Genomic DNA, 42813 nt, shown 5'->3' on the forward strand with positions numbered 1-42813 from the left:
CCCACTTCTTCCCCCCCCCCCCGCCGCGCCCGGGGGGGGGGGGGGGGGGGGGCCCCCCCCCCCCCCCCCGACGGCAACACGTGGGTGATGATCAACCGGTTGCGGGCGGACGGAGGCGGGGCGGTATTAGTCGTCGGCGCGGAAGGGGTTGGGCCCCGCGATGACGGCGACGCCGGTGCGGCCGCCGTCGACGTCGACGACCGTTCCGTGGACGAAGGCCGCGTCGTCGGAGGCGAGGTAGACGGCCGCCGCGGCTATGGCGTCGGGGTGACCGGACCACCCGGCGGGCGTGCCACGCATGAGCAGGTCGGACGGACGCTCGACGGTCGGGTCCCGGTCGGGATCGGCGATGACACCCGGGGAAACGGCGTTGACCCGGATGCCCTGAGGCCCGAACTCGGCGGCCCAGGCCCGGGTGAGCGTCTCCATCGCACCCTTGGTCGACGCGTAGAGGGCACCGACGGGAACGCTGAGGCGGGCCACCCAGGAACTGAGATTGATGATGACGCCGCCGCCCGCGGCGACCATCGTCGGCGCGACGGCCTGGGTGAGGAAGAACGGCGCCTTGACGTTGACGGCGTAGACCCGGTCGAACATCGCGTCGTCCGTGGTCAGGGTGGTTGCCCCCGGGAAGATGCCCGCGTTGTTGACCAGGATGTCGATGCGGCCGCCCAGCAGGTCGCTCGCCGCGTCGGCGAGCGACCTGCTGGCGCTCGCCGTGCCGTCGAGATCGGCGTGGACGTAGTCGGCCGTGCCGCCCGCCGAGCGGATCCGGGCGACCACCGCCTTGCCGCGGGTGTCATCGCGCCCGGAGACGATGACGTGCGCACCTTCCGCGCCGAAGGCAACCGCGATGGACCGGCCGATGTTGCTGGTGGATCCGGTGACGAGTGCTGTCCTGTGTTCGAGTCGCTGTGACATGCCGGCGAAGCTACGGACTAATTTTTGGACTAGCAAGTCCAAAAATCTTGCTCGGCCCGGATGCCCCACGGTGCCAGACGCCTCACTGCTGGGCGTCCCGCGGTGCCAGACGCCTCGCGGAGCCGGACGCCTCGCGGAGCCGGACGCGCCTCGCGGAGCCGGACGCCTCGCGGAGCCGGACAACCTCGCGGTGTCAGACGCCTCGCAGGTGGTCGGTCAGCGCGTCCAGCGTCGCCTCCAGGTGCCACGTGCTCCCGGAGGACCTGAGTACCTGGACCCCGCCCTGGATGCCGGCGACGAAGGCCGCGGCGACGCGGTCCGCGTCGAGGCTCGGGCGGATCTCGCCGGTCGCCTGCATCCGCTCGATGCCGTGCCGGATGTGCGCCCGCCAGTTCGTGAGCAGGGCGCCGATGACCTCGGCCGCGCCCGGCGTGCCGCCGACCTGGCTCATCAGCGACCCGAGCGGGCAGTTGCGGCCCTGGGCCCGGTAGCGGGCCACGACCGCGTCCCGCCACCGCTCCCAGGCCGCCCACGAGGTCAGGGCGCCGAGGTGCGGCTGCTGGTCGTCGAGGACGCGCCGCGCCTCGTACCGGGCCACCGCGAGCAGCAGTTCCTCCTTGCCGCCCGGGAAGTAGTGGAAGATCTGACCCTTGCTCGTGCCCGTGATGGCGCGGATGTCGTCGAGGGTCGCCTCGCCGGGGCCGTCGCCGCGCAGGTACACCGCCGCACCCTCGATGATGCGTTGCCGGGTCGCCTGCCCCTTCGTGGTGAGCGCCATCTGCTGACGCTAGCTCTTTATGGACCCAGCGGTCCACTTCATGATCCCTGGTCTCCGGTCGCCGACCCACGGTAGGCCGACGGGGTCGAACCTGGCGCGCCGTCGGCCCGACGATCGTGCCTGTGAGGGAGCTTGTGGTCGTCATCCGTGGAAGGTTGCTCTTGGGGGTGCCGTTACCTAGGTAGCGGACGGACGGAGGAGAAACGCATGACGACGACCGGCTCGACGACCAGCACGACCGAGACGACGGCCAGTCCGGCCACGGCACAGTCATCGGCGGCCACCAGTGCACCCACGGCAGGCCAGGGATCAGGGGCCGCGTCGGGCGCCCGAGGGCGGGTTCGACTCGAGGAAGCGCACAAGCGGGTGCGGCCGCTGCTGGGCGGCGTGGTCGTCGTCGACACGGTCCGGCCGCTGCTGGTCTGGGAGGGCCCGCACTACCCCGTCTACTACCTGCCGCTGGCCGATCTGAAGGCCACGCTGGAGCCCACCGGGGAGATCGTGCGTTCCCCGAGCCGCGGCGACGCCCACCGTCACGACGTGGTCGCGGGCGAGCACCGCGCGGCCGGTGCCGCCCTGACCTACCCGGACTCGCCGTTCCCCGAGCTGCGCGACGTGGTCCGGCTCGACTGGGACGCGATGGACACCTGGCTGGAGGAGGACGAGCCCGTCTACGTCCACGCCCGCAACCCCTACCACCGCATCGACATCCTCTCCAGCTCCCGGCACGTCCGGGTCGACATCGACGGGGTGACGGTCGCCGAGTCGACCCGCCCGACCGTGCTGTTCGAGACCGGCATCCGGCCCCGCTACTACCTGCCACTGACCGACGCCCGCACTGAGCTGCTCCGGCCGTCGTCCACCAGCACCGGCTGCCCGTACAAGGGGACGGCCAGCTACTACGGGGTCGAGGTCGACGGCAAGGTCCACGACGACGTCGTCTGGTACTACCCGGCGCCGCTGCTGGAGAGCATTCGCATCGCGGGCCTGGTCTGCTTCTACGACGAGAAGGTCGACATCTACGTCGACGGCGTCCACACCTGAGCGGAGCTGAACGGGCAGCGGCCACGTTCACGTCTCGCCGTACACGGCCGTCGCTGACGAAGAGAGGGTCAGCGCGGTCGGTCGGGGGTCACCGCGTCGATGAGGGTGTCAACGGTGTCGTGAAGGCCGGCGCGCAGGTCCGCGGGGAGTGGCAGGGTGTTCTCCCATTCGTGGAGGCGGTCGTTGACGCGCCGGCTCAGAGCGTCGCCGACGTCGGTGAGCTCGACGATGACGCGGCGGCGGTCCGTCGGGTCGGGGGCACGGCGGACCAGGCCCGCGGCGGCGAGACGGTCGAGGGTGAGCGTCATGCCACCGCTGGTCCGGCCGAGCACCCGGCACAGGCGGCTCGGCGCGCCCCGGCCGCCGGGCGCGTGCCGGATCGTGCCGAGAACCAGGTAGTCGGCCACCGTCAGGCCGAATGGTTCGACGAGACCGTCGAGCGCCGTCGAGACGAGCATGTTCAGCCGCACCAGCCGGGCGAGGAGCCCGGCGCCCCCGGTCAGGCCGACCTCGTCGACCCAGCTGGGCTCACCGGCCGGCCCGCCCAACGCCGCCCGCCCGCCCGACGCGGCGCGCCCGCCCGACGCGGTCACCGACGGCGCCGGCGTCGTCGGCTCCACGAGTGCCGCCGGCGCCGCCGCCGGATCCGTTCTGGTCACCGCGCTGTCAGCCATCCCGGCCGACTGTAGCGCCCAGCGAGCTCAATCCTTGATTCCAAAGCGTTCGAGGCCGAAGGCGCGGATGGCGTTGCCGCGGACGAACTTGTGGACCTCGCCCGCGTCCATGCCGGCGCCCGCGCACAGGCGGTGGGCGACGGCGCGGGAGTTCGGCCAGGTGCCGTCGGTGTGCGGGTAGTCGGTCTCAAAGACGATCTGGTCGAGACCGACCTCGTTCCGGGAGATCAGCCCGTGCTGGTCATCGAACAGGCAGCCGTAGACGCGGCCCCTGATGTAGCTGCTCGGGGGGTTCGGCAGGGCGGCTCCACCACCGACGCCGCCCTTCCAGACGAGGTCCATCCGCTCCAGCAGGTACGGCATCCAGCCGACCTGGCTCTCGGCGTAGACGATGGTCAGGCTCGGGAAACGGTCGAGCGTGCCGGAGAAGATCCAGTCGCACAGCGATCCCTCGGCATTCTGCGAGGACAGCGACATGCTGACCGCCAGCGGCGCGTCCGGCGACGTCGACGGCAGCGTCGACGACGAGCCGATGTGCATCGTCACGACGGTTCCGGTCTCCTCGCACGCCTGGAACAGCGGGTCCCACGCGCCGGAGTGGATGGAGGCGAACCCGAGCTTGCTCGGGTTCTCGGAGAACGACACCGCGTACGAGCCCTTCGCCGCGCACCGGCGCACCTCGGCGGCGGCAAGCTCGGGATCCCACAGCGGGATGAGCGACAGCGGGATCAGACGGCCCTGTCCGGCGCCGCCCGCCCATTCGTCGATCATCCAGTCGTTGTAGATCTGGATGCAGGCGAGCGCCACGTCCTTGTCCGGCCGCTCGGAGAAGCCCTGACCGCAGAACCGCGGGAACGTGTTCGGGAAGTTGATCGCCGCCTCGACGTGGTTGGCGGTCATGTCGGCGAGGCGGGCGTCCCGCTCGTAGGTGCCCGGCCGGAAGTCCTCGTAGATGGCCGGCAGGTTCTTCACCTCGGCCGGTGGCACGCCGGCGGAGGCGTGCAGCAGGCCGGTCGGGTAGACGAGGTCGTCATAGAGCCACAGGTCGCACCAGCGGCCGTCAGGCGCGTCGCGCTCGAAGCCGTAGTGCCCGCCGGCGAAGTGCAGCTTGAGCTTCTCCCGCACCACCTTGGGCCCGCGGCCGCGCATCGCGGCCGGCAGCTCCCGCTGCCACAGGTCGCGTGGTTCCAGGATGTGGTCATCCACCGAGATGATCTTCGGCAGGTCCTCCGGGGCCGGGGTGACGGAGCCGGTGGCGGTCGTGGGCGCGGTGATGTCGGTCAAGGCCATGGCCATGCCCCCTTGTGCGGCGTGCGGCGCGGTGGCGAGCGGAGCAACCCGCGAGGAGCGGGATTGCGGATCGCTTTTCGGAAAGCTACTTTTCGCCGAGCGACCTGTCGAGACCCACGCCACACCGCGTCGAGGCGGGATGGCGTCGAAGCAGGCCGATCAGGAAGGGGGCACCGTGCCGGAGGAGAAGCCGGACCTGAAGATCGTCTCCGTGGGAGACGTGCCATGGACCGAGGTGAAGGCGCAGACGCACGCCGACGGGCGGCGGGTGTCGGTCTGGGAGAAGTTCCTCGAGTGGTCGCCGGAACGGATGGTCATCTACGCCCGCTACGACCCGGGGGTGATCGTCGAGCGGCACAGCCACAAGTCCGACCACTTCGTCCTCGTCGTCGCCGGAGAGGTGCTCATCGGCGACCGTCCCTGCCCCGCGGGCACCCATATCACCCTGGAGCACGGAGCGACCTTCGGACCACTGGTGGCCGGGCCCGAGGGCGCCACCCTCTACGAGATCATGACAGGCGACCCGCGAGCCGTGCCCGCGGACCCCGAGGGCTTTGCCGAGCTCCTGGCCAGGCGAGGTGTCCAGCCGCTGCCCAACCCGCCCGTGCCGTGGCCCGACTGGCTCGCGCCGCGCACCGACCCGTCGGGCTCCTCCCCTGGTTCCCCTCCCGGCGCCGGCGGGTAGCGTGGCACGTCCGCGGGAACCGCGGGCCAGGGCCCGACCACCGGTTCTCGCCACGACGCGCCCATGACAACCGGCGAAAAGTGTCGGTAGCGACCGAGAGAATCACCCGGCAGCGCCGAACACGAGGAGACCGCTGTGGGTGCGTGGGGTCCGGGACACTTCGACAACGACGGTGCGCTGGACTTTGTCGATGATCTCCTCGACGCGCCGGCCGCGAACCGGGTCGATCTCGTCCGACGGCTGCTGGTGCGGGCCGTCGACACCGAGGGCTACCTCGAGATCGATGCCGGCTCCCACGTCGTCGTCGCGGCGGCGCTGATCGCCGCGCAGTGCCCGGGCGGCGAGCCGGTCAGCGACTCCCGGTGGCCGTTGGAGCCTCTGCCGGCGTTCCCGGACGACCTTCGCTCGCTCGCGGTCGAGGCGCTGGACCGGGTGCTCGCCGACGGCTCCGGACTGGCCGAGCTGTGGTCCGAGACCGCGAGCGCCGAGGACTGGCGACGGGAGGTCTTGCTGCTCCGCCGCGTTCTGGACCAGCCGATGCCGGGCGAGGTGCCGTTGTTCGAGGTGTAGTGACAGCTGCCCCGCCACCACCCGGGCGCCGCGCCGCCAGCCTCGGGCCCGTTGTCCGCCAGCCCAGCCAGCTCCGGCTCCGACCCGGACGCAACGCTGTTCCCAGCCCGGCCCCGGGCCCGCGCGTCCGCGCGAAGCTGCCTGGTCCGCGCAGGGTAACGTCGCGGTGTTGACCGTATTGACCGTGATGGCCGGTTTGGCGCGATCGCGCCTGGGCGATGAGCCCGGAGAGCCCGGTAGCCCGGCCCCGGCTGGGCGTAACCGAGAACGTACGTGACACGGGTGGGAAGGACGGGTCAGTGACGCAGCCGGGGATCTTCGGGCTTGGCGCGCCGGAGCACAGCTACCTGGAGCTCGACCTCCGGGACGGCATATCCGCGGTGGACCTGGCGAAGGCGGTCGCGGGACTGGTCGGGCCCCTGTCGACCGGGGGCGGTGTCAACCTGGTCGTCGGGTTCCGGCCGGAACTGTGGGCACAGGTGGCGCCCGAGGGCCTGCCCGCCGGCGTCACCGGCTTCAACGAGCCGATCGTCGGTGCCGACGGCTTCCGGATGCCCGCCACCCAGCGTGACGCCGTGCTGTGGATCGCCGGCGCCAACCGGACCGCCGTCTACACCAACGGGCTCGAGGTGATCGCCGCGCTCGCCGGGGTCGCGAACGTCGCCACCGAGGTCGGTGGCTGGGTGTACGCGCACGACCGCGACCTCACCGGCTTTATCGACGGCACCGAGAACCCGTCGCTGCTGGCGGCGCCTGGCGTCGCGATCATCGCCCACGGGCCGGGCGCCGGCGGAAGCGTGCTGCTGTTCCAGAAGTGGACGCACGACACGGCGAGCTTCGCGGCGATCGGCGTCGCCGAGCAGGAGAAGGTCATCGGCCGTACCAAGGCCGACAGCGTCGAACTCGACGACTCCGTCATGCCGGCGACCTCGCACGTCTCGCGCACGGTCGTCGAGGAGGACGGCGAGGAGCTGAAGATCTTCCGCCGCAACACCGCCTACGGCACGGTCACCGACCACGGAACGATGTTCGTCGGCTTCGCCGCCGAGCAACGCATCCTCGACCTCATGCTGCGCCGCATGGCGGGAGCGACCGAGGACGGCCTGCGCGACGCCCTGACCCGCTACACCACCCCGGTCAGCGGCGCCTACTACTTCATCCCGTCCGTCACAGCCCTCTCCGGCTTCGCCCCCGAAGACGACGCCGGCTAAGGCCGACGCCCAGGCGCGGACAGCCGGCGCTCAGGCGCGGAAGGGCGAGCCGGGGGCGTGGGCGTCGGTGCGGACGAGACGGTGAGCGAACAGCCACCGCCCCTCGACTGGGACCAGGACGTCGCGGTAACGGCCCCAGTGGTCCAGGCCGGCAACCGTCAACACCGCGAAATAGGCCGACGTGGTGATCCGGTCGGGTGTCACCGACTCGAACCGCAGGTTCGTGACGAAGTGCCGGATGAACGCCCGCCCGTCCGCGGCGCCGCCGCCCGCTGACGCGGCTCCGTTGCCCGCGGGCCCGGGGCCGCTGGCGCTCCTGGGGCCGGCCTCCCGTCCGGGCACTGTCGTGGCCGCCGTCAGGGCCTGGACTCCGGAGAGCCGGGCGATGATCTCCGCTCGGCCGTGGGCCGTCCAGCCGCCCTTGGTCTCCAGCACACCGTCGGCGGTGAAGCAGGCCGCGAGGTCCTCGAGCCGGAGCCGGTCGCCGCTGTGGCTGTACGTCGCCACGGTGTCCCGTACCTGCTCACGCGCGGCCAGCTCCCACAGTTCCATGGCGCGCCAGCCTACGGCGTCCGGTCCCGGCGAGTCGCCCGGTTCCGCCCCACGCTGGCGATCAGAAACCGACGGTGCCGCCGTCGTCCAGGACAGCCCTCGCCGTTTCTGGTCGAGGACAACCCTCGCCGTTCTGGTCGTTCTTTGACGGGTAGTCGTCAACAGCGTGGACAACGCTGACTCGATTCTTGACCCGGCGCGCCCGGCAGGCGGGGACCGCCGCCGGCGTTACGTTTCCCGGGCGGTGGGCCAGCGCCTGCCGCCCAGCCGCTCCACCGCGACCAAGGCCCTGGGGCCCCTACGGACGAAGGAAGCGATCTGCGTTGAGCTGGAACGACACCGTCATCGCGGAGTTCCGCGCGAACAACGGGAACGTCATCACCGGCGGCTTCGGCCGCAGCCTGATCCTGCTGCACACCGTCGGCACCCGCAGCGGCGTCGAACGCGTCAACCCGGTGCTGGGCCGCCGCTCCGGCGACGGCTGGGTCATCGCCGCGTCGTTCGCCGGGGCCCCCACGCATCCGGCCTGGTATCACAACCTGGTCGCACGCCCCGACACGACGATCGAGACCGCCGACGGAGCCGTCGAGGTCACCGCCACCGAACTCACCGGCTCCGACTATGACGCCGAGTGGTCCGGATTCGTCGCGCAGTCCGATGCCTTCGCGGAATACCAGAAGAAGGCCGGCGACCGCCGCATCCCTCTCCTGCGCCTGCGCCGCCGCGCGGCCGAGACGGCCCGGCGGCGCAGCGGCGCCCCGTCGGCGTAAGGCCGCCAGGCACCAGGCACCAGAACGACGACGAGGCCTCCCCGCATGCGGGGAGGCCTCGCGTTGTCCGGCGTGCGGCGTTCAGCCCGAGCTGGTCAGGCTCAGCTCAGACCTTGGCGGCGGCCGCATGGCCACGGGCCAGGAAGTGCTTGTACGCGCCGTTGGTGTAGGTCGACCAGGCGGTCGGGCCCTGACGGTGGCAGACGCGCTTGGCGGCCCAGGCATTGTTGGACACGTCGTAGAGGTTGCGCCCGCCGACAAGGTCGCTGTTGGCCCACAGGTTGACCTGCCACAGGCCCCGCGAGTCCTCGATGCCGGTCGCGTGGGCGTGGGTGTTGCCGCGCGACTCGGCCAGGGCGATGGCCACCCAGGTGCCCGTCGACACGCCGCGGCAGCCGGCAAGACCGGCCGACTTAGCGGCGGCGGCGATGGAGGTGTCGGAGACGGTCGCGGCGCTGGCCGGAGAGGCAGCCATCAGCCCGCCGGTGGTGACGACGGCCCCCGCCGCGGCGATGGCGACGAGACGGTTGCGGAGGCTGCTCTTGCGGTTGCGTCGGATCGACAAGAAATGGCTTTCCCGCTACACCAACGGAACGCGCACAGACCAACATCGAGGACGATGCTGGAACGGCGCGCGGTGACGCCCCGGCCATCCTGTGGCCTGGCGCGCCTGGAGAACGCAGCTTTCCTGCTGGCATCCCTCCGGCTGAGCCCGAGCCCGGGCTCCTCCGTTTCTGCCCCGCGATAGAAGAGACGACATGCGCCGGGACCGTGGGCAGAAGCGGCGTCGGCCCGGCGTTTCGCCCGGCCCGGGAAAGGTGCGCCCCGGCCGGACGAGAACAAACATAGGTGGGCCTCCGGCCAGTAGGCAAACACGAATCGTGGCCAGCCACGTTCCCGATCGCTGACCGTCCGTGTTTCCCGCTCTCCTTCAGCACTTTCCAGAAAACCTTCGTGACCGGCATCACGTTTCATCTCGGATTTCGCCGGTTGTAAGCGCGTCCACTCAGGCACTTACAGCGATCAATATTCGCTATGTGTGCAGGACCCAACACTTAGCGTCTCACTCTCCAAGCTCCTTTCTCACCGTCAGCACGTCATGCGCGCAGAGTGTTCCACTCCGCCATCGCGACGTGGGGGTGCCGGCGGCGGCCGAAGCCGAACCGGACAGGGGGCGGCATCCCGCGCGCGGAGTTCGGGCTGAATGCCGGGAATGGGCGCGGCGCGGGCGGAGACGGGGCCGCCGGATGCCGGGGAAAGGGCCACGCGGGGGTGAAGATAGGCGCCCGCCCACTGGTTGGCGTCATCCGCCACGGGCCGAGAACCGTCGGCGCGCACGAAACGAGGTATTTCATGTCCCGACGCCTGTTCACCTCGGAATCGGTCACCGAGGGTCATCCCGACAAAGCGGCCGACCAGGTCAGCGACGCCCTGCTCGACGCCTACCTCAGCGGCGACCGGCGTTCCCGAGTCGCGGTGGAGACGCTGCTCGCCGCCGGCCGGGTCCACGTCGCCGGCGAGGTGACGACCGGCGCGGACGTCGACGTCGTCGACACCGTGCGGCGCACGCTCGCCGGCATCGGCTACGACGAAGCCACCGGGTTCGACGCCGCAACGGTCGACGTGCTGGTCTCGATCGGCACCCAGTCGCCTGACATCGCCCAGGGTGTCGACAACGCCTACGAGGCACGCACCGGTCTCGGGCCCGCGGGTCGCCAGGGCGCGACGGCCGGCGGTGGCGGCGTCGACGAGCTGTCCCGGCAGGGCGCCGGCGACCAGGGGATCATGTTCGGCTACGCCACCGACGAGACGCCCGACCTGATGCCGCTGCCGATCACGCTCGCGCACCGGCTGGCGAGCCGCCTCGCCGCCGTCCGGCACGACCGTGGGGTCCCTTACCTGCGCCCCGACGGCAAGACCCAGGTCACGATCGAGTACGACGGCGACCGGCCGGTGCGCCTCGACACGGTCGTCCTCTCCGCCCACCACGCCCCTGGCGTCGACCTGGACGGCCAGCTGGCGCCCGACATCCGATCCCGGGTCGTCGAGCCGGAGCTCAAGCGGCTCGTCGAGGAGATCAGCGGCCGGGGTGGCCGGCTGGGCGAGCTGGAGGTGGACGGCTACCGGTTGCTGGTGAACCCGACCGGCCGGTTCGAGGTTGGCGGCCCGGTCGGCGACGCGGGCCTCACCGGCCGCAAGATCATCATCGACACCTACGGTGGCTCTGCCCGGCACGGCGGCGGCGCGTTCTCCGGCAAGGACCCGTCGAAGGTGGACCGGTCGGCGGCGTACGCGCTGCGCTGGGTCGCGAAGAACGTGGTGGCCGCGGGCCTGGCCCGCCGGGTGGAGCTGCAGGTCGCCTACGCCATCGGCAAGGCCGAGCCGGTCGGCCTGTTCGTCGAGACGTTCGGCACCGAGCAGGTGGCGCCGGCCGCGATCGGCCGCGCCGTCACCGAGGTGTTCGACCTGCGCCCGGCGGCGATCATCCGCGACCTCGACCTGCTGCGCCCGGTCTACCGGCAGACCGCCGCCTACGGTCACTTCGGCCGGTCACTGCCCGACCTCACCTGGGAGCGCACCGACCGCGCCGCCGCGCTGCGGGCCGCGGCGAGCGCGGGTTGACGGCTTGTAGCCACGCGCGAGCGCCCGCGCCGGTCCTCGGGGACCTGCGCGGGCGCTGGCATGTCAGTGTCAATGGCCGACGGCGGTGTCAGTGGCCGCCGGCGGCCTCGACCAGTTCGGTGAGGACGCCGCCAAGGCCCTTGGGGTGGATGAAGGCGATCCGGCTGCCCGAGGTGCCGTGCACCGGGGTCTTGTTCACCAGGTCGAAGCCGCCGACGGTGAGCGACGCCAGCGCCGCGTCGATGTCGTCGACGCCGTAGGCGATGTGGTGGATACCCGGGCCGCGCTTGGCCAGGAACTTGCCCACCGGCGTGTCGTCGCGGATCGGCTCGAGCAGTTGGACGTAGGAGCCACCGGTGTCACCGGAGTGCACCAGCAGCATCGCCTCGCGCACGCCCTGGCGCTCGTTGGTCTCCTGATGCACACACTTCAGGTTGAACGCCTGCTCATAGATCGGGATGGTCTCGGTCAGCGACGCCACCGCGATCCCGACGTGATCAATCCTGGTCAGCACGCCAGCCAGCGTCCCGCGCCACTGCCCACCGAGTCCACCGATACACGAGGTGACCTACGAGACGTCACCGCCAATCCCACATCTTCCCCCCAGCGAATCCTGCTGCCAGCCACGGGCCCCATCCGGATCCGGTCCGCCGTTCGGGAGTCCTTCGGAGCCGTTCACCGACCGCTGTCGCACAACCGACCACCGCGTTGACCGCGCCAAATGCGGCCGTTAGGCATAAGGTTCGCGAAGCCGCCCACCCGGGAGAACGCGGCAAGCTCCACGGTTTCCCACCCGTACCGTCTTCTCTGAACTCCAATAACTCCAAGCGCTCCAGCAACCCATCAAAACCCCATATGGACCCGCAGGCTCCGTCCGGAGACACGAGGAGAGCTGACGAGCGTGGTGAGCGACGCCGGGGAACGGCAACGCCGAGCGCGTCGGACGCGCCGTGACGCGGCCGCGGACGGATTACGCACGCTGCTCGTCGACCCCCGAGGATGGCGGGTGCTGTGCGGGGTCGCGGCGGTCGCCGCGATGTGCCTGGGGATTGCCGGCCAGTGGCTGATGTATGAGGCGGCCGGCGTCGGCGGGTCGTTCGGCGGCCATTTCCTCGACCTGCTCTACGGCTCCCTCGGCCTGTTCGTCTTCCAGCCGCCCGACCTGCCCGACACGGCGCTCTCGGCACCCCTGCAGGTGGCCCGTTTCCTCGCCCCGGCTGCGACGTTCTACGCGCTCGCCGACGCGCTCGTGCTGCCGGTGGCCCGGCTGCGGGCCCGGCTCGCCCATGGCCACGCGGTCGTCTGCGGCGACGGGCCGGGCGCGCTCGCCCTCGTCGCGAAGCTGCGCGCCGAGGGCGCCCAGGTGGTGCTCGTCGCTCCCGGCGCCCACGCGGAGCTCGCCGGCCTGGTCGGCGACCAGCGGGTCACCGTGCTCGCCGGCGACCCGACCGACGAGGCGGTGCTGCGCCGCGCCGGCCTCGCCCGCGCCGACAGGCTCTACGTGACCGGGCGCGCGACCGGCCGCAACGCGGCCGTACTCATCGCCGCCGTCGCCATCGCCACCGCCGCCGGGCGCGACCGGTCCACCGCGTTGCGCTGCTACGCCGAGGAGTCCGATCCGGACGTGCTCGACGCGCTGTGGATCCTGCTGCTGCGCCAGCCGGCGAGCGACGCCGTCACGGTCGACTTCTTCAACACGGCCCGCCTCGGCGCCCGGCTGCTGCTCGACGATCTCGCGGCGACCTGGACGCCGGCCGGCGGCGGGCCGGTCGTCGTCGCCGGCCTGTCGCCGTTCGGCCGGGAGCTGCTGCTCCAGATCGCCCGGCGGCGCAGGCGCATCCTCGGCGAGGGCGCCTTCCGGCTGCCGGTGGTGGTGGTCGACGAGCGCGCGAGCACGGCCGTCCAGGCACTGCGCGCCCGCTACGAGGTTCTCGACGCGGCGCTCGACCTGGACTGCCACGACGTCCGCGCCGAGGAGGCGGACCTCGACCGGCGCGCGCACGCCCGCGCGCCCGGCGCCGGCTTTCTCGAGCAGATCTTCGTCTGCTACGGCGACGAGGAGCTGGCGTTGCGCAAGGCGCTCGCGACGGCCCGGCCGCCGACCCGCCGGTCGGTCGTCGTCCGGGTGGACAGAGGTAGCCCGCTCGGGGACGCGCTGCGCCCCGGTCGACAGGAGGGGCAGGGCCCGATGGACGCGCTCTACGACGACATGGTCATCTTTCCGCAGCTCGACGCGGCCTGCGATCCTGATGACGTGTCTGATGACCGGCTGGAAGCATGGGCCGAGGCGATCCACGCCGACTACTGCCGCCAGCGGCTGGACTCCGGCGAGGCCAGCGACGACAACGAGGCGCTGGTCGCGTGGGAGAACCTGCCGGAGAAGTACCGCACCAACAACTACGACCAGGCCCGCGACATCGAGACCAAGCTGAACCTGATCGGCTGCGCGAGCGCCAGGATGACGCCGGACGCGCCGCCGTTCGCGTTCACCCTGGACGAGGTCGAGCTGCTGGCCCGCCACGAGCACGAGCGCTGGATGCGCGACCGGCTCGCGCACGGCTGGCGGGGCGGTGAGGCCCGGGACAACGAACGGCTGATCCACCCCGACATCCGCCCGTATGACGACCTGTCCACGGAGACAAAGGACAAGGACGCCCAGATGGTGCGCCTGATCCCCCAGCTGCTCGCCGGCGCCGGCTACCGCGTCGTCCGCTCCGCCGACGCGCCCGCCGCCTAGGCCGTGTCTGATGGCCTCCGGCCACGCGAGGCTCCGCCATCATCGCGTGGCCTTTGGCCTAGCGCTCAGGCTGGGACGGCACGGACGGGTGGAAGGCTGGGATCCTGGAAGGGTGACCATCCTGCCGATCCGGGTCCTGGGCGACCCCATACTGCGCACCCCCGCCGATCCGGTCACGGTCTTCGACGACCGGCTGCGCCGGCTCGTCGACGACATGATCGAGACGATGTACGCGGCGCCCGGGGTGGGGCTGGCCGCGCCGCAGGTCGGCGTCGGCCTGCGGCTGTTCGTGTTCGACACGGACTGGCAGCCGAACCGGCCGGACCGACATGAGGACGACGCCGACGCCGACGACCAGCCCCGGCGGCGCCAGCCGCGGGTCGTGGCGAACCCGGTCCTCGAGCTCGGCCCCGGCGAGCAGACCGACCAGGAGGGCTGCCTGTCGGTGCCCGGCTACCACTACGCGACGACGAGGGCGGCGAGCGCCATCGTGCGCGGCGTGGACGCGCACGGCGAACCGGTCGAGCACTCCGGCACCGGCCTGCTCGCCCGCTGCCTGCAGCACGAGTCCGACCATCTGGCCGGCACGCTCTACCTTGACCGGCTCACCGGCCTCACCCGCCGTTCCGCGGCCCGCGCCCTGCGCGATCCCACGCTCCCCGCGCCGGGCCAGCCGGGTGCGCAGGCCCGGGCGGGCTCCGGCCAGTCAGGCGACGACGGGGACGGCTTCCTCGCGGCGCTGCGCCGCCGTCGCTGATGCCGGCGGCGTACCGGGCGCGGCCGACGCCGGCCGCACGGCGAATGGCGGGCCGTATCGTGCCAGACATGGCGATCGACCTGCGCAGCGACACGGTGACCCGGCCGACGGCGGACATGCGCCGGGCGATGGCCGAGGCCGAGGTCGGCGACGACGTCTACGGCGAGGACCCGTCGGTGCGTGCGCTCGAGGAGCACGCGGCCGGACTGCTCGGCCACGAGGCCGCCGTGTTCGTGCCGAGCGGGACGATGGGCAACTTCTGCGCGCTGCGGGCGAGCGCCGAGATCGGCACGGAGGTCATAGCCGACGCCGAGGCGCACATCGTCACCTATGAGCTCGGCGGGCTCGCCGCGCTCGGCGGGGTCCAGACCCGGACGCTGTCGGGGCTCGCCGGCCCGTTGGACCTCGCCGAGCTCGCCGCGCAGATCCGGCCACGCTCGGCGCCGAAGACCTACAACATGGTCCCGACCAGCGTCGTCGCCGTGGAGAACACCCAGGCGCGCACCGGCGGGCGGATCTGGCCGCTCGACCGGCTGGAGCGGCTGCGGGCGATCACCGACGACGCCGGTGTGGTGCTGCACTGCGACGGCGCCCGGATCTGGAACGCCGCCGTGGGCCTCGGGGTCGAACCGCGCCGCCTCGGCCAGCTGTTCGGCACGCTCTCGGTCTGCCTCTCGAAAGGGCTGGGCGCCCCGGTCGGCTCGCTCGTCGTCGGCGACGCCGAGCACATCGCGCGGGCCCGGGTGTGGCGCAAGCGGCTCGGCGGCGGGATGCGTCAGGCCGGGGTGCTCGCCGCGGCTGGCCTGTACGCGCTGCGTCACCACATTGACCGACTGGCCGACGACCACCGGCACGCCGCCGAGCTCGCCGCGACGCTCGCCGACGCGGCCCCGGGCCGCGTCGAGCCGAAACTGGTCGAGACGAACATGATCTTCGTGACGGTGCCGGACGCGGAGGCCTTCGCCGCGAGGGCGGCCGCGCAGGGCGTGCTCGTCGGCACCGCCGGGCCGACGTCGCTGCGCCTGCTCACCCACCTCGACGTGGACGACGACGACATCCGCGCGGCGGGCGACGTCCTGGCCCGGCTGCTCGCCACCGAGGCCGTCCGCGCGACGACCGGTGACCGCCGGTGACAGACACGCCTGCCTGAACGGGCCAACGTGTCGGTTGGGTTACGACTCCGGGACGCGCCCTAGGCGTGGAAACGACACCCACGCGCAATTTCGGACGGACAATCGCCGCCATGACCCTTCCCGCACCCGCCGCCGCGGGCGGCGCCGTCGCCACCGACCCGACCACGACCGACGTGGCGGCCCCGACCGCGGCCCGTCCCACCGCGGAGGCGCCCGTCGCTCCCGCGCCGGTGGCCGACCCAGGCGGCGCCGAGGCGGGGGGCGGGGCCGGTGAGGGTGGCGCGCCCGACGCCGTCATGGCGGGCGGGGCCGCCGGCGGCTCGGCGGGCGCGGGCGCCGCCGCGCGGGGCGTGGTGGCGCCGGGCTTCGAACCGGTACGGGTGGCGTTCGAGCGGGTGCTGGCCGAGGCCGCGGGCACCGGCGCCGCCGTGGCGGCCTGGCACGACGACGCCTGGGTGGTCGACCTGTGGGGCGGCACCGCGGACGCGGCCGGCATGACGGCCTGGGGCCGCGACAGCATCGTCATGCCGTACTCGGTGACGAAGCCGTTCGCCGCGGTGTGCGCGCTGCTGCTGGTGGAACGCGGCCGGCTCGACCTCGACAGCCGCGTCGACCGGTACTGGCCCGGCTTCGCCGCGCCCGCGACCGTCCGGCACGTGCTGGCCCACCAGGCAGGCCTGGTCGCGCTGGACCGGCCGCTGCCGACGGCGGCGCTGTTCGACTGGGACTTCATCTGCGCCGCGCTCGCGGCCCAGCAGCCACTGTGGACACCGGGCACGGCGCACGGCGAGTCGGCGCTGTTCTACGGCCACCTCCTCGGCGAGCTGGTGCGGCACGTCGACGGGCGGCGGCTCGCCACGTTCCTGCGCGAGGAGGTCTGCGAGCCGCTCGGGCTCGACTTCACGATCGGTCTCACGCCCGAGCAGCAGGCCCGCGCCGTCGAGCTCACCGGGCTGGACGCGGCGTTCCGCCTGCGCGCCGCCGATGGGCGTCCCGAGCTCTACAAGCGGGCGATCGGCAACCCACCCGGCGTCCAGGACGGTGCCGTGGCCAACAGCGCCGCGCTGCGCGCCGCCGAGGTTCCGGCGGTCAACGGGCATGGCACCGCCCGCGCCGTCGCCGGGCTGTACGCCGCGCTGCTGTCCGGCCAGCTGCTCGGGCCCAGCCTGCTCGCCGAGGCCACCACGGCGCAGTGCAGTGGTCCCGACCGGGTCATGGGCAGCCTGAACGCCTGGGGGCTGGGCTTCGGCGTCGACGAGGACGGGTTCGGCATGGGCGGCCTCGGCGGCAGCCTCGGCTGGGCCAGCCGCTCCGGCCGCTACGCCTACGCCTTCGTCACCGGCTCCATGGGCGACCATGCCCGTTCCGACGCCGTCGAGAACGTACTGCGCGGCTGCCTCAGTCTCCCGCCGCTCCCCGGATAAGGCGAAGCGGGCTCGAAGGTCGCTTGCGCGACCGCTCCGGACCTCCCAGATCTGCTCCGCAGATCCGGCAGGAACCCCGGCTTCGCCGTCGGGCGCCCAGGGCGCCCTCCCAGCCTGGTTTCGGGGCTGAGGTGTATGGCCGGGGCTGGCGTGGATCGGGGTCGGGATGTGGTCGCGTTGGCGGTGCGCCGATGCGCTGTCGCTGGCGGTGGCCAGGTTGTGCTGACCCCTCACCAGGCCGGGTTGTGCCGACGCCTCACCAGAACGGGTCACGCCCAACCACGTTGCTGGGCAGGTAGAGCGTGGGATGCCTGGAGCCGTGGTGCCGTCGGTCGCTCACAGAGCTATCCCCGGCACGGACGGTCACCTGGCCGGCCGGCCGCCGCGCGGGCTGGTCCCGACCCGGTTGCCTGGCCGCAAGTCACGCTGGCAGGAAGCTGCCGGGCGATCGTCGAGGTTCCCGTGTCCGCGTGCCCACGGTGCGCCGCTAGCGTGCGCGGTGAGGAAGCCTGGCTCGGGGCATGGCCGGGTCCACGCGCGCAGGGAGGTGCTCGGTGATGACCGCGCTCGCGGTGGTGGCCCTGGTGCTGGCCGGACTGGTCGCCGGCACGATGACGGTCGGGCTGGTGGCGATCCGGCCGGCGATGCACTCGTTGCCGGTGGCGTCGTACATCACCATCAAGCAGGCATTCGACGCCAGTTACCCGCGGTTCATGGTGCCGCTGCAGCTCGCCGCGCTGGTCGCGTCGCTCGCGCTGACGGTCACCGCCGCCGTCGGTGACTCCACCACCTCAGCGGCGCTCGCGGGCGTCGGGTTCGTCTCGCTGCTGACCAACGTGATCGTCACGGTCCGCGGTGACCTGCCGATCAACATCGCGATGGCGTCATGGCGGCCGGAGGAGCCGCCGGCGGACTGGGAGCGGCACCGGGTGCGCTGGGACCGGTTCAACGCGATCCGCACCGCCGCCGCCGTGACGGCCCTCGTCGTCCTCGCCGCCGCGGCGACCGGCGTCTGACGTCTGCCGGCGCGTCCGCCGGCGGACGAGATCTCGTGTCGGCGCGGCCCGCCAGCGGGCAAAGTCCCGTCGGCGTGACCGCCTACGGGCGAGGTCACGCCGTCGCCGTCGCGTCACGGAGGTCACTCGCGGCCGGGCGACGTGCGCGCGACCGATAGCATCGCGGCGGGACGGGCCTCCGTCCCGCTGACCGCGCACAACGCACGCACGAAGGGTCCACGGTGAGCGAAACCCACTCGGCACACCACACCAAGCCCCTGTCCTGGGTGATGGTGCTGGTCATCACCATCGGTACCGCCGTCGGCACGCTCGGGGTCTGCATGGCTTCCTGGACGGTCTCGATCATCGGGGGCGCGGTCGTGGTCCTCGGTGGCATCGCCGCCCTGGTCACCGGGATCATGGAGGACGTCGACGAGCACCCGAGCCGCGACCTCTGGCCGATCGGCGGGCGTGACGCCTCGTACCGCCGCCAGATCTCGGCTTGAAGCCCGGCCTGACCGGCGACGTCGAGCTCGACTCGGCGTACTCGGCGTAGGAACTCCCCGGCGCGGCACCCGGCACACGAAGCGGCCTTGTCCCTGCCAGGGGACGGGCCGCTTCGTCGTCTCCGGTCCGCGCGGCCCGATTCTGATGTGATTCCGGCCACGGAGCGGCCGGGCCGTGCGATCATCGCCGATAACCGCGCCGCGCTCGGCGGAGCGGACGGACCCGCGAAGGGCCGCCGGTGAGCGACTTACCCACGCCACACCACTCCAAGCCGCTGTCCTGGGCCATGGTGCTGGTCATCAGTGCCGGCTTCGCCGTCGGGACGGTCGGCGTCTGCCTTGCCTCCTGGACGATCTCGATCGTCGGCGCGGCGGTCGCGCTCGCCGGCGCCGTCGCCGCCCTGGTCACCGGGATCATGGAGGACGTCGACGAGCACCCCAGCCGCGACCTCTGGCCGATCGGCGGCCGCGACCCGTCCCGCCGCCGACGCCGGATCTCCGCCTAGAGGGCCAAAGGGCGCGCGAAAATGATCTTCTTTCGCACGCCTGGCGGCCGCTGTCCCCAGGATCACTAACGGAAGCGCGCTTCATGATCTGGTGCGATTTTGGGAGCTGGTAGATCCGAGGATTCCACCAGATCATGAACGGCTTGGGCGCTTGGGGCCAGGTGCGCGACGCGGCACAGGCGTCAGGCCTGTCGTCGCAAAACAGGACAAAGCGGGGAACATGCCGAACCCCGCCTCCCCCTGCCCGCCCGCGTTAGGCGGCGGGGTCGGTGAGGACGCAGCGCGACCGCGAGTAGATCGTCGGCATGCACTTGTTGCAGTGCACGCACAGCGACCTCGTGCTCGCGTCCTCGCGCAGCCGGTTGACGAGATCCGGCTCGCGCAGCAGCGCCCGCGCCATGGCGACGAACTGGAAGCCCTCGGCCATCGCCGTGTCCATCCCGGCCCTGTCGGTGACGCCGCCGAGCAGCACCAGCGGCATCGTGAGCCCGGCGCGGAACTGCCGGGCGTGATCGAGCATGTACAGCGGCTGGTACGGATAGGCCTTCAGGAAGCGCGGGCCGACCAGCCGAAGCCCAGCCCTCGTCACCCCATGGAACGCGCTCGCGAACTCGCGCACCGGCGCGTCCCCGCGGAACAGGTACATCGGGTTGAGCAGCGAGCTGCCGCAGGTGAGGACGAGCGCGTCCAGCGACCCGTCGTCCTGCAGCAGGCGGGCCACCTGGACCGACTCGTCCAGCCACAGCCCGCCGTCGACCCCGTCGTCCATGTTCAGCTTCGCCAGGATCGCGAGCTGCCCGCCGACCTCGACCCGCACCGCGGCGGCGATCTCGCGGGCGAACCGCGCCCGGCCCGCGAGGCTTCCGCCGTAGCCGTCGGTGCGGTGGTTCAGCTTGGGCGAGAGGAACGCGCTGGCCAGGTAGTTGTGGCCGAAGTGCAGCTCGACGGCGTCGAAGCCGGCCTCGGCGGCGAACCGGGCGGCCTCGGCGTGCGCCCTGACGATGCGCTCGATGTCCTGCGTGCTGGTCGCCCTGGTCATGGAGCCGAACGGGCTGAACCGCCGGGTCGGGGCGAGCGACGGCAGCCGGTTGGAGGCGCCGTTGGCCACCGGGCCGGCGTGGCCGAGCTGCGCGGACACGGCGGCGCCGGTGGCGTGCACCGCGTCGGTGAGCCGGCGCAGGCCCGGCACGGCCTCGGGGCGCATCCAGATCTGGTGACGGTCGGTGCGGCCCTCGGGGGCGACGGCGCAGTACGCCACCGTCGTCATCCCAACGCCGCCCGCGGCGGGCGCGACGTGATACGCAATCAGATCGTCGGTCGCCAGCCCCTTTGGCGTCCGGCCCTCGAAGGTCGCCGACTTGATCACTCGATTACGCAGGGTGATGGGCCCGAGCCGCGCGGGCGCGAACACGTCCGGTCCGGCGGACGGCGACGCCGGGGTGCCCACGACGGCCGGGTCTGTGGGGGCCGCACCGTTCGCGGTCGTGCCAGGTAACGACCTCGGGGCCGCCGCGGCGCGGCCGGCGTCCTGACCGGCAGCCTCGCCGCCGTCCCAGCCGGCGGGCGTGGGGCCTGTGGCGTGGGTCATAGGGGCCACTATCCTCCGGCTACGCGACGCGCGGCATCGTTCGCGCACATTCCGGCCGCCAAATCTGACGGAGCGTCAGAATGGTCGCGTGGACCTCGCTCCCACGCTCGCTGTCCGGATCCCGTGCCCGCCGTCCGCGGACGAACGCACAGCGGGCAACGGACAGCGGGGCAGCGGACTACGGGCGACGGACTTCGGGCGACGGGCAGCAGACGGCGGGCGACGGGCGGCAGCCGCGGCGCGCGGTGACCGTCAGCGGCGGCCGAGGACCGTGTCGAGCAGGGCTCGGGCATACACGCCGAGCTCCTCGGGATCGGCGGCGGCCAGCGCGGGCAACGTGCCGGCGGTCCTCGCGACTCCGATCCCGAGCAGGACCACGGTGGCGAGCTCCGCGCGCAGCTCGCTGTCGGGACCGCCCGGCGGCTCGGCGGCGGCCCGCAGCAGGGGGAGCACCCGCTCCCCCACCCGCTCGGCGGTCGCGGCCGCGGCCGCGTCGTCCAGGTCGCAGCGGAACACGTTCTGGCCCACCGTGGTCGCCGGGCCGTTCTCCCACCGGTCCACCATCCGGGCGAGCAGCCCGGCCAGCTCGTCCGCCGCCCGCCGCCGGGCCTCGTCGTCGGCCTCGTGACCCTCGTCGCTCTCGTCGACGACCGGGGAGACGACCGGGTCGGCGGCGAGGACGGCGCGGTAGAGGCCGTCCTTCCCGCCGTAGTAGCGGGCGACCAGCGCGGCGTCGACGCCGGCCCGCTCGGCGACGGCCCGCAGGGAGGTGCCGGCGTAGCCGCGCTCGGCGAACAGCTCCGCGGCGGCGGCGAGCAGCCGCTCCCGGCTGCGCCGGGCGTCCCGGCGCCTGGTCGTCGGGGTCACCGTGGCCTCGGCGCCGCCCCGGGCGGCCCGCTCCACGCGGTCCACGCGCCCGGACTGGCCCACGGCGGGGCCTCTGGGGATCACGGCGCCGCCCCGCCCCCGGCGGCGAGCGCCGGCGCCACCGTGGTCCGCTGAAGGCCGCCGGCCGCGCGAGGCTTCGCCATCGTCGCCGCCGGGGTCCCCAGCGACTCTGCGCCAGCAGATCGCTGGGGGAGCGCTTCGGCCGTGGCCTCAACGGCCACCGAGCCGCCCCGCGCGGGCAGCGCGACGCCACCGGCCTGGACGCCGCCCCGCCGGGGCTCGGCCGGCGGGCGCGCCGGCACCTGGCCGCTGGCGCGCAGCACCAGGCCGAGCACGGCGCCGAGCAGGCTGACGAGGCCGAGCATGAGGAAGGCCGCCGTGTAGCCCGCGTCGCGGGGCAGCAGGGCACCGGCCGGCGTGAAGCCGGCGAGCAACGAGGCGGCCAGCGCGCTGCCCATCGAGCCTCCCACCACCCGCATGGCCTGGTTGAAGCTGGTGGCGCTGCCGGTCTCGGCCAGCGGCACGTGCGTGATGATAAGCGTCGGCATGGCGGCGAAGGCAGTACCGATGCCGGCGCCGAGCAGACCCGTGGCGACCGCGACCTCGACGAGGTGCCCGCGCCAGCCGGCCAGCCCCAGGCTCGCGACCGCGACCACCAGGCCGCCGAGCGTCAGCACGGCCGCCGTGCCGAAGCGGCGGTCGACGACCCGCGCCACCCTGGTCGCGACCAGCGTCCCCACCGACACCGGCATGATCATCAGGCCGGCCAGCAGGACCCCGCCGCCGAAGCCGTACCCGGCGGACAGCGGCGTCTCGATCAGCCTGATCACCAGCGACACCGTGCCGAACATCCCGAAGCCCATGAAGACGGCGGCGCCGTTGCTGACCATCACCGGCAGTGGGCTGAGGTAACGCAGATCGACGAGCGGTGCGCGGCTGGTCCGCTCGACGGCCAGCCAGCCGGCCGCGAGCACCACCCCGCCGGCGAACAGGCCCAGCACCGGCGCCGACCCCCAGCCCCAGCGCGGCGCCTGGCTGAACCCGATCAGCACCGCGCCGAGCGTCAGCCCGATCAGCGCCGCGCCGGGGACGTCGAACGGCCGGCGCCGCGCCTGCCCGGAGGCGAGCAGCCGGGTGGCGGCGCCGGCGCGCGGCACCGCGACGGCGATCAGGGCGATCGCGGCGGCGGTCAGCAGGGCGGCCAGCCAGAAGGCGTAGCGGTAGTCGACGCGGTCGGCGATCGTCCCCGTGAGCGGGTAGCCCAGGCCCGTGCCGCTGGCTACGCTCACCGACAGCACGGCGACGACGCGGACGCCGCTCGCCTTCGGCAGGCATTCACGCGCGGTCGCGAACGTCAGCGGCATGAGACCGAGGCCGATGCCCATCAGCGCCCGGCCGGCGACCAGCTGCGGGAAGTTCCACGCCGTCGCCGCGACGACCGCGCCGGCGAGCACCGAGCCGAGACCGCCCATGAGCACGCCCTTGCGGCACGGCCCGTCGCCGAGCCGGCCGAGCGTCGGCCCGGCGACCGCGCCGACGAGCAGGGTGACGGTGAGGATCCACTGCGCGGCGACGAACGACACATGGTGCTCGCGCACGACCAGCGGGATGAGCGGCGTTCCCAGCGTCCCGATCAGCGAGACGACCAGGCCGGTGTAGACCAGCGTCGCCACCAGGAGACGCGGCCGGGCGGCCACTCCCGCCTCGCTGGTTCCCGCCTCGCTGGTTCCCGCCTCGCCCGTTCGGGTCCTGCTCGTTCCCGCTTCGGCGTCTCCCGCCGTGGCCGTCCCAGTGGTGCTCTTCCCCGCCGCCGCACCCGTGGACCTGTCACCCACGCCCATCTCGCCGCTCCCGTCCCGCCGTGTCACCCTCGTCCGGCAATGTCACCCGGCGATGTCATCGTACGATGACATCGCTCGGCGACCTACCGGACCGATGCGCCGCCGGACCGGCGCGGCCGTCAGCGCGGCGGCAGCGCGGGAAGACGCGCGAGGAAGTCGCCGAGACGGCCGGCGAAGACGTCGTTGTCGTCCCCGGCGACCATGTGGCCGGCGCCGGTGACGTCGACATACTCGGCGTGCGGGATGAGCGCCAGCAGCTCGGCGGCGCCCTCCTCGCTGACGATGTCGGACTGCTTGCCGCGCACCAGCAGGACCGGGACACGGATCGAGCGGGCCGCGTCGCGCAGCCGGTCGCTCTGGATCGCCCGCTCCGCCTCGGCGAGGAAATCCTCCGAGGCCACGTCGGCGCCCCCGGAAGCGCCGGGGCCGTCGGCCTCGAGGACGTCGTGGCCGAGCTCGCGGCGGGCCTCCTCGCGGATCTTCATGAACGCCGGGTCCCAGTGCCAGTGCCAGCGGCCGTCGCGCAGCCGCAGGTTCTTCTTCAGGCCCTCCTGGCTCGGCGGCCGCTTGCGGTTCGGGTTGTAGGCGGCGATCGCCTCGGCGGCCTCCTCCAGGTCCGCGAACCCGTTCGGCGCCGACGTCATGAACTCGAAGATGTGTTTGATGCCCGCCGGCTCGATGCGCGGGGTGATGTCGACGAGGACCAGCGCCCGGCCGAGCCCCGGGTCGCGCGCCTGCGCGACGAGGGCGGTGATTCCGCCCATCGACGCGCCGACGAGGATGGGCGGCTCGCCGAGCTGGCGCACGATCTCGCCCAGGTCGTCGGCCATGGCGACGTGGCTGTAGTCCTGCTCCGGATCCCAGTCGCTGTCGCCGTGGCCGCGGGCGTCCAGCGCGATGGCGGTCCAGCCGAGCTCGGCCATCCGCTCGCCGGTGCGCCGCCACGAGTGGCGGGTCTGCCCACCGCCGTGCATCAGCAGCACGACCCCGTGGCTGTCACCCGCCGGCGGGTCCCACCGGTCCCCCGCGAGCCGCAGCCCGGCCACCTCGAAACTGCTCGCCTTTGCCAGAAGCCTCCGGTCGCGCGAGGCTTCGCCATCGTCGCGCGACCTTCGGCCATGCTGCTGGACGCTCACAGCCACCCCTTTTTCGCCCCTGTGTCGCCACGGGCCGCGGCATGCCACGGACGGGCGGCCGCGCCGCCCGACATCTCAGCAAACCACGTCATCCCTCGGTGACATCCGCCGATGTCACCCGGGGATGACGTGTGGGCAGGCTCACGGCCGGCTAGATACGGTCACGTGACCGGTCGGGTATCTCCGCCTGACCAGACTCGAGGAGGCGCGGCCACGATGGATCTTGGCGGAGTCGGCATCTGGAACTCCCAGCTGCGCTATGGCGCCCCGGGCCCGGCCGCCGAGGCCGCGGCCGAGATCGACGAGCTCGGCTACCAGGCGATCTGGATCCCGGACGCGGGTGGGCCGGTGTTCGACGCGCTGGAGAACCTGCTCGGGGCGACGCACCGCGCCGTCGTCGCCACCGGGATCCTCAACCTCTGGATGCACGAGCCTGCCGACGTCGCCGCCTCGCGGGCCGCGCTCGCCGACAAGTTCGGCGGCCGGCTGCTGCTCGGGATCGGCGTGAGCCACGCGCCGCTCGTCGACCAGAAGGAGCCCGGCCGCTACCAGGCGCCGCTGCGCGCGACGACGGCCTTCCTCGACGCCATCGACGCCGCCACCCCGCCGGTGCCGGTCGCCGACCGGGTGCTCGCCGCCCTCGGCCCGAAGATGCTCGAGCTCGCCCGTACCCGGGCCCGCGGCGCGCACCCGTATCTGGTCAGCCCGGAGCACACGGCGATCGCGCGCGAGGCGCTGGGAGCCGGGCCGCTGCTGGCGCCGGAACAGACTGTCGTCCTGACCGACGACCGGGTCGCCGGCCTGGAGATCGCCCGGCCGTTCCTGACCGGCTACCTGCAGCTGCCGAACTACGCGAACAACCTGCGCCGGCTCGGGTTCACCGATGACGACCTGTTCTCCGTCACCGACCGCCTCGTCGACGCCACGATCGTCATCGGCGACGAGGCCGCGATCGCCCAGCGGGTCGCCGACCACCGCGCCGCCGGCGCCGACCACGTCTGCGTCCAGGTCCTCACCGCCGACAACACCCTCCCCCGCGACGAATGGCGCCGTCTGGCCCCCGCTCTGCTCACCTAGCGGGGGCCGCTGGCGGGCGCGCCGTCGTCGCCTGAACGGGCCGGTTGCCGGTTGTCCGGCCTTGGCCAGTTCCGGGGCGCGGGTGCGGCGCGCTACCGTTGCGGCGGGAGGTGGCTTCTGGTGACCGGGCAGACCACTGAGGGTGCACAGGGCAGGCCCAGCTGGGATGTCCCGGTGGAGTTGCTGGTCGTCCTCGGCCCGGGCACCGGAGTTCCCGCGGCGCCAGCCGGCACCGAGAGCCCGGTGCCGGGAACCACGGCCCCGCCTCCCACCCGGCCGCTGACGGCGCTCGACGCTCTGCGCCAGCTCGTGTCGGTGACCCTGGACTGCCCGCCGCGGCTGGCGCTGGTCCCGCTGCCACCCCAGGCCGCCGGCCGGATCGCCGAGCAGCCCTACGTCGTCGGCGTCTACACCGAGGCCCCGCCGCCGGCCGTCGCCGCCACCCTGGGCCCGGGCGAGCGGCTCTTCGTCGATGCCTGGCTGCTGCGCGTCGAGGACCGCGCCTACCGCCGCAAGCGTCACCGCCACGGCGATCGTCTCCCCTGGGACGCCCCCGGCCACGAGCCCCCCGACCCGCCAGGCTCGGCCGTTCCCGCCTAAAACCCCATGGATGGAACCGTCAAGCGGTAAGCGGTACCCAACCACCCGTGGTGACGGCGCATCAGCGCTGCGCCCGGGGTCCCTGCCAGAGCGGCGGAGCCGATCTGGGAGGTCTGCCAGCCACCTCGCTGACTTGCAACCAGGTCAACCACCGTCATACGCCTCGCCCCGGAACCACGTGGGAGGGCGCTCAGCGCCCGACAGACATCCCATGGGCTCGGATGTCCAGCCACAGCAAGTGACGGCGCATTGGCGCAATACCCACCCAGCCACCTCGTCAGCCCGGTCCCAGCCATACCACCGCGATATGCCAGGGCCCGGAACCACGCGAGGAGGGCGCCCAGCGCCCGACACGGGGCGAGCGCGTACAGCGCCTCGCCCCGATAGGCGGCGCCCGGTGGCGGGCGCGGAGCGTCCGGCCACGGGACCGCTTACTCGTCGGCGAGGGAGCCCGTGGGCAGGTGGCTGACGTCGTTGAAGGCGTGCAGGACGGCGGGGCCGTCGGAGTACCAGGCGATCGTCGTCAGTGACGCCAGGTCCAGGTGCAGCCGGTAGAAGACGGCGGGCCCGGCCGCGAGCGCCAGCGACGCGGCCGACTTGATCGGCCCCATGTGGGTGACGACGAGCAGCCGCCCGCCGGGGAAGGCCGCGCGGTGGGCCGCGAGCGCGGCGTCCACCCGCTCGATCGTCGCCGCGAGGCTCTCCCCGCCGGGCGGCGGGACGGCCGGGTCGGCGAGCCAGGCGGACAGCCCGCCCGGGTCGCGCTCGCGCGCCTCGGCGAACGTCAGCCCCTCCCAGGCGCCGAAGTCGGTCTCCCGCAGCTGTTCGTCGACGACGAACGCGACCTCGTCGCGGCCTGGCGCCGGGACCAGGCCGGCGTACGCCGCCTCGGCTGTCTGGCGGGCGCGCTTGAGTGGCGACGAGATCACCGCGTCGAACGCCTCGCCGCGCAGCCGCTCGGCCGCGGCGGCGGCCTGGGCGTGGCCGACCTCGGTCAGCGGCGCGTCGACCGTCCCGCCGAAACGCTTCTCAATCGAGACGGGGGTCTGCCCGTGGCGCAGCAGCACGGTCCAGGTCGCGGGCGCCGGCGGCGCCACCCAGCCCGACAGCCGCCGGGTCGTCGGCGCGGGCACGGGCGTGGGGTCCGGAGACTGGCCGGCCAAAGCGCTCCCCCAGCGATCTGCTGGCGCAGAGTCGCTGGGGACCCCGGCGGCGACACTGGCGGAGCCTCGCGCGGCCGGAGGCCCCAGGGGCGGAGTGGTCGAGGGCTCCCAGACGCGGCCGGCGGCAGCCGCGTCCATCGCCTCGTTCGCGAGCCGGTCGGCGTCCTTGTTGCGCTCCCGGGGGATCCAGCGGTAGCGGACCGATGACGGCCGGGCCGTGGCGAGCCCAGCGGCCTCGGCGGCCAGCGGCCGCATCGACGGGTGCTTGATCTTCCAGCGGCCACTCATCTGCTCGACGACGAGCTTGGAGTCCATCCGGACCTCGAGCTCGGCGTCCGGGGCTACCTCGGCGGCGGCCCGCAGGCCGGCGATCAGGCCCTGGTACTCGGCGACGTTGTTCGTCGCGACGCCGATCGCGCCGGCCCGCTCGGCGAGCAGCGCGCCGCTGTCGGCGTCGCGGACCACCGCGCCGTAGCCGGCCGGGCCAGGGTTGCCCCGCGACCCGCCGTCGGCCTCGATCACGACCCGCGCGCTCGTCACCGCCCCCACCGCCACTACAGCCCTGACTCGGCGGTCCGGACGAGAATGCGCCGGCACTCCTCGCAGCGCACCACCTCGTCGGCCGGGCTCGACGCGAGCGTCCGCAGGTCGGCGCCGGAGAGCTCCAGGTGACAGCCCTCGCAGCGGCGGCGCACCAGCTTCGCCGCGCCCACGCCGTTCGACGTCGACCGGATCCGCTCGTAGAGGGTCACCAGCGGGGCCGGCAGCGCCGGGGCGAGCGTCTCGCGCTCCCGGCGGGTCCCGGCGGCCTGGGCGTCGATCTCGGCGAACGCCTCGTCGCGGCGGGCCGCCGAGCTGTCCAGCTCGGCCTGGACCCGGTCGCGCTCGGCGACGAGCTTCGCCAGCCGCGCGTCGAGTTCCTCGGCCGCCTCCATCTTCTCCAGCGCCTCGTCCTCCAGCACCCCCTGCCGGCGGGCAAGCGAGGCCAGCTCCGACTGCAGGTTCTCCAGCTCACGGGCGTTGCTGACCTGGCCGGCGTCCAGGCGGCGGCGGTCGCGGTCGGCGCGGGAACGCACCAGGTCGATCTCGTCGTCGAGCTTGCGCTGCGCGCGGGCGAGGTCGGAGATCTCGGTCTCGACCCGGACGATGTCGGCGCGCAGCGAGTCGACGACCTTGGTGCGCTCGGCGATGACGGCGAGCTCGGGCAGGTCGCGGCGTCGGGCCGCCAGCCGGTCCAGGCCCGAGTCGAGGGTCTGTAGGTCGAGGAGACGGAGCTGGGTGGCTGGGTCGGCCTTCATGGTCTCCTCGCGGCGAGCTTCGCGGGTCGGGCAGGGACAGGTGCGGGGCGGGGCGGCTAGGGCGTCACGGGTCGCGTGCCCTGGGGGACGTGCAGCCGCCACGGGTCGGTGACGAGCGTCGACACCGACGTGACCACGGTACGGCCGGTGGCGGACAAAGCAGCGACAAGCCGCTCGGCCGCGTAGGCGAGCCAGGGCCACTCGCTCGCCCAGTGGGCGACGTCGACGATCGCGACGCCGTGCGCCGCGACCGCGTCGAGCACGTGGTGATGGCGCCCGTCGGCGGTGAGGAAGGCGTCCGCGCCGGCGGCGGCGGCCGCGGCGGCGAGCTCCCCGCCGGAGCCGCCGCAGACCGCGACCCGGCGCACCGGCCGGTCCGGGTCGCCGGTGGCCCGCACGCCGCCGGCGGTCGCCGGCAGCGCGGCCCCGACCCGGGCGCAGAACGCCGACAGCGGCTCGGCCGCGGCCAGGTCGCCGAGCCGGCCGAGCCCCGGGTTGCCCCGGCCCTCGGCGAGCGGGCGAACGTCGGTGAGGCCGAGCGCGGCGGCCAGCGCGTCGTTGACGCCGGCACAGGCCACATCGGCATTCGTGTGGGCGGTGAACAGCGCGGCCCCGCCGCGGATGAGGCTGGTGGCGACCCGCCCGCCCGCGGTCGTCGCCGCGACGCCGTGCACGCCGCGCAGGAACAGCGGGTGGTGGGTGACGAGCAGGCCCGCGCCGAGCGCCACCGCCTCGGCGGCCACCTCGACGGTCGGGTCGACGGCGAAGTGGACGTGGCCCACGTGCGCGTCCGGCTCGCCGACGGACAGGCCCACGGCGTCCCACGACTCGGCGAACCCGGGCGGGTAGGCGTCCTCGAGCGCGGCGACGCAGTCAGCGACGGTCACGCCGCCGGCCGTCACATCGCCGGGGGTGACGGCGGCGCCGGCGTCCCCGAGGGCAGCCGTCCCGGCGGCCTGGGCGGGGCGGCCCACGGGGCTTGAGGTGACCACGTTGGTAGCGCCCGTGTCGTCACCCGTCGTGTCCACGTGGTTGTTCATCAGCGCGACCCTACCGGGGGGCGGATACCGCAAATCGCAACGCCGTAAGTTCACTTGCGGTGCGGACTGTCCGGGCCGAACGAGGCGCATCGTCTGTTTCTTCGCGCCACGGACGGCTCCACGCTTCACGCAAGCGGGCTGGGCAGTCTGCGACCCAGAACGTCCACGACGAAGGGAAAGGCCACATGGCCGACGTGTCGGTGCGCTTCCAGGTCGCCGGTGACTCCGAGATCGTGCTCAACCTGGCCACCGGGCAGGCGGTGCGCCTGGTCGAGGCGATCATGCGCAAGGTGTCCGAGGCCATGAGCGCGCAGGCCGCCGCGCAGGGCGGGGCCGGGGCGATGCCGCCGGCAATGCCCATGCAGATGCCGGGCTGGCCGGACATGACGTCCGGGCCCTCCACCGGCGGTGGGCCGCAGCACCGTCTCCCGCCCGCCTGACCAGCTCGGCCGGGCCGGGCCCGGTCCGCGCGGGCACGGCGGGACCGCCATCGGCGGGACCGCCATCGGCGGGACCGCCATCGGCGGGACCGCCATCGGCGAGATCGCCATCGGCGGGACGGCCGTTCCCCGGCACCCGGTCAAAAGCCGGGCCACGACGGCGGGTTTGGCAACAACCTGCCACGCCCCGGGACGACCGCGGTGGCACGTCTCCCGGCTGTCGATAACTGCCGAGTAGGGCGAAAGTGCCCGTCCGGCACGGAGGGCACGATACAAATCCCGACAGCAGTCCACAGCACTCCCCACTGCTCATCCACGAGAGGACAAAGGATCGACTATGGCGGGGGATGTTCCGGCCGACGAGCGGGTGTTGATCGCGCCCGGCGCCACCGGGTCTTCTGGGGTGGGCGGAGCCGGCCTGCGGGTGGCACCTGACGATCAGCCGGCCACGCCGGCCATCGGCTCCGCCGCCGAGCCCACGGGCGCGGACCCAGCGGCCGCCGCCGCCGTCGCCGCCGGGGAACGCGTCCTGCACCGCTACGGGCGGGTCCAGGTCCTCGGCGCGTTCGGCGTTCCTGGCGCCGGCGGGCAGCCGGCGGCCGCGGAGCGGGCGACACCGCGGGCCGCGGCCACGACGGACGACCACGACCGTGCCGCCCTCGGCTCGACCGACGGGTCGGTCGTCGCGACGACGGGCCTCGCCGCCGGGCTGGACCGGACCGAGACCCTCGGCCTTGAGGCGTTCCGGCTGCGCGCGAGCGCCGCCTACCGGCGAGGCAAGCAGGAGCGCCCGCGTGACGGGCAGCTGTGGGACATGGAGTACGCCTGCACCGACATCGCGCCTCCCCGGGGGGCAGCCGCGCGCGTCCGCCCACCGGCCACGCCCACGGGCGACGCGGGCGGCGCGGGCAAAGACACCGCGGACGCCCCGGGGCCGAGTGCCCTGGCCGTCGCGGACCTGCCGGCGCACGTCGCGCCCATACAGGTGCACGCCGCGGCCGTGGCCGCGGAGGTCGCGTCCCGCTCCGCCGGCGCCACGATCGCCCCCGACGGCACCTCCACCGCTGGCGAGGTGGGCGCCGCGCCCCTGAGCTCCTACCTGGAGGGCAGCGTCGCCGTCGGCCTGGTCCTCGTCGAGGGGCCCACCGCCGATCTGCAGTTCACCGCGGCCGAGCGGACGAAGGTCGTCGCCGAGGCGCAGAACGGCCTGTCCTGGCTCGCGGCCGCCAACCCGGCCGCCGACGTCACGTTCAGCTACGACATCCAGATCGTCCGGCTCGGCCAGGCCGCCGACCCGTCCCAGGACGACCTGGAGGCCTACTGGCGCGACCCGACGATGGCCAAGCTCGGCTACCAGGCGAACTTCGACGGCGTCTACGACTACGCCGACGAGGTCCGCGGCCAGCTCGGCACCCGCTGGGGCTACGTCATGTTCGTCACCAAGTACCCGGTGCGCTACTTCGCCTACGCGGCCATCGGCGGGCCGCGGCTGGTGCTGACGTATGACAACGACGGCTGGGGCCCGGACAACCTCGACCGGGTGGTCGCCCACGAGTCGTGCCACATCTTCGGCGCGGTCGACGAGTACGCCTCGTCGGGCTGCGACTGCGGCGGGGCATGGGGCCGGTTCGGGGTCGTCAACGGCAACTGCGACGCCTGCGCCGCCGCCCCGGTCGACTGCCTGATGCGCGGCAACACGTTCAACTTCTGCCGGTACACCCCGGCGCACGTCGGCTGGGGCCGGGGCGCCACCGGCAATCCGCTCCTCATCCAGGCCAGGGGCCTGGGGCAACTCGGCAACTTCGAGCTGCTCTCCGCCTCGTCGTTCTCGGGCCTCACCCACCGGTGGGAGAACTTCGACCAGCCGGGCTTCCCCTGGGAGGACCCGTTCCAGACCGCGCAGGTGCTCGGCCGCCTCGACGCGGTGTCGATGGTCCAGAGCACCCTGCAGGCACCGGGGCCGCTGGAGACCGTCGTGCGGGTCGGTGCCGACCTGCACTTCCTGTGGCGGGACAGCACCGGCACGTTCGTCTGGTCGAAGCCCGCCCGGATCGCCACCGGCGCCGCCGGCACGCACTCGCTGGTGCAGAGCCGCTACGGCTCCCGGGGCAACTTCGAGATGCTCTTCCCGTCGACCGGCGTCGGCCTGATGCACATGTGGCGCAACCACGACGTCTTCGGCTTCCCCTGGAGCAACCCGCGCCAGGTCCTGCCGGAACTCGGTCACGCCGACGCCGTCAGCCTCATCCAGGGCAGCCGGGGCGGCGGCGTCGGCAGCCTGGAGGCGGTCGTGCGGGTTGGCAGCCGGCTGCTCCACATCTGGCGCGACCAGACCTCCGCGGCGGCCTGGCACATCACGGTCGCCTTCGCCGACGGCGTAGCCGGCAACCCGGTGATGATCGAGAGCGTGTTCGGGTCGTCACGCAACTTCGAGGTCGTCGTGCCGGGCGCGAACAGCGGGCTGATCCACTACTGGCGGAACAACAGCGCCTTCGCCACCCCGTGGAGCGGCCCGCGCCCGTTCGCGACGAACCTCGGCCGTATCGACGCGGTGACGATGATCCAGAGCACCTTCCAGGGCCACCTGGAGGTCGTCGCCCGCGTCGGCGACCGCCTCCACCAGATGTTCCGCGACGCCTCGGGGAACTGGTTCCCCGCCAGCCGCATCGCATAACCGGTGGCGGGCGGGGGCGCTCCGCGCGCCCGCCTCACGTGCCGTTGTCGAGGGTGGTGGCGATGGTGTCGAGGAGGGCTTCCAGGTCCTTGAGGGGGCTGCAGGCGGAGCGGGGGCGGGGGCCCGGGAGGGCGGCGAGGACCCGCATCTCGGTGACGAGGCGGGTCAGGCCGTCGGTCTCGGCGAACGCCGGGTCGCTGATACTGGGGCGCAGCGCCGCCTCGTGGGCGCGCCAGATCACGGCGCGGCCGTCGAGGCGGATCCGCTCGCCGCTGGCGCGCCGCACGTCGTCGGCCTTGCGCGGCACCCAGGAGAACAGGTCCGACAGGCGGTGGTGGGAGAAGCCGGAGAACGGCTCGAACGACACCCGGTCGGTGCGCGCCATCGGCTCGGGGAACAGGTCGATCGCGTCGCGGTGCAGCTCGCCGCCCTTGCTCTTGTGGTACGGCTCCAGGTAGACGACCCTGGCCAGGCCCGAGGCGATGATGTTGCGGGTGCACTCGTGGCAGGGCAGCGTCGTGCTGTAGAGGGTGCCGCCCTCGATCGAGATGCCGCGGCGGGCGGCGGAGGTGATCGCCACCATCTCGGCGTGGGTGGTGCGGCCGTACTCGATGACGTCGAACAGGTCCGCGTCGCGGATGTTCTCGTCGTTGATGGCGAGCTCGGTGAGTTCGGCGACGGTGCGCCGGCGCAGCTCCGGGGTGAACCAGCCGGCGCGCAGCCGGGCGAGCAGGTCGGCGAGGATCTGCGCCCGGATGCCGTCGGAGGCGTCCAGGCCGGCCATGAACTCGCGCCCGTCCGGCTGGCTCTCGGTGTGGTAGTAGCCGCCGCCAGCCTTCGGCACCTCGTTCGCGCCGACCGCGACGATCTGCTCGTCCACCATGATCGCTGTGCCGACGCGGCGGGCCAGCACCGCCGTCGTGAGCGAGCCGCGGTAGGCGGCGGCCATGCCCAGCTCGTCCATCGTCAGCGTATGGAACGGGTGGCTGTGGATGCACTCGACCAGGCGGCGCACGTGCCGGCGGGTCTGCGTCGGGTCGTCGCAGCGGACGAACAGGTCGCAGCGCTCCAGCGCCGCCGACGACGACAGCCGCAGCCCGCGCGGGACCGGGGGTGAGGTGAGGCTGGTCGCCAGGCCGAAGTCGCGGTCGACGGCATGGGTCGCGGCCCGCTCGGCGTCGGTCGCGGCGAGCCCGGCGCTACGCTCGAACAGCTGCGCGAGCATCCTGGCCCGCTCCGGGCGCGGCGCGTCGCAGGCGATGAAGAAGGCGCGCCGGCCGTAGACCTGGCGCAGCGTCTCCACCTCGGCCTTGTGGGTCAGGCTGTCCAGGACGAACGCGCGGGGGCGGATGTGGTCGATGCCGTCGCCGCCGCGGATCTCGTGGATCTCGCGCACCCCGACGAGTGCGACCGCGTCGGCCCGGCCCAGCCGCGCCCGCAGCTGGTCGCCCGCGTCCATCAGCAGCTCGCGCCGCGTCGGCTCGTCCGCCGGCAGGTCCACCGGCCCCGGCCGGCCGGCCAGTCCCGCTGGTCCCGCTGGTCCCGCTGGCTTCGCCGCTCCGGGCGACTCCGCCGGGCCGTGCGGCTCGGCCGTCCCGGCGGGCCCTCTGGCCGCCGACGGTTCCCTCATCGCGGGCGGCGCCGCCGGCGCGGATGGTTCCGCGCGCGCGGCCTCGCCGGGAGCGACGCCCGCGGCGACGGGCCGCCCGGTGTCGTCGCCGGGTTCCATCGGCGCGAGCAGGGCGTCCAGGTCGATCCGGAAGACCAGGTAGTTCGCGGCCGCGAGCGCGGCGTGCAGCTCCTGGAGCACCGGCGCCGTCTCCGTGCCGACGGTCCGCACGATCCCGAACACCAGCTCCGGTGTACGCAGATGCTCGGCAAGCCCGATCCGGCACCCGCCCTCGTCGTCCGCCATGGTCTCCTTGCCGGCTCGCCATCCCCACCGGACGGTGTCTCCCCCACCACCCTGTCAGCGCCCCTGCCGCGGTCGCAACGCGGCCCGGTAGCCACTCCCAGGTGTCTCCGTCCGCTGTCGCCGCCACGGCCGGGTGTGGGGCGCTGGTTGGGTGTGAGGGCCCTGGGCAGTTCCTCTTCGGGGCCGGCGCCCCGATGTGCTCCGGCTCCGCGAGAGCGGGAGGTCGCCATGGAGGTCGAGCGGACACCGGTCGAGGTGCTGTTCACGTGCCGTCACTGCCAGTTGGAGTGGCGGCAGGGCTACGAGGTGGTCCGGTGGACCGGCTACGAGGGCGACCTCCTGGAGACCTACTTCCGCCGGGGGGTGCCGGTGCCGCCGCCGATGCTGGGCCAGCGCTGCCCGCAGTGCGGCAGCCTGAATGTCTCCTGGGCGGACGTCTCGGGCCTGCCACGTCGCGCCACGCGGCCCGTCCAACCTGTCGTCAGCTCCCACTGGTCCACGCCCGAGCCGAAGCCAGCCACCCTCCGGTTCTTCACTCGCGCCGCCCACCAGCGCGAGCCGCTGACCCGCCGCTTCCCGTAGCCCGCCGCCCTGACCGCCAGGGACTCCGAAGACCCGGGCGGTGGCACCTCCGGCGGCCACCGGACCGGCAGTAGGTGAATACTCCCCAAACCGGGGCATAAGACACGGCGGACGCCTCGACCCGAGACAGCCCGACGGACAAGGCCAGGGGCAGGGCGTCCGGACCCGCGCGGTGGGACCATGGGGCGAAGGGGACGGAGGCGGCGAGTGTGACGGACGAACCGACGGGAACGGACGAGGCGACCGGCGATCAGGACGGCGGGCCGGCGACCGAGCGGCTGGCGCTGTTCCCGCTCGGAACGGTGCTGCTGCCCGGGCTACTGCTGCCGCTGCAGATCTTCGAGCCCCGCTACCGGGAGCTGGTCGGCGACCTGCTCGACCTGCCCGAGGACACGCCGCGCGCGTTCGGCGTCGTCGCGATCCGGCACGGCCGCGAGGTCGGCCCGCAGCGCCCCGAGCTCTACGACGTCGGCTGTGCGGCGGTGCTGCGCCGGGCCCAGCGGCTCCCGGACGGCCGCTACTCGCTGATGACCGTCGGGGAGCGCCGCTTCACGATCCGCTCGGTCGACGTCGAGAGCCGGCCCTACCTGATCGGCGAGGTGGTCTACCTGGCCGACGAGGCCGGCGACGCCGAGGCCGCGGTCGCGCTGGTGCCGGCGGTACAGGGCCTGCTGCGCGAGTACACCGCCAGGCTGGCCGAGAAGAAGGCGCTGGAGATCCGCCTGCCCGACCTGCCCGACGAGCCGGCGGCGCTGTCCTACCTGGTCGCCGCCGCGGTCGTGCCGGACATCGCGCACCGGCAGGAACTGCTCGAGGCCCCGGACGCGGCGAGCCGGCTGCGTGCCGAGCAGGCCATGCTGCGCCGCGAGCTCGCCCTGCTGACCACGATCACCACGGTCAGCTCCCCCGGCCTCGCCCGCATCCCGCCCAGCCTGAACTGACGGCACCAAGGTCAGGAGGTTCCGAGGATCTGGCGGGTGAGGGTGGCGCGGTCGAGCTTGTGGACGGCGGTGAGGGGCAGGTCGGCGGCCAGGCGCAGGTCCTCGGGGAGCTTGTAGCGCGCCACGAGGCCGGAGAGGTGGTCACGCAGCTCGGCGAGCGTCGGCGGGCGGGCGCCGTCGCGGGGGACGACGACGGCGACGCCGATCTCGCCCATCACCGGGTCGGGCCGGGGCACGACGGCGCACTGGGCGACGGCGGGGTGGGTGCCGAGCGCGGCCTCCACCTCGGCCGGGTAGACGTTGTAGCCGCCGCGGATGAACATCTCCTTGCGCCGGCCGACCAGCCGGACCAGGCCCCGCTCGTCCATCCGGCCCAGGTCGCCGGTGCGGATCCAGCCGCCGACGACCGTCGCCGCCGTCGCCGCCGGGTCGCGCCAGTAGCCGGCGAACGCGCTCGGGGTGCGCAGCCACAGCTCGCCGACGTCACCGGTGCCGGCCAGGTGGCCATCGTCGTCACGGATCTCGCAGGCGATGCCGGGACGCGGCCGGCCGATCGTGAACAGCGCCTCCTCGTCGTCGGCGTCCGGCGCGGTGCCCAGGCCGCAGCCCCCCGACTCGGTGGAGGAGTAGCGGACGCTGTATGGGGCGCCGAGCCGGCGGCGGGCCTCCTCGACGAGCGCCGGCGGCGACGCCGCCGCTCCCGCGATGATCAGCCCGACGGCACTCAGGTCGAAGCTGTCGAAGTCCGGGACGCGTAACAGCAGCGCGAGCTGCGGGGCGACGGCGTTGACGGTCGTCATCCGGTGCTCGGCGAGCATCGCCAGGGTGTCGCGGGCCCGCCAGCGGCCCTGGATGTGCATGCGATGGCCGCGCTGGAGGTACCAGGGCAGCTTTGTCATGAACCCGACGTGGGCGAACTGGGTGGTCGCCATCGTCGCCTCACCGGGCCGGTCCGCCCAGACGCCGCCGGTGTCGATCCGGGTGACGGCACGCAGCTGCCGCTCGGTGAAGACGGCCGCCTTGGGCAGGCCGGTGGTACCGGAGGTGAACACGATCGCGACCGGGCGGCTCTCGTCGGCCGGCAACGGACCGGGCACGGCCGCCGAACCGGCCTCGAGCACCGCCGAGCCGTAGGCAGCCAGCTCGTCGACCTCCGCGCCGTCCGTGAGCACGACGGCCGGGTCGGCGAGCCCGGCGAGCCGTTCCTGCTCGGGCGGGGCGAGCACCGGGTTCACCCCGGCGGTGACCGCGCCAAGTTTCGCGGCGGCGGCGTAGGCGAGCACGTAGCGGCTTGTCGAGGCGATCCGCAGGACCAGCCGGTCGCCGGCGCCCAGCCCGCGGGCCGCGAGCCCGGCCGCGACCGCGTCCGAACCGGTGTCCAGCGCCGCGAACGAGAGCCGGGTTCCGTCCGGGTCGACGAACGCCACCGCGTCCCCGAACCGCCGAGCCGCCTCCCGCACCGTCTCCGCCAGCATGAACCAGAACGTATCCAATCTGCATGTCACGGGCCGCGGTCGGCGACCGGGCCGATCCGTCGCTGGTTTCGTGGGAGATGCCAGCATGCCGGCGGCAACTACCACTGGTGGTAGCCGCGGGTGGCTGTCCGGCCGAGGCCCGGGGATACGGCAGGCTGGTGCGTGGGCAGCCTGCTCGTGGTAGGTCATATGCGGTTTGATGGGGGTTACGGGCCGCCCGGACCTGCCAGATCGGCTCCGCAAGCTCCGCCGATCCGGCAGGAACCCCGGGCAGCGCCGCGTCGGCGCTCCTGCACCGGCGGGATCACCACTGCGGGATCACCACTGAAGGAGGGTCATCATGCGGGTCGTAGTCGACTGGGACGTCTGCGAGAGCAACGCGATCTGTGTCGGGCTGGTGCCGTCGGTGTTCGAGCTGGACGACAACGAGTACCTGTCGGTCGTCGAGGAGCCCGACGAGTCGCTGCGTCCGGACCTGGAGAAGGCCGTGCGCTCCTGCCCGAAGCAGGCCATCAAGCTCGTCGACTAAGGCGGTCCCGCGGCCGGGCGGAGCGCCGGATGGACCGGCGCGGCCCGGCCGCCTCGTCGATGAGCGGTAGCCGACCCCACCTCGTCAGCCCGAATCCAGCCCGACCACCGTCATGTACATCGACCCGGAACCAGCCGGGAAGGGCGCTCCGCGCCCGACAGGCGGGCGCAGCGGCGGGCGCGGAGCGTCCGGCCGCGCGCCCGCCGCACCCGCGAGATTGGTAGGAGACGGTCATGACCGATCACGTGCAGACCGAGGCAGCCGGCGGGGTGCTGACCGTCCGGATCAACCGGCCGGACAAGCGCAACGCGATCACGCAGGACATGTACCAGGCGCTCGGCGACGCGCTGGTCGGCGCGGAGGCCGACGAGTCCGTCCGGGTCGTGCTCTTCACCGGCAGCGGCGGCGCGTTCACCGCCGGCAACGAACTGGCCGACATCGCCGAACACGACGTCCTCGAGCCGAGCGGCCCGACCGCCCGCTTCATCCGGGCGCTCATCGACACGACGAAGGTGCTGGTCGCCGAGGTCGACGGCGCGGCGATCGGCATCGGCACGACCATGCTGCTGCACTGCGACCTGGTGTACGCGACGGCGCGGTCGAAGTTCGGGATGCCGTTCGTCAACCTAGGGGTGGTGCCGGAGGCGGCGTCGTCGGTGCTGCTGCCGCGGGTCACCGGGCCGCAGCGGGCGGCGAGGCTGCTGCTGTTCGGGGATGTCTTCAGCGCGCAGGAGGGGCTGGAGGCCGGGATCATCACCGAGGTGCTGCCGGACGCCGGCGCGCTGCGGGCGCGGGTCGCCGACCGGGTCGAGGCGCTGCTCGCCCGCCCCGCGGGCGCGCTCGCGGCGGTCCGCAAGCTGCTGCACGGCGAGACGACGATCGCCGAGCTGCACGCGGCCGCGGCACTGGAGGGCGAGGTCTTCACCCGCACCTCCAGGTCCCCCGAGGCCCAGGCCGCCATCGCCAGGCTCACCAAGCGGTAAGGGCCTTCCCCACCACTTCTGGCCGATGTCCGGCTGTCCTTCCCACCGTTGCTCGCCGCGTTCCGCCACGAACCGCGCGCACTCGGTCAGACTGAGTGGCGAACGACCCGGATCGGCAGCGGAAACGACGACAGCGGGGGGAGGTTGCATGGTCGAGCGCCGGGTAGGGCGTCCGCCCCGGATGGACCGGGCGACGATCGCCAGGGCCGCCGGCGAGATCGGCATCGACCAGGTCAGCCTACGCTCGGTGGCCGAACGGCTCGGCGTGAGCGTCCCCGGGCTCTACCACTACGTGCGGGGCCGCGACGACCTGCTGCGCCTGGCCGCCGAGGAGTCCGCGGCGATGATCGCGCTGCCGATCGACCGAGGACAGCACTGGTCGCTGTGGCTGCTGGAGTGGGCGGACGTCATCCGGCGCACCTTCGTCGAGTCGCCCGCGCTGCTGGCCCAGGTCATGAGCGGCGCCTTCGGGCTGGACCGGATGGTCGACGCGCTGGAGGCCGTGATCGCGGCGCTGGTGCGCCGGGGATTCGGCGCGTGCGAGGCCTTCGAGGCCTACATCCTTGTGACACAGTGCGCGATGGGCGCCGCGGTCATCGAGAGCCGCCACCGGGAGTCCGATGTGTCCAACCATCCGGTCGCGCTGGACTACCAGCGGGTGTTCGCCCAGCGCGACCCGTCGGACCTGGGGCACCTGCGCGCGATGCTCGCCGACGGCCCGCCGCCCGCGTCGAGGCCGACCGATCAGTTCACCACAGTGCTCGCCGGCATCGCCGCCCGCCGCGGCGACGACTGGCGCGACATCGTCACCCAACTCGACCAGCACCTCCAGCTCCACCAGCACCTCCAGCACCTCCAGGAGTGACCTGGCGCACGGGGCCGCTCGGATAGCGTGGTTCGGGCGCCGCGTCCCGGGCACACCGGACGACGTGACTCGGATGCTTCCTCCCCAACGCCAGCCGGATGCGCCGCGTCGCTCCGCCGGCAGGTTCGCCGCGTTCACCGGCGCGGCGCCGGCCCGAAGCCCGTTGCGGCTGCGGGCCGCGCTCGCGTTCTTCGGGCTGGTGTTCTGTGGTGTCGTCGCGGGGCTGTTCGCCGCCGCCGGCTGGACGGTGCCCGCCATCCTGCTCTGCGTCGTCGGGGCCACCGCCCTGGCGGACATGGCCGTGATCATCCATCGGATGCGACGGCATCGTCGTTCACGTCCGCCGGGCTTCGGCCCGGCCACCCGGCCCGGGAACCGTACCCGCAGCGGAAGTTACCCACGGTAGCAGTGTCTCTTCTTTCTGATGACTCATAAGGTCTTCTACCAGGAAGCCGCGGGGAACCGGCCGCAGACCGGGCCCACATTCCGCCGCACATCAGGACCGTGACCAGCGGCGATGTGAAGGCACGCCCAAAACTGTTGACCTTGCTCCTCTCGCGCTCTTACCTTCGTGCTCCCACTATCTGATGGGCCATCAGATCTGGCCCTCGGAGCACGGAGGAGACCGCGATGGGACGACGGCGCGACGACCGGGGCGGCGCGGGGTCTGGCGGCGGCAGTGAGGACGCGGACGGCGCCGGCTTAGCCGGCCTGGCCCGCCCGGCCTGGCCGGCCAGGCCGGGCGCGGGCGGCGGTGTGGCGATTCCGGACGGCGGTGCCATGGCCGCCGAGGGCGGCGGGACCCGGCGCACGGTCCTGGCGGGGGCGCTCGGTGCGGCGGCGGTGACCGCCGTCGGCTGGACGCCGGTCGCGCGGGTGGCCGTGGCCCACGCCGACCCGCCGGCGCCGCCGAACTTCCCGGCGTCGATCCCGCTGTACCGGCAGACATTCCAGAACTGGTCGCGGGAGATCAACGTCACCGGCGTGTGGACCTGCGCGCCGGCGACGCCCGCGGACGTGGTGACCCTCGCCAACTGGGCGCGGGCGAACAACTACAAGATCCGTCCCCGCGGCATGGCGCACGGCTGGTCACCACTGAGCGTCGCCGTCGGGTCGTCCGGCAACAACGTCATCTTCGTCGACACCACCCAGCACCTCACCGCCGTCACGATCACCGGGCCGTCCGGGTCGACCCCGGCGACCGTCCGGGCGCAGACCGGCGTGACGATGGACAGCCTGCTCACCCAGCTGCAGGCCGCTGGCTACGGCCTGACCGCCACCCCCGCTCCCGGTGACCTCACCGTCGGCGGCGTGCTCGCGATCGACGCGCACGGCACCGCCGTCCCCGCCAGTGGCGAGACCCGGGTCCCCGGCACCACCTACGGGTCGCTGTCGAACCTGATCACGTCACTGACGGCCGTCGTCTGGGACTCCGCCACCAGTCAGTACGTGCTGCGCACGTTCAGCCGGTCCGATGCGGCGTCGAAGGCGTTCCTGGCACACCTGGGCCGCGCTTTCCTCACCGAGGTGACGCTGCAGGTCGGCGCCAACCAGCGGCTGCGCTGCCAGAGCTGGTTCAACGTTCCCTGGACGGAGCTGTTCGCGACGCAGGGCTCCAGCGGGCGCACGTTCGCCAGCTACGTCAACTCCGCCGGCCGGGTCGAGGCGATCTGGTTCCCGTTCACCGACACCCCGTGGCTGAAGGTGTGGAGCCGCAGCCCGAACAAGCCACTGCTGTCGCGGCAGGTCTCCAGCCCCTACAACTACTCGTTCTCCGACAGCCTGCCGTCGTCGATCACCGACCTGGTCGGCCAGATCTCGGCCGGCCATCCCGAGCTCGCCCCGACGCTCGGCGGGACGCAGATCGCCGTCGTCGGCGCAGGCCTGATCACCACCTCGACCTGGGACATATGGGGCTGGTCGAAGGACCTGCTCCTCTATGTCCGGCCGACGACGCTGCGCGTCACCGCCAACGGCTACGCGATCCTGACCAGCCGGTCGAACATCCAGCGCGTCATCAACGAGTTCTGCACGTACTACAACAACAAGCTGAACACGTACCGGAACAACGGCCAGTACCCGATGAACGGGCCCGTCGAGATCCGGGTCACCGGGCTCGACGCCGCCGGCGACGTCGGCGTCCCGAGCGCCGGTTCGCCGCAGCTGTCCGCGCTGCGGCCACGGCCCGACCATCCGGAATGGGACGTCGCGGTCTGGCTGGACATTCTCACCGTGCCCGGTACGCCGTACGCGAACCAGTTCTACCGTGAGGTCGAGGCCTGGGTCTTCTCGAACTATTCCGGCAGCTATGCCTCGGCCCGGGTGGAATGGTCCAAGGGCTGGGGCTACACGAACAGCGCCGCATGGGCCGACAGCACCGCCATCGGCACGACGGTGCCGAACTCGCTGCGGACCGGCCAGCCGGGCGGGGACAACTTCGACACGGCGGTCGCGACCCTGAACACCTACGACCCGAACCGCGTCTTCTCCAGCCCCCTGCTCGACGCCCTTCTGCCCTGAGCCAGCCGCCGTGACGGACGCGCCGCGTCCGTCATGGCGAACGCCGTATCGTGGCCCGAGACGACCATGGTGTCCGGCGCGGC

The 42813-nt window shown here is 73.2% G+C and carries 40 protein-coding genes; 24 read left to right on the top strand and 16 right to left on the bottom strand.

The genetic code is table 11. The features are described from left to right. Nucleotides 1-126: 126 nt before the first annotated feature. Nucleotides 127-921: an SDR family NAD(P)-dependent oxidoreductase gene (locus tag QOZ89_RS28100; RefSeq protein WP_312626412.1), complete on the bottom strand. Its 795-nt coding sequence runs from the start codon at nucleotides 919-921 to the stop codon at nucleotides 127-129. Between the two features lie 193 nt (nucleotides 922-1114). Then, nucleotides 1115-1699: a TetR/AcrR family transcriptional regulator gene (locus QOZ89_RS28105; protein ID WP_312626414.1), complete on the bottom strand. Its 585-nt coding sequence runs from the start codon at nucleotides 1697-1699 to the stop codon at nucleotides 1115-1117. Nucleotides 1700-1906: 207 nt separating this feature from the next. On the opposite strand from QOZ89_RS28105, the gene QOZ89_RS28110 reads away from it, so the two are divergent. After that, the gene (locus QOZ89_RS28110) at nucleotides 1907-2743 is read left to right on the top strand and encodes a DUF427 domain-containing protein (protein ID WP_083419700.1); all 837 of its coding nucleotides are present in this window, start codon (nucleotides 1907-1909) and stop codon (nucleotides 2741-2743) included. Between the two features lie 68 nt (nucleotides 2744-2811). Here QOZ89_RS28110 and QOZ89_RS28115 read toward each other — a convergent pair whose 3' ends face one another. After that, on the bottom strand, nucleotides 2812-3402 hold the full coding sequence (locus QOZ89_RS28115) for a MarR family winged helix-turn-helix transcriptional regulator (RefSeq protein ID WP_274536616.1): 591 nt from the start codon (nucleotides 3400-3402) through the stop codon (nucleotides 2812-2814). Between the two features lie 42 nt (nucleotides 3403-3444). Further along, a complete protein-coding gene (locus tag QOZ89_RS28120) occupies nucleotides 3445-4707 on the bottom strand; it encodes an amidohydrolase family protein (protein ID WP_083419708.1) in 1263 nt (420 codons plus the stop codon). A gap of 139 nt (nucleotides 4708-4846) precedes the next feature. Here QOZ89_RS28120 and QOZ89_RS28125 point away from each other — a divergent pair, with 139 nt between their 5' ends. From QOZ89_RS28125 to QOZ89_RS28135, 3 genes are all read left to right on the top strand, one after another. Beyond that, nucleotides 4847-5392 carry a hypothetical protein gene (locus tag QOZ89_RS28125; protein ID WP_241842253.1) on the top strand — a complete coding sequence of 182 codons (546 nt, stop codon included), beginning with the start codon at nucleotides 4847-4849 and terminating at the stop codon, nucleotides 5390-5392. 135 nt (nucleotides 5393-5527) lie between these two features. Then, nucleotides 5528-5962 (top strand): DUF4259 domain-containing protein, encoded by a 435-nt coding sequence (locus QOZ89_RS28130; RefSeq protein ID WP_071052797.1) that lies wholly within the window; start codon nucleotides 5528-5530, stop codon nucleotides 5960-5962. Nucleotides 5963-6261: 299 nt separating this feature from the next. After that, nucleotides 6262-7173, top strand: a complete 912-nt coding sequence (locus QOZ89_RS28135) for a Dyp-type peroxidase (protein ID WP_071052796.1) — start codon at nucleotides 6262-6264, stop codon at nucleotides 7171-7173. A gap of 30 nt (nucleotides 7174-7203) precedes the next feature. On the opposite strand, the gene QOZ89_RS28140 is transcribed toward QOZ89_RS28135, so the two are convergent. Beyond that, entirely contained in the window at nucleotides 7204-7725 is a 522-nt protein-coding gene (locus QOZ89_RS28140; RefSeq protein WP_071052795.1) for a nuclear transport factor 2 family protein, read from the bottom strand. A gap of 323 nt (nucleotides 7726-8048) precedes the next feature. Here QOZ89_RS28140 and QOZ89_RS28145 point away from each other — a divergent pair, with 323 nt between their 5' ends. Further along, nucleotides 8049-8495: a nitroreductase/quinone reductase family protein gene (locus tag QOZ89_RS28145; protein ID WP_071052794.1), complete on the top strand. Its 447-nt coding sequence runs from the start codon at nucleotides 8049-8051 to the stop codon at nucleotides 8493-8495. A gap of 106 nt (nucleotides 8496-8601) precedes the next feature. Here the strand turns inward: QOZ89_RS28145 and QOZ89_RS28150 are convergent, their stop codons facing one another. Further along, nucleotides 8602-9060 carry a transglycosylase SLT domain-containing protein gene (locus tag QOZ89_RS28150; protein ID WP_071052793.1) on the bottom strand — a complete coding sequence of 153 codons (459 nt, stop codon included), beginning with the start codon at nucleotides 9058-9060 and terminating at the stop codon, nucleotides 8602-8604. Between the two features lie 788 nt (nucleotides 9061-9848). Between QOZ89_RS28150 and metK the strand changes: the two genes are divergently transcribed. Further along, the gene (gene metK / locus QOZ89_RS28155) at nucleotides 9849-11117 is read left to right on the top strand and encodes a methionine adenosyltransferase (RefSeq protein ID WP_071052792.1); all 1269 of its coding nucleotides are present in this window, start codon (nucleotides 9849-9851) and stop codon (nucleotides 11115-11117) included. An 88-nt stretch (nucleotides 11118-11205) separates the two neighbouring features. Here metK and mce read toward each other — a convergent pair whose 3' ends face one another. Next, the gene (mce, locus tag QOZ89_RS28160; RefSeq protein ID WP_071052791.1) at nucleotides 11206-11631 is read right to left on the bottom strand and encodes a methylmalonyl-CoA epimerase; all 426 of its coding nucleotides are present in this window, start codon (nucleotides 11629-11631) and stop codon (nucleotides 11206-11208) included. 390 nt (nucleotides 11632-12021) lie between these two features. On the opposite strand from mce, the gene QOZ89_RS28165 reads away from it, so the two are divergent. The 7 genes from QOZ89_RS28165 to QOZ89_RS28195 all read left to right on the top strand — a co-directional run bounded on the left by QOZ89_RS28165 (nucleotide 12022) and on the right by QOZ89_RS28195 (nucleotide 19175). After that, entirely contained in the window at nucleotides 12022-13854 is a 1833-nt protein-coding gene (locus tag QOZ89_RS28165; RefSeq protein ID WP_312626434.1) for a RyR domain-containing protein, read from the top strand. A gap of 112 nt (nucleotides 13855-13966) precedes the next feature. Continuing rightward, nucleotides 13967-14611 carry a peptide deformylase gene (gene def, locus QOZ89_RS28170; protein ID WP_312626436.1) on the top strand — a complete coding sequence of 215 codons (645 nt, stop codon included), beginning with the start codon at nucleotides 13967-13969 and terminating at the stop codon, nucleotides 14609-14611. A gap of 68 nt (nucleotides 14612-14679) precedes the next feature. Then, nucleotides 14680-15744, top strand: a complete 1065-nt coding sequence (locus QOZ89_RS28175; RefSeq protein WP_198543529.1) for a threonine aldolase family protein — start codon at nucleotides 14680-14682, stop codon at nucleotides 15742-15744. Nucleotides 15745-15854: 110 nt separating this feature from the next. Then, nucleotides 15855-17168, top strand: coding sequence for a serine hydrolase domain-containing protein (locus QOZ89_RS28180; protein ID WP_312626440.1), 1314 nt, complete (start codon nucleotides 15855-15857; stop codon nucleotides 17166-17168). Nucleotides 17169-17725: 557 nt separating this feature from the next. Continuing rightward, nucleotides 17726-18184 carry an anthrone oxygenase family protein gene (locus QOZ89_RS28185; RefSeq protein ID WP_083419697.1) on the top strand — a complete coding sequence of 153 codons (459 nt, stop codon included), beginning with the start codon at nucleotides 17726-17728 and terminating at the stop codon, nucleotides 18182-18184. A gap of 221 nt (nucleotides 18185-18405) precedes the next feature. After that, nucleotides 18406-18669: an HGxxPAAW family protein gene (locus tag QOZ89_RS28190; RefSeq protein ID WP_071052787.1), complete on the top strand. Its 264-nt coding sequence runs from the start codon at nucleotides 18406-18408 to the stop codon at nucleotides 18667-18669. A 239-nt stretch (nucleotides 18670-18908) separates the two neighbouring features. Further along, nucleotides 18909-19175 carry an HGxxPAAW family protein gene (locus tag QOZ89_RS28195; protein WP_312626443.1) on the top strand — a complete coding sequence of 89 codons (267 nt, stop codon included), beginning with the start codon at nucleotides 18909-18911 and terminating at the stop codon, nucleotides 19173-19175. A gap of 253 nt (nucleotides 19176-19428) precedes the next feature. Here QOZ89_RS28195 and QOZ89_RS28200 read toward each other — a convergent pair whose 3' ends face one another. The 4 genes from QOZ89_RS28200 to QOZ89_RS28215 all read right to left on the bottom strand — a co-directional run bounded on the left by QOZ89_RS28200 (nucleotide 19429) and on the right by QOZ89_RS28215 (nucleotide 24538). Next, nucleotides 19429-20763, bottom strand: a complete 1335-nt coding sequence (locus QOZ89_RS28200; RefSeq protein ID WP_241842252.1) for an NADH:flavin oxidoreductase — start codon at nucleotides 20761-20763, stop codon at nucleotides 19429-19431. A 252-nt stretch (nucleotides 20764-21015) separates the two neighbouring features. Beyond that, nucleotides 21016-21675: a TetR/AcrR family transcriptional regulator gene (locus tag QOZ89_RS28205; protein ID WP_312626445.1), complete on the bottom strand. Its 660-nt coding sequence runs from the start codon at nucleotides 21673-21675 to the stop codon at nucleotides 21016-21018. Between the two features lie 35 nt (nucleotides 21676-21710). Next, nucleotides 21711-23486: an MFS transporter gene (locus QOZ89_RS28210; RefSeq protein ID WP_312626447.1), complete on the bottom strand. Its 1776-nt coding sequence runs from the start codon at nucleotides 23484-23486 to the stop codon at nucleotides 21711-21713. Nucleotides 23487-23611: 125 nt separating this feature from the next. Further along, on the bottom strand, nucleotides 23612-24538 hold the full coding sequence (locus QOZ89_RS28215) for an alpha/beta fold hydrolase (RefSeq protein ID WP_241842250.1): 927 nt from the start codon (nucleotides 24536-24538) through the stop codon (nucleotides 23612-23614). Between the two features lie 306 nt (nucleotides 24539-24844). Here QOZ89_RS28215 and QOZ89_RS28220 point away from each other — a divergent pair, with 306 nt between their 5' ends. Further along, a complete protein-coding gene (locus QOZ89_RS28220; protein ID WP_071052785.1) occupies nucleotides 24845-25705 on the top strand; it encodes an LLM class F420-dependent oxidoreductase in 861 nt (286 codons plus the stop codon). Between the two features lie 120 nt (nucleotides 25706-25825). Next, nucleotides 25826-26305 (top strand): hypothetical protein, encoded by a 480-nt coding sequence (locus QOZ89_RS28225; protein WP_071052784.1) that lies wholly within the window; start codon nucleotides 25826-25828, stop codon nucleotides 26303-26305. Nucleotides 26306-26736: 431 nt separating this feature from the next. Here QOZ89_RS28225 and QOZ89_RS28230 read toward each other — a convergent pair whose 3' ends face one another. The 3 genes from QOZ89_RS28230 to QOZ89_RS28240 are packed head-to-tail and all read right to left on the bottom strand — an operon-like array spanning nucleotide 26737 to nucleotide 29668. Continuing rightward, nucleotides 26737-28008 carry a bifunctional RNase H/acid phosphatase gene (locus QOZ89_RS28230; protein WP_071052825.1) on the bottom strand — a complete coding sequence of 424 codons (1272 nt, stop codon included), beginning with the start codon at nucleotides 28006-28008 and terminating at the stop codon, nucleotides 26737-26739. A gap of 14 nt (nucleotides 28009-28022) precedes the next feature. Continuing rightward, nucleotides 28023-28766: a zinc ribbon domain-containing protein gene (locus QOZ89_RS28235; protein ID WP_071052783.1), complete on the bottom strand. Its 744-nt coding sequence runs from the start codon at nucleotides 28764-28766 to the stop codon at nucleotides 28023-28025. A gap of 56 nt (nucleotides 28767-28822) precedes the next feature. After that, nucleotides 28823-29668, bottom strand: a complete 846-nt coding sequence (locus QOZ89_RS28240) for a Nif3-like dinuclear metal center hexameric protein (protein WP_071052824.1) — start codon at nucleotides 29666-29668, stop codon at nucleotides 28823-28825. 323 nt (nucleotides 29669-29991) lie between these two features. Here QOZ89_RS28240 and QOZ89_RS28245 point away from each other — a divergent pair, with 323 nt between their 5' ends. Further along, on the top strand, nucleotides 29992-30246 hold the full coding sequence (locus tag QOZ89_RS28245; protein ID WP_071052782.1) for a hypothetical protein: 255 nt from the start codon (nucleotides 29992-29994) through the stop codon (nucleotides 30244-30246). A gap of 337 nt (nucleotides 30247-30583) precedes the next feature. Next, entirely contained in the window at nucleotides 30584-32920 is a 2337-nt protein-coding gene (locus QOZ89_RS28250; protein WP_312626452.1) for a DUF8189 domain-containing protein, read from the top strand. A 34-nt stretch (nucleotides 32921-32954) separates the two neighbouring features. On the opposite strand, the gene QOZ89_RS28255 is transcribed toward QOZ89_RS28250, so the two are convergent. After that, nucleotides 32955-34835 carry a deaminase gene (locus QOZ89_RS28255; protein ID WP_312626454.1) on the bottom strand — a complete coding sequence of 627 codons (1881 nt, stop codon included), beginning with the start codon at nucleotides 34833-34835 and terminating at the stop codon, nucleotides 32955-32957. A gap of 228 nt (nucleotides 34836-35063) precedes the next feature. Between QOZ89_RS28255 and QOZ89_RS28260 the strand changes: the two genes are divergently transcribed. Next, nucleotides 35064-35417, top strand: coding sequence for a hypothetical protein (locus QOZ89_RS28260; protein WP_071052780.1), 354 nt, complete (start codon nucleotides 35064-35066; stop codon nucleotides 35415-35417). A gap of 209 nt (nucleotides 35418-35626) precedes the next feature. Beyond that, nucleotides 35627-36358, top strand: a complete 732-nt coding sequence (locus tag QOZ89_RS28265; RefSeq protein ID WP_312626456.1) for an LON peptidase substrate-binding domain-containing protein — start codon at nucleotides 35627-35629, stop codon at nucleotides 36356-36358. Nucleotides 36359-36369: 11 nt separating this feature from the next. On the opposite strand, the gene QOZ89_RS28270 is transcribed toward QOZ89_RS28265, so the two are convergent. Further along, the gene (locus tag QOZ89_RS28270) at nucleotides 36370-37833 is read right to left on the bottom strand and encodes a class I adenylate-forming enzyme family protein (RefSeq protein WP_071052822.1); all 1464 of its coding nucleotides are present in this window, start codon (nucleotides 37831-37833) and stop codon (nucleotides 36370-36372) included. A gap of 340 nt (nucleotides 37834-38173) precedes the next feature. On the opposite strand from QOZ89_RS28270, the gene QOZ89_RS28275 reads away from it, so the two are divergent. The 5 genes from QOZ89_RS28275 (at nucleotide 38174) to QOZ89_RS28295 (ending at nucleotide 42730) form a co-directional block, all read left to right on the top strand. Then, nucleotides 38174-38362: a ferredoxin gene (locus tag QOZ89_RS28275; RefSeq protein WP_071052779.1), complete on the top strand. Its 189-nt coding sequence runs from the start codon at nucleotides 38174-38176 to the stop codon at nucleotides 38360-38362. A gap of 233 nt (nucleotides 38363-38595) precedes the next feature. Further along, nucleotides 38596-39345, top strand: a complete 750-nt coding sequence (locus QOZ89_RS28280) for an enoyl-CoA hydratase-related protein (RefSeq protein WP_071052778.1) — start codon at nucleotides 38596-38598, stop codon at nucleotides 39343-39345. Nucleotides 39346-39493: 148 nt separating this feature from the next. Beyond that, nucleotides 39494-40210 (top strand): TetR/AcrR family transcriptional regulator, encoded by a 717-nt coding sequence (locus QOZ89_RS28285; RefSeq protein ID WP_198543528.1) that lies wholly within the window; start codon nucleotides 39494-39496, stop codon nucleotides 40208-40210. A gap of 73 nt (nucleotides 40211-40283) precedes the next feature. After that, nucleotides 40284-40616: a DUF6343 family protein gene (locus QOZ89_RS28290; protein ID WP_241842249.1), complete on the top strand. Its 333-nt coding sequence runs from the start codon at nucleotides 40284-40286 to the stop codon at nucleotides 40614-40616. Nucleotides 40617-40840: 224 nt separating this feature from the next. Further along, the gene (locus QOZ89_RS28295; protein WP_083419692.1) at nucleotides 40841-42730 is read left to right on the top strand and encodes a cholesterol oxidase substrate-binding domain-containing protein; all 1890 of its coding nucleotides are present in this window, start codon (nucleotides 40841-40843) and stop codon (nucleotides 42728-42730) included. Nucleotides 42731-42813 lie beyond the last annotated feature (83 nt).

This window comes from Pseudofrankia coriaricola, assembly GCF_032027725.1.
Classification (GTDB): domain Bacteria; phylum Actinomycetota; class Actinomycetes; order Frankiales; family Frankiaceae; genus Pseudofrankia.

Excerpts from the sequence above, each read along its gene's own strand:
- QOZ89_RS28255 (WP_312626454.1), bottom strand. The coding sequence starts at position 34,835 with ATGGCGGACGACGAGGGCGGGTGCCGGATCGGGCTTGCCGAGCATCTG.
- metK (WP_071052792.1), top strand. The coding sequence starts at position 9,849 with ATGTCCCGACGCCTGTTCACCTCGGAATCGGTCACCGAGGGTCATCCC.
- QOZ89_RS28120 (WP_083419708.1), bottom strand. The coding sequence starts at position 4,707 with ATGGCCTTGACCGACATCACCGCGCCCACGACCGCCACCGGCTCCGTC.
- QOZ89_RS28180 (WP_312626440.1), top strand. The coding sequence starts at position 15,855 with ATGACCCTTCCCGCACCCGCCGCCGCGGGCGGCGCCGTCGCCACCGAC.
- QOZ89_RS28235 (WP_071052783.1), bottom strand. The coding sequence starts at position 28,766 with ATGAAGGCCGACCCAGCCACCCAGCTCCGTCTCCTCGACCTACAGACC.
- QOZ89_RS28260 (WP_071052780.1), top strand. The coding sequence starts at position 35,064 with ATGGAGGTCGAGCGGACACCGGTCGAGGTGCTGTTCACGTGCCGTCAC.
- QOZ89_RS28110 (WP_083419700.1), top strand. The coding sequence starts at position 1,907 with ATGACGACGACCGGCTCGACGACCAGCACGACCGAGACGACGGCCAGT.
- QOZ89_RS28140 (WP_071052795.1), bottom strand. The coding sequence starts at position 7,725 with ATGGAACTGTGGGAGCTGGCCGCGCGTGAGCAGGTACGGGACACCGTG.
- QOZ89_RS28125 (WP_241842253.1), top strand. The coding sequence starts at position 4,847 with ATGGCGTCGAAGCAGGCCGATCAGGAAGGGGGCACCGTGCCGGAGGAG.
- QOZ89_RS28250 (WP_312626452.1), top strand. The coding sequence starts at position 30,584 with ATGGCGGGGGATGTTCCGGCCGACGAGCGGGTGTTGATCGCGCCCGGC.
- QOZ89_RS28100 (WP_312626412.1), bottom strand. The coding sequence starts at position 921 with ATGTCACAGCGACTCGAACACAGGACAGCACTCGTCACCGGATCCACC.
- QOZ89_RS28285 (WP_198543528.1), top strand. The coding sequence starts at position 39,494 with ATGGTCGAGCGCCGGGTAGGGCGTCCGCCCCGGATGGACCGGGCGACG.
- QOZ89_RS28290 (WP_241842249.1), top strand. The coding sequence starts at position 40,284 with ATGCTTCCTCCCCAACGCCAGCCGGATGCGCCGCGTCGCTCCGCCGGC.
- QOZ89_RS28105 (WP_312626414.1), bottom strand. The coding sequence starts at position 1,699 with ATGGCGCTCACCACGAAGGGGCAGGCGACCCGGCAACGCATCATCGAG.
- QOZ89_RS28175 (WP_198543529.1), top strand. The coding sequence starts at position 14,680 with ATGGCGATCGACCTGCGCAGCGACACGGTGACCCGGCCGACGGCGGAC.
- QOZ89_RS28245 (WP_071052782.1), top strand. The coding sequence starts at position 29,992 with ATGGCCGACGTGTCGGTGCGCTTCCAGGTCGCCGGTGACTCCGAGATC.
- QOZ89_RS28185 (WP_083419697.1), top strand. The coding sequence starts at position 17,726 with ATGACCGCGCTCGCGGTGGTGGCCCTGGTGCTGGCCGGACTGGTCGCC.
- QOZ89_RS28295 (WP_083419692.1), top strand. The coding sequence starts at position 40,841 with ATGGGACGACGGCGCGACGACCGGGGCGGCGCGGGGTCTGGCGGCGGC.
- QOZ89_RS28275 (WP_071052779.1), top strand. The coding sequence starts at position 38,174 with ATGCGGGTCGTAGTCGACTGGGACGTCTGCGAGAGCAACGCGATCTGT.
- QOZ89_RS28200 (WP_241842252.1), bottom strand. The coding sequence starts at position 20,763 with ATGACCCACGCCACAGGCCCCACGCCCGCCGGCTGGGACGGCGGCGAG.
- QOZ89_RS28280 (WP_071052778.1), top strand. The coding sequence starts at position 38,596 with ATGACCGATCACGTGCAGACCGAGGCAGCCGGCGGGGTGCTGACCGTC.
- QOZ89_RS28270 (WP_071052822.1), bottom strand. The coding sequence starts at position 37,833 with ATGCTGGCGGAGACGGTGCGGGAGGCGGCTCGGCGGTTCGGGGACGCG.
- QOZ89_RS28220 (WP_071052785.1), top strand. The coding sequence starts at position 24,845 with ATGGATCTTGGCGGAGTCGGCATCTGGAACTCCCAGCTGCGCTATGGC.